The sequence below is a fragment of the Dactylosporangium sp. NPDC049525 genome, assembly GCF_040676755.1.
Taxonomy (GTDB): domain Bacteria; phylum Actinomycetota; class Actinomycetes; order Mycobacteriales; family Micromonosporaceae; genus Dactylosporangium.
The window spans coordinates 9,708-54,771 of record NZ_JBFAPO010000071.1 but is presented as its reverse complement, the minus strand read 5'-3'; the positions used below and the strand labels follow the sequence as shown (position 1 = coordinate 54,771).

At 69.0% G+C, this 45,064-nt stretch carries 45 protein-coding genes and 3 pseudogenes; 31 read left to right on the top strand and 17 right to left on the bottom strand.

Going from position 1 to position 45,064, the window contains the following annotated elements:
• Positions 1-208: 208 nt before the first annotated feature.
• Positions 209-745 carry a DUF3995 domain-containing protein gene (locus AB0K00_RS50505; protein WP_363537806.1) on the top strand — a complete coding sequence of 179 codons (537 nt, stop codon included), beginning with the start codon at positions 209-211 and terminating at the stop codon, positions 743-745.
• Positions 746-1,021: 276 nt separating this feature from the next.
• On the opposite strand, the gene AB0K00_RS50500 is transcribed toward AB0K00_RS50505, so the two are convergent.
• Together AB0K00_RS50500 and AB0K00_RS50495 are read right to left on the bottom strand one after the other, a co-directional pair.
• Complete coding sequence (locus AB0K00_RS50500; RefSeq protein ID WP_363537804.1) at positions 1,022-1,303, bottom strand: hypothetical protein; 282 nt, start codon at positions 1,301-1,303, stop codon at positions 1,022-1,024.
• Positions 1,285-2,373: a transposase gene (locus tag AB0K00_RS50495; RefSeq protein WP_363537802.1), complete on the bottom strand. Its 1,089-nt coding sequence runs from the start codon at positions 2,371-2,373 to the stop codon at positions 1,285-1,287. The genes AB0K00_RS50500 and AB0K00_RS50495 overlap by 19 nt, the downstream gene beginning before the upstream one ends.
• Positions 2,374-2,683: 310 nt before the next feature.
• Between AB0K00_RS50495 and AB0K00_RS50490 the strand changes: the two genes are divergently transcribed.
• The 8 genes from AB0K00_RS50490 (at position 2,684) to AB0K00_RS50455 (ending at position 8,182) form a co-directional block, all read left to right on the top strand.
• Complete coding sequence (locus AB0K00_RS50490) at positions 2,684-3,145, top strand: hypothetical protein (protein ID WP_363537800.1); 462 nt, start codon at positions 2,684-2,686, stop codon at positions 3,143-3,145.
• Between the two features lie 143 nt (positions 3,146-3,288).
• Positions 3,289-3,615 carry a hypothetical protein gene (locus AB0K00_RS50485; protein ID WP_363537798.1) on the top strand — a complete coding sequence of 109 codons (327 nt, stop codon included), beginning with the start codon at positions 3,289-3,291 and terminating at the stop codon, positions 3,613-3,615.
• A gap of 290 nt (positions 3,616-3,905) precedes the next feature.
• On the top strand, positions 3,906-4,253 hold the full coding sequence (locus AB0K00_RS50480; RefSeq protein ID WP_363537796.1) for a helix-turn-helix transcriptional regulator: 348 nt from the start codon (positions 3,906-3,908) through the stop codon (positions 4,251-4,253).
• A 29-nt stretch (positions 4,254-4,282) separates the two neighbouring features.
• Positions 4,283-5,158: a hypothetical protein gene (locus AB0K00_RS50475; protein WP_363537795.1), complete on the top strand. Its 876-nt coding sequence runs from the start codon at positions 4,283-4,285 to the stop codon at positions 5,156-5,158.
• 338 nt (positions 5,159-5,496) lie between these two features.
• The gene (locus tag AB0K00_RS50470) at positions 5,497-5,808 is read left to right on the top strand and encodes a transposase family protein (protein WP_363537793.1); all 312 of its coding nucleotides are present in this window, start codon (positions 5,497-5,499) and stop codon (positions 5,806-5,808) included.
• On the top strand, positions 5,753-7,060 hold the full coding sequence (locus AB0K00_RS50465) for an ISL3 family transposase (RefSeq protein ID WP_363537791.1): 1,308 nt from the start codon (positions 5,753-5,755) through the stop codon (positions 7,058-7,060). Before AB0K00_RS50470 ends, AB0K00_RS50465 begins: the two co-directional genes overlap by 56 nt.
• Positions 7,061-7,095: 35 nt before the next feature.
• The gene (locus tag AB0K00_RS50460) at positions 7,096-7,518 is read left to right on the top strand and encodes a hypothetical protein (RefSeq protein WP_363537789.1); all 423 of its coding nucleotides are present in this window, start codon (positions 7,096-7,098) and stop codon (positions 7,516-7,518) included.
• A 178-nt stretch (positions 7,519-7,696) separates the two neighbouring features.
• Entirely contained in the window at positions 7,697-8,182 is a 486-nt protein-coding gene (locus AB0K00_RS50455) for a hypothetical protein (protein WP_363537787.1), read from the top strand.
• 205 nt (positions 8,183-8,387) lie between these two features.
• Here AB0K00_RS50455 and AB0K00_RS50450 read toward each other — a convergent pair.
• A pseudogene (locus AB0K00_RS50450) lies at positions 8,388-9,102 on the bottom strand (septum formation family protein).
• On the opposite strand from AB0K00_RS50450, the gene AB0K00_RS50445 reads away from it, so the two are divergent.
• Positions 9,101-9,331: a hypothetical protein gene (locus tag AB0K00_RS50445; RefSeq protein ID WP_363537785.1), complete on the top strand. Its 231-nt coding sequence runs from the start codon at positions 9,101-9,103 to the stop codon at positions 9,329-9,331. The pseudogene AB0K00_RS50450 and the gene AB0K00_RS50445 sit on opposite strands and share 2 nt — an antisense overlap.
• A 244-nt stretch (positions 9,332-9,575) precedes the next feature.
• On the opposite strand, the gene AB0K00_RS50440 is transcribed toward AB0K00_RS50445, so the two are convergent.
• Complete coding sequence (locus AB0K00_RS50440) at positions 9,576-10,301, bottom strand: SDR family oxidoreductase (RefSeq protein WP_363537783.1); 726 nt, start codon at positions 10,299-10,301, stop codon at positions 9,576-9,578.
• A gap of 112 nt (positions 10,302-10,413) precedes the next feature.
• On the opposite strand from AB0K00_RS50440, the gene AB0K00_RS50435 reads away from it, so the two are divergent.
• The 4 genes from AB0K00_RS50435 to AB0K00_RS50420 all read left to right on the top strand — a co-directional run bounded on the left by AB0K00_RS50435 (position 10,414) and on the right by AB0K00_RS50420 (position 15,424).
• Positions 10,414-11,307: a LysR substrate-binding domain-containing protein gene (locus AB0K00_RS50435; protein ID WP_363537781.1), complete on the top strand. Its 894-nt coding sequence runs from the start codon at positions 10,414-10,416 to the stop codon at positions 11,305-11,307.
• A gap of 87 nt (positions 11,308-11,394) precedes the next feature.
• Positions 11,395-11,988 (top strand): tyrosine-type recombinase/integrase, encoded by a 594-nt coding sequence (locus AB0K00_RS50430; protein ID WP_363537779.1) that lies wholly within the window; start codon positions 11,395-11,397, stop codon positions 11,986-11,988.
• Positions 11,989-12,389: 401 nt separating this feature from the next.
• The gene (locus AB0K00_RS50425) at positions 12,390-14,081 is read left to right on the top strand and encodes an FAD-dependent oxidoreductase (protein ID WP_363537777.1); all 1,692 of its coding nucleotides are present in this window, start codon (positions 12,390-12,392) and stop codon (positions 14,079-14,081) included.
• A 53-nt stretch (positions 14,082-14,134) separates the two neighbouring features.
• Positions 14,135-15,424 (top strand): cytochrome P450, encoded by a 1,290-nt coding sequence (locus AB0K00_RS50420; RefSeq protein WP_363537775.1) that lies wholly within the window; start codon positions 14,135-14,137, stop codon positions 15,422-15,424.
• 157 nt (positions 15,425-15,581) lie between these two features.
• Here AB0K00_RS50420 and AB0K00_RS50415 read toward each other — a convergent pair whose 3' ends face one another.
• The 3 genes from AB0K00_RS50415 to AB0K00_RS50405 all read right to left on the bottom strand — a co-directional run bounded on the left by AB0K00_RS50415 (position 15,582) and on the right by AB0K00_RS50405 (position 17,663).
• A complete protein-coding gene (locus AB0K00_RS50415) occupies positions 15,582-16,019 on the bottom strand; it encodes a phytanoyl-CoA dioxygenase family protein (protein ID WP_363537773.1) in 438 nt (145 codons plus the stop codon).
• The gene (locus tag AB0K00_RS50410) at positions 15,971-16,309 is read right to left on the bottom strand and encodes a hypothetical protein (protein WP_363537771.1); all 339 of its coding nucleotides are present in this window, start codon (positions 16,307-16,309) and stop codon (positions 15,971-15,973) included. Before AB0K00_RS50410 ends, AB0K00_RS50415 begins: the two co-directional genes overlap by 49 nt.
• Before the next feature lie 529 nt (positions 16,310-16,838).
• Positions 16,839-17,663 (bottom strand): hypothetical protein, encoded by an 825-nt coding sequence (locus AB0K00_RS50405; RefSeq protein ID WP_363537769.1) that lies wholly within the window; start codon positions 17,661-17,663, stop codon positions 16,839-16,841.
• A 198-nt stretch (positions 17,664-17,861) separates the two neighbouring features.
• Between AB0K00_RS50405 and AB0K00_RS50400 the strand changes: the two genes are divergently transcribed.
• Together AB0K00_RS50400 and AB0K00_RS50395 are read left to right on the top strand one after the other, a co-directional pair.
• Positions 17,862-19,076: a hypothetical protein gene (locus AB0K00_RS50400; RefSeq protein WP_363537768.1), complete on the top strand. Its 1,215-nt coding sequence runs from the start codon at positions 17,862-17,864 to the stop codon at positions 19,074-19,076.
• Positions 19,077-20,245: 1,169 nt separating this feature from the next.
• Positions 20,246-21,622 (top strand): hypothetical protein, encoded by a 1,377-nt coding sequence (locus AB0K00_RS50395; RefSeq protein ID WP_363537766.1) that lies wholly within the window; start codon positions 20,246-20,248, stop codon positions 21,620-21,622.
• 156 nt (positions 21,623-21,778) lie between these two features.
• Here AB0K00_RS50395 and AB0K00_RS50390 read toward each other — a convergent pair whose 3' ends face one another.
• Both AB0K00_RS50390 and AB0K00_RS50385 read right to left on the bottom strand, forming a co-directional pair.
• Entirely contained in the window at positions 21,779-21,901 is a 123-nt protein-coding gene (locus AB0K00_RS50390; protein WP_363537764.1) for a hypothetical protein, read from the bottom strand.
• A gap of 454 nt (positions 21,902-22,355) precedes the next feature.
• The gene (locus AB0K00_RS50385; RefSeq protein ID WP_363537762.1) at positions 22,356-23,111 is read right to left on the bottom strand and encodes a DUF899 family protein; all 756 of its coding nucleotides are present in this window, start codon (positions 23,109-23,111) and stop codon (positions 22,356-22,358) included.
• On the opposite strand from AB0K00_RS50385, the gene AB0K00_RS50380 reads away from it, so the two are divergent.
• Positions 23,110-23,883 carry a helix-turn-helix domain-containing protein gene (locus tag AB0K00_RS50380; protein WP_363537760.1) on the top strand — a complete coding sequence of 258 codons (774 nt, stop codon included), beginning with the start codon at positions 23,110-23,112 and terminating at the stop codon, positions 23,881-23,883. The two genes, AB0K00_RS50385 and AB0K00_RS50380, sit on opposite strands and share 2 nt — an antisense overlap.
• A 280-nt stretch (positions 23,884-24,163) precedes the next feature.
• Here AB0K00_RS50380 and AB0K00_RS50375 read toward each other — a convergent pair whose 3' ends face one another.
• A complete protein-coding gene (locus tag AB0K00_RS50375; RefSeq protein WP_363537758.1) occupies positions 24,164-26,296 on the bottom strand; it encodes a tetratricopeptide repeat protein in 2,133 nt (710 codons plus the stop codon).
• 700 nt (positions 26,297-26,996) lie between these two features.
• Between AB0K00_RS50375 and AB0K00_RS50370 the strand changes: the two genes are divergently transcribed.
• The 4 genes from AB0K00_RS50370 to AB0K00_RS50355 all read left to right on the top strand — a co-directional run bounded on the left by AB0K00_RS50370 (position 26,997) and on the right by AB0K00_RS50355 (position 30,024).
• Entirely contained in the window at positions 26,997-27,521 is a 525-nt protein-coding gene (locus AB0K00_RS50370) for a SigE family RNA polymerase sigma factor (RefSeq protein WP_363537756.1), read from the top strand.
• Between the two features lie 2 nt (positions 27,522-27,523).
• On the top strand, positions 27,524-28,348 hold the full coding sequence (locus tag AB0K00_RS50365) for a hypothetical protein (protein ID WP_363537754.1): 825 nt from the start codon (positions 27,524-27,526) through the stop codon (positions 28,346-28,348).
• A 569-nt stretch (positions 28,349-28,917) separates the two neighbouring features.
• Complete coding sequence (locus AB0K00_RS50360; RefSeq protein WP_363537752.1) at positions 28,918-29,310, top strand: hypothetical protein; 393 nt, start codon at positions 28,918-28,920, stop codon at positions 29,308-29,310.
• A gap of 402 nt (positions 29,311-29,712) precedes the next feature.
• Positions 29,713-30,024 carry a hypothetical protein gene (locus tag AB0K00_RS50355; RefSeq protein WP_363537750.1) on the top strand — a complete coding sequence of 104 codons (312 nt, stop codon included), beginning with the start codon at positions 29,713-29,715 and terminating at the stop codon, positions 30,022-30,024.
• Positions 30,025-30,259: 235 nt separating this feature from the next.
• Here AB0K00_RS50355 and AB0K00_RS50350 read toward each other — a convergent pair whose 3' ends face one another.
• Complete coding sequence (locus AB0K00_RS50350) at positions 30,260-30,772, bottom strand: hypothetical protein (RefSeq protein ID WP_363537748.1); 513 nt, start codon at positions 30,770-30,772, stop codon at positions 30,260-30,262.
• Positions 30,773-30,947: 175 nt separating this feature from the next.
• On the opposite strand from AB0K00_RS50350, the gene AB0K00_RS50345 reads away from it, so the two are divergent.
• Positions 30,948-31,478 carry a hypothetical protein gene (locus tag AB0K00_RS50345; RefSeq protein WP_363537746.1) on the top strand — a complete coding sequence of 177 codons (531 nt, stop codon included), beginning with the start codon at positions 30,948-30,950 and terminating at the stop codon, positions 31,476-31,478.
• A 318-nt stretch (positions 31,479-31,796) separates the two neighbouring features.
• Here AB0K00_RS50345 and AB0K00_RS50340 read toward each other — a convergent pair whose 3' ends face one another.
• Entirely contained in the window at positions 31,797-32,309 is a 513-nt protein-coding gene (locus tag AB0K00_RS50340) for a hypothetical protein (protein WP_363537744.1), read from the bottom strand.
• A gap of 1,055 nt (positions 32,310-33,364) precedes the next feature.
• Here AB0K00_RS50340 and AB0K00_RS50335 point away from each other — a divergent pair.
• Positions 33,365-34,094: pseudogene (locus AB0K00_RS50335) on the top strand (IS256 family transposase); the annotation flags it as partial.
• A gap of 119 nt (positions 34,095-34,213) precedes the next feature.
• On the opposite strand, the gene AB0K00_RS50330 reads toward AB0K00_RS50335, so the two are convergent.
• Both AB0K00_RS50330 and AB0K00_RS50325 read right to left on the bottom strand, forming a co-directional pair.
• Positions 34,214-35,122 (bottom strand): SDR family NAD(P)-dependent oxidoreductase, encoded by a 909-nt coding sequence (locus AB0K00_RS50330; RefSeq protein ID WP_363537742.1) that lies wholly within the window; start codon positions 35,120-35,122, stop codon positions 34,214-34,216.
• On the bottom strand, positions 35,119-35,760 hold the full coding sequence (locus AB0K00_RS50325; RefSeq protein WP_363537810.1) for an NAD(P)H-binding protein: 642 nt from the start codon (positions 35,758-35,760) through the stop codon (positions 35,119-35,121). The genes AB0K00_RS50330 and AB0K00_RS50325 overlap by 4 nt, the downstream gene beginning before the upstream one ends.
• A 57-nt stretch (positions 35,761-35,817) precedes the next feature.
• Between AB0K00_RS50325 and AB0K00_RS50320 the strand changes: the two genes are divergently transcribed.
• The 4 genes from AB0K00_RS50320 (at position 35,818) to AB0K00_RS50305 (ending at position 38,419) form a co-directional block, all read left to right on the top strand.
• The gene (locus tag AB0K00_RS50320) at positions 35,818-36,390 is read left to right on the top strand and encodes a TetR/AcrR family transcriptional regulator (protein ID WP_363537740.1); all 573 of its coding nucleotides are present in this window, start codon (positions 35,818-35,820) and stop codon (positions 36,388-36,390) included.
• A 145-nt stretch (positions 36,391-36,535) separates the two neighbouring features.
• Positions 36,536-37,147 (top strand): transposase, encoded by a 612-nt coding sequence (locus tag AB0K00_RS50315; protein ID WP_363537738.1) that lies wholly within the window; start codon positions 36,536-36,538, stop codon positions 37,145-37,147.
• Positions 37,148-37,235: 88 nt separating this feature from the next.
• Positions 37,236-37,730, top strand: coding sequence for a sigma-70 family RNA polymerase sigma factor (locus AB0K00_RS50310; RefSeq protein WP_363537736.1), 495 nt, complete (start codon positions 37,236-37,238; stop codon positions 37,728-37,730).
• Positions 37,727-38,419 (top strand): hypothetical protein, encoded by a 693-nt coding sequence (locus AB0K00_RS50305; protein ID WP_363537734.1) that lies wholly within the window; start codon positions 37,727-37,729, stop codon positions 38,417-38,419. The genes AB0K00_RS50310 and AB0K00_RS50305 overlap by 4 nt, the downstream gene beginning before the upstream one ends.
• 69 nt (positions 38,420-38,488) lie before the next feature.
• Here AB0K00_RS50305 and AB0K00_RS50300 read toward each other — a convergent pair.
• From AB0K00_RS50300 to AB0K00_RS50290, 3 genes and pseudogenes are all read right to left on the bottom strand, one after another.
• Positions 38,489-39,358: pseudogene (locus tag AB0K00_RS50300) on the bottom strand (PhzF family phenazine biosynthesis protein); the annotation flags it as partial.
• Positions 39,359-39,665: 307 nt separating this feature from the next.
• Positions 39,666-40,184: a hypothetical protein gene (locus AB0K00_RS50295; RefSeq protein ID WP_363537808.1), complete on the bottom strand. Its 519-nt coding sequence runs from the start codon at positions 40,182-40,184 to the stop codon at positions 39,666-39,668.
• Positions 40,136-40,957, bottom strand: a complete 822-nt coding sequence (locus AB0K00_RS50290) for a hypothetical protein (RefSeq protein ID WP_363537732.1) — start codon at positions 40,955-40,957, stop codon at positions 40,136-40,138. Before AB0K00_RS50290 ends, AB0K00_RS50295 begins: the two co-directional genes overlap by 49 nt.
• A gap of 757 nt (positions 40,958-41,714) precedes the next feature.
• Between AB0K00_RS50290 and AB0K00_RS50285 the strand changes: the two genes are divergently transcribed.
• The 4 genes from AB0K00_RS50285 to AB0K00_RS50270 form a co-directional block, all read left to right on the top strand.
• Positions 41,715-42,479 carry a hypothetical protein gene (locus AB0K00_RS50285; RefSeq protein WP_363537730.1) on the top strand — a complete coding sequence of 255 codons (765 nt, stop codon included), beginning with the start codon at positions 41,715-41,717 and terminating at the stop codon, positions 42,477-42,479.
• Positions 42,480-42,857: 378 nt separating this feature from the next.
• Positions 42,858-43,199 carry a pilin gene (locus AB0K00_RS50280; protein WP_363537728.1) on the top strand — a complete coding sequence of 114 codons (342 nt, stop codon included), beginning with the start codon at positions 42,858-42,860 and terminating at the stop codon, positions 43,197-43,199.
• Position 43,200: 1 nt separating this feature from the next.
• On the top strand, positions 43,201-44,190 hold the full coding sequence (locus tag AB0K00_RS50275) for a hypothetical protein (protein WP_363537726.1): 990 nt from the start codon (positions 43,201-43,203) through the stop codon (positions 44,188-44,190).
• Between the two features lie 8 nt (positions 44,191-44,198).
• On the top strand, positions 44,199-45,064 hold an 866-nt coding region (locus AB0K00_RS50270; RefSeq protein ID WP_363537724.1), incomplete at its 3' end, for a PrgI family mobile element protein.

Genomic DNA, 45,064 nt, shown 5'->3' with positions numbered 1-45,064 from the left:
CATGAGCGCACTGTAGCGACCCGTCCCACCCGGCTCTGGCACGTCCGCGACAGGAACACCGTCGGATGAACATCCGGCTGGCAGCACCGGGCCACGGCGGCTGCAGCAGCCCCTGGACGGCTTGATCGGCTGAGCGCTCATGCCGCAATCCGGTCTCTGGTCTTGGTGACGCGCCTCGGGTGGTTGGCCAGCTGTAGCATCGATGGCCATGGCTACGCGGCGGCTACGGCAGGCGGCGGCGGTCACTTTCGGGTGGATCGTCGTGTTCGACGCTCTGCATGTGTACTGGGAACTGGGCGGCCGGTTCGGCTTCGGCGACCAGGCCGACCCGCTGCCGTCGGCGCAGACCGCTGGGCAGCGGGTGTTCACGGCCGTCGTGCTGGCACTGTTCGTGATCGGTACGGTGCTACCGCTGGCGTTCGTGCAGCGGTGGGGCCGGCGCATCCCGCGATGGATCCTGATCACCATGGCTTGGGTTGCCGCGGGTCTGCTGAGCGTGCGTGCCGTGGCTGCGTTCGTCGATGATGCGATGCGCACGGTGTTCGGGTCGCCGACGGGCCTGACCGGGTTGACGTACGAGCAGTTGCTGGGCACAGCCACGCCCTCCGCGTACACGCTGTGGTCCGCCCGGACGATCGACTTCTACTTCCTCATCGGCGGCGTCCTCTACGGTGCGACCACCTGGTACGCCCGTAGCCGCACTGACGAGCAACCCGACCCGCCGTACCGTCCGGAGACCATCTGAGATCGGCTTCGGCGGCCCGGTCAGGACGGAAGGCGCCCTCGTGCAGCACCTGCCGCATCCGCACATCAGCGTAAGACGTTCTTGTCAAACGTTCGGTCGGTGCCTCGTCCGTCGTCTGTCCCTGCATAGCCGTAATGGGGTTGGTCCCGGCAGCGTGTAATCGGGTTGGTGAGACGACGGACGGGGCTGCCCATGATGTGCGTCGAGGTGACCGTGGTTCCTCAATGCCGCGTGGGGCTCGCCCCGACCCTGCTTGACGGGCCGTCTGAAGGGCTGTCAGGCGGCGATAGGCGTCGCCGTGGGCTTTGTGGTGCCGTGGGTGGCGATGGCCGGGTCCCAGCGCCGGCCGGTGGTGATGACGGCGTGCAACTGTCGCAGGATCGCCGCGGCGAGCACGGCCTGGGCCTGGGTGGTGGTGAGTTTGTTCTGTGCTCTGGTGGTCAGGTGGGCGAACCTGGCGGCGTAGACGGGGTTGGCGCGCTGCGCGCCCCAGACCGCCCGCCAGGCCGCCAATCTCAGTGCGGGGCGCCCCTGCCCGGTCAGTTTCGTGCGGCCCACGAAGGTGCCGGAGAGCTTCTCCCGGGCGCCAGGCCGGCGTGTTTCACCAACGCTCGGGCGGACGCGAACCGGTTCGGGTCGCCGGTCTCGGCGAGGATCGCCGCCGCGCCGATCGCGGACAGACCGGTGATAGACGTAACCAGGTCGGTCAGCTGCAGGTCGTCCAGCACCGTTGTCATCCGGGTCTCGGTGTCGGTCAGCCGGCGGTGAGTCTCCAGCCAGTCGTCCAGCAGCAGCGCGACCCGTTCCAAGGCACCCGGACGGTGAGTGATCACGCCGGCCGGGTCGCTCAGCGCCGCGAACAGCGCGCGGACGATACGGATGCAGGGTTTCTGCCTGCCCCGCCGGACAATCTCCCGGCGCACCGCCGTTTCCAGCCGGGCCAGACCGAGCCGACGGGTCCGGGTCAGATCCCCGCCGTCACGCTGCAGCACCACGTTCATCGCCGCGGTCCAGGTCAAGGAACGAAACGGTTGTCGTGCGGTCTGCAACGCAGCGGGCCAGACGCACTCCAGCAGCGCCCGCATCTGCTGGACCTGGCTGCCCGAATCCACCAGCAGCTGCACCAGGCGCGCGCCCAGATGCCGCAGCCGACCCCACGTCTCATCGATCGGCTCGGGAATGTAGCAGCGCAGCTGAGCTGCCAGCCGGGCGATGATCACGGCGTCCTCCTCGTCGGTCTTGTCGAAGGTCAGGTCTTCGCTGCGGCGAGCCCACGAGGTCAGCATCGGCTGGACACACACGAACGGCATCCCACGTTCGGCGGCCAACTGACCCAGCACCCGCCAGCGGTGACCGGTCGGCTCGCACGCCACCGTCACACCTGCGAAACCCTTCGCGGCGGCCTGCTTACCCGCCCAGTCCAACGCCACCCCGAGGTCCCACGCGTGACACCTGAAAGTCTTACGCGCCAACACTTTCGAGTCATGATCGGTGACCACGACCATCTGCTTCTCATCGGCCAGATCAATACCGATGATCGCGTTCGAGATCGGAACCAGCAACCGCAGCCGAGTAAGTCGCGCGTTGCGGTTGCGATCACCACGGGACACACCGCTACCGTTACCCATGAACGTCCTCCTCCTGCGATGGGACACCAAGCCCGACAAGCGCATCAGGAGGACGTTCCTACATCCTGCATCGACACGCAGAACGTCTTTCTATGCCGCTGGTCGCGCTTGATCCATGCTCCGGTGAGCGCAGCCATCCTGAGCGTTGACTACCGGTACGCCGGCTGACTGCCGATTGCTCCGCCGACCGCACGGCACACGATGATCAGAATCACGGTGCGCTAGAGGCCGATCGGCGGCTTGTAGTCAGCGGCGATTCGGTCCCGGTATCAGCAGAGGACACTGGCCACAGAACGATAGACTCATATTCGTGTCGTCTGCCTGGACGTTCGCGGGCCTCATGTTCGTGCTCTCGATCCTCGCGATCACGCGACACCGGGTTCCGGAGCGATGGCGCGGCCGTGAACGCCGATACGCAGCGCTCACATCGGGAACCGGCGCAGTCCTCGCGGTGGCCGCGATGCTCGGCTGGTCCGGCTGGCTCGTGACGTTGACGGGTGCCGGGATGTTGGTGCTGTCTGTCCTCGCGGTCACGCGGATCTGGACGCCGCCACGACTTCGCGAATTCGAATTGCCCTTCGCGGTGCTGGCTGTCGGGTTCGCCATCGTTCTCATACCCGGCGGCGTGTACCTGCAGACCCACGATGAGATGCGTGGTGCGGTTCCGGCCCTGCTGCTCACCGGCCTCGCGGTCACCGTCGGGGGCTTGATTTTCATGGCGCGTCGTGAGAGGCGACTGCGTCGAGTGCATGACACCGACCCGTTTCAGTGACACTGCGGATCGGTACTGCCGACGGGTCATCCGGGTCCCCGGGACGCAACGACGCGCACACATCTGCCGCCGTGCGAGCGCGTTGACGAGGCGGCGGCCATGGGCGGGGCGGGGCCGTGCCTCATCCTGTTAGATCAGCTGTCATGGCAGACGTCGTTGAGATCCATGTTCCACTGGTACCGGCTGAGAATCTTGCGCCCGACGGCTACCCGTTTCCGTGGATTGAGCAGGTCGAGGACTTCCTGGTCCAGCTGGAGGACGAGGGGGCGGTCGAGGTGTACGACGACGGCGAGCAACACGGCGGCGTCTACGTCTTCTTCATCACCGGAGCGGAAGAGGCAGGACTGCTGGCCGCCGCGTCCCGGGTTGCAGCACTCGACGGTGTGCCGCCGGGCACGTTCGCCATGGTCACGGACGACCAGGCGTCGGAATTCGGGATGGGACGACGCGTCAACCTGCCGGTGTCTTGACCTGATGTTCAGTTGCTCAAGGTCGCGACCTTTCCGGCCGATGGCCAGAGGCATCCGCACATGCCGCCGTTGGTGCGCGACGGCCGGTCGCTGCGCGTCACGAGCGGTGATCACCCGACTGCTTCGGCGGCTTCCCGAGCTGCCGATATGCGGAAGCCGCGACGACGAGCCGATGCCACTTGGGGTCGCCCCGAAGTCCACAACGGACGAGTGTCGGCGTCCGAGGCGATGGCGTCGACGCAGCGATGAACTCGCCCTCGACATACCGCGCTACGGTATATGCTCTTCACGTGGAATCACTCAGCGAACAATCGTTCTTGATCCTCGCGGCCCTTGCCGACCAGCCCCGGCACGGCTACGGCCTGGTGACCGAGGTCGCCGAGATGTCCGGCGACCGGGTGCAGCTTCGGGCCAGCACGCTCTACGCGGCGTTGGAGCGCCTCGTCGGCCGCGGTCTGATCGAGCCCGAACGCGATGCGGTGGAGAACGGCCGGCTCCGTCGGTACTACCGGCTGACCGACGCCGGTGTGGCGATGGTGGAAGCCGAGACACGACGCATGACCATGCAGGCAGCGGCGGCAAAGCGTCGTCTCGGGCGGCGTGCCCGGGGACAGGCGACCCGGCTGGGACTGGCCTGATGAGCCCGCTGGAACGACACTACCGCCGGATGCTGCGCCTCCTGCCCGCCGAGCACCGCAGTGCCCGCGGCGAAGAACTCCTCGGCCTGCTCCTGGATCTTGACGGGGAGCGTGACCGGCCCAGCCCTCGGCAGACGATCGGGCTGCTCGGCCTGGCACTGCGGTTGCGGCTGTTTCCCGCCGGGTCACTGCTGCTCGCCGCGTGGCTCGTCGCGGACAGCACGAGCGCCGCCACCTCCATATATCAGCTCTCCACCGGCGCAGTGGACGTCACCTTTGACGGCTTCTCCCCGCTTCACAACGCGGCGGCAAGCGTCCTGATCTACACGCTGCCGCAGCTCGGCACCGCTGTCGCCTGGATCCTCGGTGCCCGTCGAACCGCATTGGCCATGTTCGCCGCATCGGTGGCGACGCAGATACTGCCGTCCGGGCTGGCCGGTCTCGCGCTCCACGATCTGATGATCCTTGCAGTGTTGACGCCCGCCGTGCTGTGGCGCTGGCCCGCACCACGCCCGCGGATCGTGCTGCTAGCCGCGACGGCGCTGGCGATCCCACTGTGGATTCTCGTCGCGACCTACAGCCAGCACGGCATCTCCTACGACACCGGCAACCCAGACCTGACCCTGGCACCAGCACTGGCCGCAGCCGCACTCGGTGCGGCCACCGCCGGCCTCCTCACCCGCCACCGACGCCGCCCGACCGTGATCACCATCATGGCCATCGGTGCGCTCAGCGGCGCCACGCTCCCAACCATCGTGCCCCGACTGCTCTACTACAGCACGAACGGCTGGCTCCTCTGCGTCACCGCCTTCATCGCCCTCATAGGGGCGGCCGCAAGCACACCGGCCGGCCGTCACGCGAACAGCGTCAACCAGCCAGACCCGCACACAACGGCCACTACCTAACCTCTCGACCACTTCGCAATGCCAACTCCTCCGCGCATCCGGTCATGCCGCTGTCCGGTGCGCTCGCAGCTACAAGGTCAGTGGTGCTCCATCCAGAGCCGCACGTCAAGCACCCGGATGGCGCTGGTCCCGGTTGGTACTTCGCGGACAGGTGCGGCGATGTCGACAAGCTGGCCGTGCAACCCGTTCTGCAGCCGTCGACGGAGTGGCTCCCCAGAACTCCGTCGGATCGCCCAGCGCCTTCATGACCACCGCGTCCTGCACTGGTGGTTTCGTCCGTGACTACGGGGTTCTGGCGCGAACTGTGTAATGGACTCGAGTAATAGATCGTTGTCGCGGTGCGCGATGTCGTTGGACAGCTACTCCCTCATTTGAGCGGCATCGAGATCGATGCGATCGTGGACGCTGGCTCCGAACTGGTCATCACGGCTCGGGTCCGCGGCCACCAGGCCGGTTGTCAGGCGTGTGCGGTGCCGTCGTCTCGGGTGCATTCTCGGTATCGCCGGACGCTGATGGATGCCCCGGTTGCTGGCCGGCCGGTCCGGCTCCTGTTGTGGGTGCGCCGGTTCTTCTGCGAACGCCGCGTGCGGGGCGATGACGTTCACCGAGCAGGTCGATGGGCTGACCTGCCGGTGGTCACGGGTCAGTGAAGGGCTGCGGCAGATGCTGACCACGATCGGGCTGGCGCTGGCCGGTCGAGCCGGCGCGCGTCTTGCTGCGAAGTTGGGTATGCCGGCCAGTCGTCACCGCCTGATCCGACTGGTACGGGCGGTGCCGGATCCACCGGTCGGTGTGGTCGCGGTGCTCGGGGTTGATGACTTCGCTGTCAAGCGTGGCCACCATTACGGCACCGTGCTGATCGACTGTGAGTCCCGCAGGGTCGTCGATCTGTTACCCGGCAGGGACGCCGACCCGTTGACCGCATGGCTGCAACAGCATCCAGGAGCTCAGGTGATCTGCCGGGACAGGGCCAGCGCATATGCCGAGGCCGCACGTACCGGCGCACCGCAGGCTGTCCAGGTCGCCGACCGGTTTCACCTGTGGCAGAACCTTGCCACCGCAGTCGAGCGCTGCGTGGCGCAGCACAAGAGTTGCCTGCAGGAGCCCGCCGAGGTTCCTGCCGAGCGGTCCGGCACTGCGACGGTGGCCGACCCCGTCGGGGCGATGGCCGAACGTCGCCGCGCCCATCACGCTCTCGTGCACGAACTGCTCGCTCAGGGCGCCGGATTCCGGCAGATCGCCCGGCATCTGGGCTGGAGCCACCACACCGTATCGCGATACGCCCACGCCGCAACGTGGCAGGAGATGATGGTCGGGCAGAAGATCCGGCCGAGCCAGGTCGACCCGTTCAAGACCTACCTGATCCAGCGCATCGGCGAAGGATGCCTCAAGGCCGCCACACTGCACCGCGAGGTCCGCGCCCAAGGGTTCGCCGGCAGCTACGCGATCATCCGCAAGTTCGTCGAGCAGTACCGCAGCACGCCGGACCTGACCGCGGTGCGCCGTCCACCCTCGGTGCGGCAGGTGACCGGATGGATCTGCCGACGACCCGACGACCTCGCCGACCGCGACAGCGCTCAACTTCAAGCGATCCTCGACCGGTGCCCGCAACTGCGCGCCGCCACCGACCTGGTCCGGTCGTTCGCCGACATGCTCACCCACCTACGCGGTCAGCGACTCGACGCCTGGATCGCCGCAGCCGAAGCAGCAGCGTTGCACGGTGTCACGAAGTTCGCCACGGGTCTGCTCGCAGACCTGGCCGCCGTGACCGCTGGCCTCAGTTTGCCCTTCAGCTCCGGACCGGTCGAAGGCAACGTCAACCGCATCAAAATGATCAAACGACAGATGTATGGCCGCGCCGGCTTCGACCTACTCCGTAAGCGTGTGCTGCTCGCACCTTGATCAGCGCCAGGCGCTGCCCGCACTACGCTCTCTGGATGCGTTACCTCACCAGGCAGTTCGCGATCGGGGCCCTGCGCCGTGGACACGGCATCGAACAGTTCCTCGGTGGCACCCAGATCGGTGGTGAGGCCGCCATCCAATGGGTCGCGATCAGCCCCATGGACGGTCAGTACCGCGTGTCCCTGCACACCGTGCAGGACCCCGACGACGACGAGTTCGGCGACCTGCCCAACCTCATGTCCCTGGACCCGGTCGATCAAGACTACGTCGGTGAAGGCCGCGAACTTGGCGCCAGCCAGGACGAGGCCGAAGCGATGGCACTCGCCGAGCAACTCACGGCCGCGCAACCTGACCGCTGGGTCAACCACGCGGTTGCCGGCGACGAATACATGGACTTCGTCCGAAGCCGGCGAAGCACCACCGACACGCACGGCCAACAAGATCAATCACGGAGTTAGCGCCAGAACCCCGAAGTCATGGACGAAGCCATCGCGCTGTACGCCGTGGTCCTCCACAACTGCTCGCACTGAAAATCTCAGTCGACGTCGTTCGGATGTGCGGTGCTCGGTGGGCGCGATCCTCGGACGGTGGGTCGACGGGGCGGGTTCCGGTGTTGGCTGTTCTACGCTTCGCGGCGTGAGCGACTACTACGATCTGTTCCTGTCGGTGGAACTTCGGCCCGGGCTGCCCGACGACGTGATGTACGAGATCAGGTGGCATCTGGGGCTTGTCGCTGAGCCACCCTCGCAATTCGTGGCGCTGCCTGGTGACGATTGGTATTTCGAACAGCCTGTACCGCTGTTCGTAGGGTTGTCGGAGAGTCACGCGTTCGATGGCGTTGATGTGGCGGTCATGCTCCCGGCGACGAACCGGGTCTATCCAGATGGGCAACAGCGGTCGCTGCTGACCGTGCGTCAGTGTGTTCATGAGGATGCACTCGGCTGGGTACTGCAGCTGACCGAGTGGATCGCGTCGCAGTCGACGACGACCGGCTGGATCGGCTTCCTTCGCCATGACCAGGATCCAGTGCCCGACCTGATGCACAACGTCAACGGGCGCCTTGAGTTCGGCCAGGCGGGCAAGAGCCGTCCGTTCGGAGCGCGACGAAACGGACAGGCCTGACGGGCAGCACGCGAGTTCGTCCGGATGCCGGACCGTACTGGACACGCAGACAACGTCACGACTGATTCCAGCCGCGGAGCGGTCCATCCGCCCGACGGCGACGATGGACGAGACCGCTCGTTCGAAAGCACGCTCATGGCAGGGAAGCTGGGCAACGCCGTACCGCCAGAGCCGCCGCTGCTGGCTTTCAGGGAGCGCCGGGCAATCAGCCGGACGCGCATGGCGTCACGGGGTGCTCTGCAGGGACTTCGTCAGGAGGTTGTCGGGGCGGGTCACGATGTAGCAGTGGGCCGTGCGGTCGCCCAGGGCCCATCGGTCCGGGAAGGGCGCCGTTCGGAATCATGCGCAGGTCGGTGCGGTTCTCGAACTTCGACGGGGACTCGCCCGGGAACTTCGCTGCCTTGGCATTGCAGATCTGCGTCACCTCGCGGGCGAGCGTGGTCATGCTCGGGTACCGGACGTCCGGGCCGACGTACAGGCCGACGTACTCACCGTTGTGGGGCTGGGCGCAGTCGATCGGGACCAGATGGTCGATGGTCTTGTACCAGCCTTGCGCGTCCGGGGTGCCGCGGACCTCCACACAGGTCAGGGCGAGCGGGCGGGCGCCGCGCAGGCCGTCCTTCAGGCTGCCGGTGCGCATCCGGGACGTGAAGTCGTCGGCGGAGAACTCGAACAAGGCAGCGGTACTCCTGGGCGCCCGCGATCCACTCCTCCGTCGACGGGACGATGACCGCGAGGCCCAGGCGGCCGTCGTGCCAGTCGGCGCCGACGTACTCGCGGGCGGCCGTGTCGCAGTCGGTGAAGACCTCCCGGGTCTTGTTCTCCGGCGGTGTCGTGAGGCGGCCGACGCGGATGATCTCGGCCTGGTGCTCGGCGGCGCAGTCGACCGAGTTGAGGGTGGCGGGGCGATAGTCGTACATGCCCAACGACTGGCCCGAATGGCACATGCCGACGCCCGGCAGAGCCCTCGCGGAGGGCGAAGCCGCCGCCGAACTGACGGTCGCTTCGCCCACGGACTCCAGCGAAGTAACCGTCACTGGATGCCAGGAACAGGACATTCCCGGACTGCTCGCAATCGCTACAAGCCTCGCCGCAAACCTCTTCGGCGATGACGGCGAGCGCTACACCGAAGACGGCATCGTGTCGTAACCACACGCCATCCGCTCATGCCGCCGGTCGTCCGCAGCGGCTCGCCGACGACCATCACGCTCTGTAGATCGCTGTCTGCAGCCTGATCCTCGGCCCGTGCTCACTCGTGCCGAGGACAGCACACTTGATCTTGCCATTGTATGGAGGACGGTAAGGCCGGGAAGCCGTCGGCGCAACGTTTCTGCGTTGTGCCGAGTTCGGCGACCTTGGAAGGCGCTTCTCCAGGCGGGCCTGGTCGGGGTGTTCAGACGAGGACTGCGCCGCCGTCGACGAGGATCGAGGTGCCGGTGGCCATCGGCTGTTCCATGGCGTAGAGGTAAGCGAGCGCGACCTCGGACGGTTCGCCCACCCGGCCGACGGGCAGGGTGGCGGCGATGTCGTCGTACATTGCCTGCTCGTGCTCGGCGGGCATGCTGGCCCACAGCGGGCTGCGGGTGACGCCGGGCGCGACCAGGTTGACCCGGATCGGGGCGAGTTCGAGGGCGAGCTGCCGGGTGAGGGCCTCCATGGCGCCGCACACGCTGGCCCCGAGTGACCAGCCTGGGCTCGGGCGCTGGCCGGCGTTGCCGCCCGTCAGGACGATGGAGCCGCCCACCTGCAGGGTGCCAGCGACGGTGACGGTGCGGATGACGCCGAGCGCGCCGAAGTACCGGGTATCCCAGAAGTTGCGGGCCGCCTGCGGGGTGAGGTCGGTCAGCATGGTGAGTTGGAGGGGCTCGCCAGCAGTGTAGATCAGGTGGTCGATTGGTCCGGTCTGCTCGACGAGACGCGTGATGGAGCCGGGGTCGGCGAGGTCGACTGTGTTGCCGTACGCGCGTTGCGGCAGGGCGCCGAGTGCGCGGTCGACGCTGGCGCGGTTGCGGGACGCGACGATCGGGGTCGCTCCGCGTTCGGCGGCGGCCTGGGCGACCGCGAGGCCGAGCCCGGAGGTACCGCCGACGATGAGGATGCGGGCTCCGTCGAGTGTCATGCGTTGCACCTTTCCTGGTGGATGTGAATCAACCCTCGCTCGCCGGCTGAGGCCGTGTCCAAGACCCTTTCGTGGCAGAGTTGATACCCGGCAGGTATGACCAGGGGGCGAGATGCCGGACGATCTCGATCTGCGCAAGTTGCGCTACTTCGTCGCCGTCGCGGAGGAGTTGAGCTTCATCCGGGCGGCCGAGCGGCTGCACATCGCTCAGCCCGTACTCACCCGTCAGATCAAGGCGCTGGAGCGGGAGCTTGGCGTGAAGCTGTTCGTCCGGTCCACCCGTGGCACGGTGCTGACACCGCCCGGGGTGGGGTTTGTCGATGAGGCCCGCGTGATCCTGCGGTCAGCGACCGCCGCGCAGCGCCGGGTACGGCAGGCCGCGCGCGGCGGATCGCAGCTGACCATCGGGTTCATGCCCGGCATCCTGCCGACCGCGACGGTCCGGGCGCTGCGCGAGCGCTTTCCGGACCTGCGGGTCGAGGTCGTGCGGACGTCCTGGGACGATCAGGTAGCGATGGTCCTGGACGGCCGGATCGACGCGAGCTTCGTACGCTTTCCCGCCGACGGTCGCGGGCTCACCGTGATCCCGCTCTACACCGAGCCGCGCGTTGTCGTCCTGCCCGTTACGCATCCGCTCGCCGCCCGTGGGAGTGTGCGCCTCGCTGATCTCGTGATGCTCGACCTCCTTCAGCAACCCGAGGCGATACCCGAATGGTGGGAGGCGTCGGCCGCCCGGCGGCGCACCCCACGCCCGGCCGGGCCGCAGCCTTCGCGCGTCTGGACGGTCGAGGAGAAGCTGGAGATGGTCGCAGGCGAGCGGGGTGTGGTGATCCTGCCGGAGTCGACCGCGCAGTTCTACACCCGGCCGGATGTGACCTACCGAAGCGTCGATGACCTGCCACCCAACCAGGTCGCCCTCGCATACGAAGCGAACCGGAACTCAGTGGAGTTGCGGGCGATCGAAGAGATCGTTCACGAGCAGTATCTGCGGCCGGCACGGTCGTGAGGCGAGCCGCGAGCAGAGCACGGCACCCGCCGGTCGAGTCAACACGGTGGCCGGGGGCTGGGTGCCGAGCGCGCAGCGTGCCTCGGTGTGGACCCGGCTCAGCACGGCAGCCACGGCCTCGTTGACCGGTATATCGACGGAGCCGTCGCCCGGGCCATCGAACGCGTCGTCGACGGCCGCACCGACGGGCCGATCCTGCGCAGCACCCTCGGCACCCGCATGGACCGGCACGCCGCGACCCGCCGCCTCAAGCACCTGGCAGCCACCACCGGTGTCCGGATGCCGAGGATGCACCCGCACATGCTGCGGCACACGTTCGTCACGACCATGCTCGACGCCGGCGTCAGCCTCCGCGACATCCAGATCGCCGCCCGCCAGGTCGTCGCCCCGACCTGCTCGGCGGCCCGGCCTGCACCGCTCCCGCCACGACACCATCCTGAGCCTCAGCACCGTTTTGAGGCTCGCGGCTACGGCAGCTTGCGGAGACATCGGCAGTGGAACGATGAACGTGTTTGCTCTGGCCACATCGGTACGGTAGGCCGACGCCCCCACCGTCGCCGTGAAGGTTTACGGGAGCTCGGCGTCAACGACGTCGCGGTTGTCGCGCGCGACGTCACTGACGAGGATTCCCTGCCGATGACCATCTGGCCCGAGGGACCAGCTCGCGATTTCAGATACTGACAGCGATGACTGCCTCGCTACCGTGGGTGCACTGAGGCCCGCCGACGCGATCGTCGCGCTCTGTACATTGCCTCGGTTTCCCTGATTTCCCTGATTCGTAGACCGGTGCGCGCTCCTGCGGATGAGTGCACACCCGATCTTGCCGAGAAGAGCGCGTCGGTCGAGGCAGGCTGCTACACGAGGCGCGGCTACGACCAGCGTCGAGGGTCACCCACCGGCGTCTTGTTCGTGGGCATCGGCGTGGTCGACCCAATCCTGCCCGCGGCCGTCGGGTCAAGCTGCACACCTCGCCGAGCCAGCTGTCGCCGCTGGTCACCAGCTATCTGCACCTCGCGGGTTTCTCGGTAGGACTGCCGGGAAGGACACCGAAACCGAATTGCCTCTGGTGGGAGGGTGCGGCTATGCGGGTCGTGGTGAACCTCACGCGCTGCCAGGCGTACGCACAGTGCGCCTTCCTCGCCCCCGACGTGTTCCGGATGCGGGGCGCCGAGGCGTTGATGTACGACCCGGAGCCCGATGACGCTCAGCGGGAGCGGGTGCTGCGGGCGGCGGCGGCCTGCCCGGTGCAGGCGATCCTGGTCGACCGCGCCGACGACCGGGAGGCCGCCGTGGAATCCGCGACGACCGGGCCAGCAGTGTCTGCGAGGACGGCCGCATCATCGCGGACGGCCGGGTGGCGGCAAACAGGTGAGCAACCCTCGCCGGACGGGCACGATGCGGCGACCGAGGCTTTCCGCCGCGACGGCCGGATCGTGATCGTGGGTGCGTCGCTGGCTGGCCTTGCCGCCGCGGCGACCCTGCGCAGGGAGGGCTTCACCAGCTCCCTGACGATGATCGGGGACGAGCCGTACCAGCCCTACGACCGGCCGCCGCTGTCCAAGCAGGTTCTCGAGGGATGGGTGGCCCCAGACCACACCGGCCTGCCCCGCGTCGACGAACTCGGCGTGCGGTGGCTGCTCGGCATGCCGGCCACCGGGCTGGACCCGGCCGGCAGGCAGGTACACCTCGGCAACGGCGGCATCATCGACTACGACCGGCTGTTGATCGCCACCGGCACCCGGGCCCGGCCCTGGTTCAATCGCGATGAGGCAGCCCTTGACGGGGTATTCGTGCTGCGCACCCGGGACGACGCCGCCGGCCTGCGACACCGGCTGGCCGACCGGCCCGGCCGGGTGCTGGTGATCGGTGGCGGGTTCACCGGCTCCGAGGTCGCCTCGGTCTGCCGGGACCGGGACCTGGCGGTCACCCTTGTCGAGCGCGGACCCACACCCCTGGTCGGCGCGCTGGGCGGCGTGATCGGCGCGGTGGCCGCCGACATGCAGCGTGAGCACGGCGTCGATCTGCGCTGCGGGGTCACTGTCACGCGCCTGGAGGGTGACACCGCCGGGCGGCTGCGCCGCGCCCACCTGTCCGATGGCAGCACGGTGGACGCGGAGGTGGCCGTGGTGGCATTGGGGGCCGTCCGCAACACCGAATGGCTGCGCGACTGCGGCCTGGCCGTCGGCGATTGGGGCGTGGGTTGCGACGCCGGCTGCCGGGTGTTAGACGTCAACGGGGTGACCACCGACGACGTGTTCGTGGCCGGTGACGTGGCGCGTTTCCCGCACCCGCTGTACGACTACCAGTTCCTGGCCCTGGAGCACTGGGGCAACGCCGTCGCCCAGGCCCAGGTCGCCGCCCACAACATGGTCTGCGCCCCGGCCGACCGGTGGCCGCACCAGGCCGTCCCGGTGTTCTGGTCGGCGCAGTTCGGCACCAACATCAAATCCGTCGGGGTGCCGACCCTCGCCGACCAGGTCGTCATTGCCCAGGGCTCGGTTGCGCAGCGCAAGTTCGTGGCCGCCTACGGTTACTGCGGTCGGCTCGTCGCCGCAGTCGGGTTCGACCAGGGCAAGTGGCTGGAGTCGTACCAGAGCCTGATCGAGACCGGCGCGCCGTTCCCGCCTGATGTTCACGGGGTTGACGAGCCGACCGACGCCCAGCCGGTCTCGGCGCAGATTCCCGACCACACCACCCGCAACCGCCACGCCACCGTCGCGGTGACCGGCCATGACCCCAGCGAGCGCCGCGCCGGGATGCTCCACCTCCACTAGCGCGCCGGCCAGCCGCACCGCAGGCGCCGCAACATCGAGGAAAGGCAACCGCCATGGCACAGGCCAGCATCTTCGAGCAGATCCTCGACCCGGCCAACCGGGCCAACCCATACCCGCTGTACGCGCAGCTGCGCAAGACTCCGGTGGCGCGCCAGCCCGACGGCACCTACGTGGTCAGCACCTACCAGGAGATCGTCGCGCTGCTGCACGACCACCGGGTCAGCTCCGACCCCCGCAGCCACCCCGAACTTGCCGGCGCCACCCCCGAGCCTGAAGAGGGACTGCCCGGACTACCACTGGACTTCATCCGCCGCGACCCGCCCGAGCACGACCGACTGCGGGAGCTGGCCACGCGACCGTTCGGGCCGCCCCACACCCCCGGCCGCATCGAGGGCATGCGCCCGTGGCTGACCGAGATCACCAACGATCTGATCGACAAACTTGCCGGCAGACACCGCGTCGACCTCGTCGACGACTTCGCCTACCCGCTGCCGGTCACCGCAATCTGCCGGCTGCTCGGCGTCCCACTCGAGGACCAGCCACGCTTCCACCAGTGGGCCGACGCGATCACCACCGAAACCGCCGACCCGAGCACCGGCACGTTCGCCGAACGCCAGCGCCGGCGAGCGCAGATCAACGCCGAACTCGGCGCCTACCTCAACGAACTGGCCGACGCCCACGCCCGTCAGCCCGGCGACGACCTGATCTCAGGCCTGCTCACCGCCACCGGCCCACACGCACCGATGTCCCGCGCCGACCTGCTCAGCACCTGCGCGCTGCTGCTGGTTGCCGGCCATGAGACCACTGTCAACCTCATCGCCAACGGCATGCTCACCCTGCTGCGCCACCCCGACGTCCTCGACCGGCTGCGTCACGAACCTGAACTGATCATCCCGCTGGTCGAGGAACTGCTGCGCTACGAACCACCGGTACAGATGCTGACCGGCCGCAGCACCCTCGCCGACATCGACATCGCCGGCACCACCATCCCCCAATGCTCACCGATCGTGCTGATGCTCGCCTCCGGCAGCCGCGACCCCGCCCGTTTCCCGGACCCGGACCGCTTCGTCCCCGACCGCACCGACAACGTCCACCTCGGCTACGGCAGCGGCATCCACTACTGCTACGGCGCCCCCCTCGCCCGGGTCGAGACACAGGTCGCCCTGTCCGCGCTGGCCCGCCGGCTGGTGCACCCCCTGCTGGTCAACGATCCGCCACCGTACCGGTCCAGTCCCACCCTGCGCGGCCCCCGCCACCTGCCCGTCGACGTCAACGCCGTCGCCCCGGCAGCCGACGCGGCGGTCGGGGCCCACGACCGGCACACCGTTAGCGCGTCGAAGTAACTGGTCTGATCCTCACGATGGAGCGGTGGTTACCTCGGCCAGCGTCCAGCGGCTGGCTAGCTTGACCAGTTGCGCACATCCGCCGCGCGACGCGCGGCTGGGTAGTTGCAGCGGCGCGCCGATCTCCACGTCGATCGGGATGACTCGGCAACGGAACTCAGCCGCTCGGGCGGCGTACCCGCACCGGCTCGAAGTCGAGCAGCACATCGGCCAGGAACGCGCGCCAGTCGTGGTCCCGGTGCCGCAGCCGCAGGTAGACCATCCGTCGGGTGATCTCGGAGGTGTTGCCGCCGATGTTGTGCGCTAGGAGGTAATGGGCCAGGAGCACGTCACCAGGGGTGCCGGTGACCTGCTCCGCCCGGCCGAGCCGGATCGGCGGGGTGCTGTCGCAGGCCGTGATGGCGTCCGGCCCTTGGGCCCGGAAGTATTCCTGGTGAGTGAGGTGGGTGCCGGGCCACACGTAGAGGTTGCCCATGCCCTCCCGGCGCTGATCGGTGAGCATGACACCGACGAGCAGGCTGAACGAGTCGGGTACCCCGCCCGGCGCTACGCCGACAAGGCCGTCGATGTGGTGCCCGCCGGGGCGTGCAACCACGGCGGGATGCTCAACGCGACCTGCAGCGCCTCGGCCGGGTCGAGCGTGTCGGCGCCGGTGAGGGCCTCGGCCGCGGCCAGAATCGGCGTTGTCGTCTGCAGCCCAAGCAGCACCGGGTCGGCCAGACCCATGTAGGCGTGGTTGCCGATGTGCCCGGCCGGCAGCGGATCCCGCTCGATCAGCCGGTCGACTGCGGCGTTGGCCGCTGCCACCGCGTCCGCCGGCACCAGGCCGCGGACGACCAGATAACCCTCCGTGGCGAACTCGTCGAGTTGGTCGGCGGAGAGCATGCCGTGACGGTACTCGATCGGGCCAGCGGCCGGCTCCCATTTTACCCGGGGTACCGGCTTCAAAGCTTGGCCGCATTCGCCCGGGTCATTGCGAACTCGACGGGGCCGTCGAACGCCCGCGGCTGGATGACCGTGACCAGGACACGGCGTCGTTCTTGACGACCAGGATAGTCGGCCCTGGCTTCGCTGTGCGTGCGCCGGGTCGACGAAGCCGTGGCCGACAGCCGGCACGGCCAGCGCGCCGGTCTTCGGCTTGTATGCGATGTTCGGGAAGAACAGGTCCGGGTCTCCGGTCGTCTGAACATCGATGCCGGTCGAGGCGGGACGTCGACCCGGGCGTAGTGGCGGACGACCGGGCGGCTGCGGACACTGCTACTCGCGTGCGCACATCTGCCGCAGGTCTCGCGCGGCGGCCGACTCAGAGATCGTCACGCTTCGTGGCGGCGAGTTCGGTACGTCGAACCGCAGCAGCGGCGCTCGCTCATGCCGAGATGAGGGCGTCTCGCGGCTTCATGCAGGATGACATGGGTCACCCATGGCCGAGTTCCTGCCATCCGGGCCATCGCCAACTGTCGACCTCAGGCCAGGTTGTCACGAGCCCGGCGGAGAGCGCGCCACCGAATGCCACGGTTCCCTCGTGGGATGCGTAGGCGATCCAGTCGTGATGCTCGTCGCTCCAGAAACCCTCGGGCCCGGTGTACCTCGGGGCGAAGATTTCGACATCCAGCAGGTAATCGGCCCCATACTCGCGCAACTCGACTACACGCGGGCGGCCCAGCTCTCGCAGCACTCGGCGGACCTGGTCAACACCGTCGTCCTCCCACATCGATTCTCCGGTCAGCACCAGCACGTCTTGCGGAACCGAACTACTCAGCAACGGGTGCCACCAGCCGTTCTGCACACCCCATCGCTGCTGCAGCGACGTGCGCCAGGCTGATGACTCCTCGGACGTCAGCACGCGCCGATACGGGACCGGGTCGGTGTGGAGGTCGGGCTGCGCCTTCCAACGCTGCACGTTTGCAGCGAACAGCCGGCGCTCATCGGCCATGGCCCGTGCCTGGATCTCGTCGCGCGTTGGCTTGGTGAACGGGGAGTCCGCAACCTCGGCAGCCGCAAGCAGCGTGCTGGTCACTACGTCGACGCCGGGAAGCCGGTCCGGATCGAGCCGCTCAACCTCTACGAGCATGGCGTCCACGACGTTGTAACGGGGGAAGATCCGCTTCGCTTCGGTGGTGTAGTGGAACCCATCGGCTTGGCGGCCATCGTTGCGCAGCTGGCTGTACTCCCGCTGGAGCTCCTCGTATCGCGCCGTCAGATAGCGGCGCGACGCCCAGTGCAACGTTGTGGAATCCACGCGAGCATCCTCTCCGATCACTCCACGGCACCAAATCTGCCAGCCACCAGCCGTTCGTTCTAACATCATCGCCGCGACGCAAGACGAAGACCCGAGACCTTCCAGTCCCCGGCGCGGCACGCTTCACAGGTGCACGGATCTGCCGCCGACCGTGCGCGGCGGCCAGCCGCGACCGGGTGGAGTGGTCACAATGGGTCAATGGCGGACGATCAACCTTTGGACGTGGACTGGGGTGTGGCACTGCTCGATGCGGCCGTTCGGGCAGGTAACAGCGTTGCTGTTGACGAGCTTGTCGATCGCGGCGTCGTGTCGACGTACGCCGGTACCGACGGGGTCGATCCGGTCGCCACCGCCGCCGACCTCGGCGCCTACATGATCTTGCAGTGCCTGCTGGGTGACCGCCCGTGGATGCCCCGCGCTGGCGACGCCGAGCAGCGAGCGCTGCGGGCGGCCCGACCCTGGCTCGTCCTCGACCCAGAAGCTGAGCTTCGACGGCGGCTCGGCGGCGGGCCCGTGACCGTACTGCGGGAGCGGGTCGTGTTGCCCGACGGGTCCGGAACGGTCGATTTCACCCCGCACGCCATCCGCGTCCGTGCGACCGCCGTCGATGGCCGGCAGTCCGAGGTGTACATGGCGCACCGGGGCATCATCACCGCCGTCGAGCAGCGTCTCGGCTTGGTGGTCCCTCGCGACGAACTGCTCGCCCGCGCGCTGTTCCACGCCGATCCCGGTTCATGCGATTGGGAGGCGGCCCAGGCTGCGCTCAACTCCGACGGCGACTATGGCACGACCTACCACTGGGCGGCTGCGCTTCTGGCCGATGCATCGGTCGATGTGCGCAGATTCGCCACCGAGGCGCTACATCACATGAGTTTCGATGCGCGGCCGTTCGCTGCCGAGACGACAGCGGCGCTTCGGGGACGGCTGTCCGCGGAGCGTGACGCCATCACGCTGGACGCCCTGATCGGAGCGTATGTTGGCTATGTCGCGGAGGACGCCGACCTCACCGACATGCTCGTGCTCGCGGGACACCCGGCACCGATGATCCGATCACGGGTCGCCAGTTCGCTGCGCTGGATGACTGCATCGCGGCCGGCCGCCGCCGACGTGCTCGTCAAGTTGACCTCCGACCCCGCCGCCGAGGTCCGACAAACCGCGCTGGCGGTCCTGTCCGACGAGCAACCCATCGACACCGGGCCGGTGCGCGACATCCTGGCCGCGGCACTCACCGACGACAACCCGAGGAATCGACTCTCCGCGGCTTGCGGATTGGTGCTCCGCGGCGACCCGCGAGGAACAGAGCCGTTCGCGGACCTCCACGCCACAGCGCGTCCGGAAAGCCCCGAATACTGGCGACTCGACTCGACCCGCCGCCTACTGGAGTACCGGCACCGCCCATCCAACAACCCGTGACAGCATCCGCCACGCAGCTGGCGGACCTCACGGCGGACCGGTCGAACACCACGGCCAGAGGCACAGTGCAGGATTTTCCCGAGTGAAACAGTTCACCGGCAACGTACTGGTCGCAGTCGCATCGCCGCAGACGAGCCAACGCGTCCCGGGGGCAGGCAACCGATGTGACGCACACGTGACCGCCGACAACATGCCAAGATCACGTGTACGGATTTGCCGCTGGTCTTGCGCGGCACCGGCACCATGGTCGTCACCGTGAGCGACGCGCCCCAGCGACACCGACGCTTCCTGTCTTGCCGATGCGAGGATGGGATCGACGGCCCGGGGGTGGCGTCAGAATTCTGTTCGCCGGCGCCACCAGTGCAGGTAGACGGGCGTGAAGGGATCGTGGACTGTCAAGGCGCGGTAGTGCGCGTCCAGCGTCGCCACGATCGGCCAGAGCTGCCGGCGCGCTGGTCTTCGGAGCCCCGCGAGCAGAGCCTCCAGCAACGCACGATCGTCGGCGAAGGGTGGGCAGAACCCCCATCCATAGCGCCGTCGGTCTGCCCGTCGACATCGTGCCCAGCCGGCCCACCGCAGCAATGCTGTTGCGACCTGGCCGGAGTCGAGGCCGTGACGACGTTCGAAATCGCGTATCTGGTGCTCGGTCGATGCTGACAGGTTGGCGGGCAACGGTGCGCGTGATCCGGGGACCAAGTGCCAGCGGCGGCGGCAGGACGAAAGTATCCTGACCTGACTCGCTGAGCGGCGAGGCATGAACACTTCCAGCATCGTCTACGTCGTTACGTCATATCATTGCTCCGCGCCGGCGTTAACCAGCACCGAAGCGCTGGAGCCCAGCCTACCTGCTGCGGTCGCACGTCAGGCACCTCCAGCGGCATCCGCACATGCCGCTGCGGGCGCTCGGCCGTGTGCGCGTGCCTGTCACCGTCGGTCGGCACCTGCGAGAAACCCGATTCCGGCCGGGGCGCCGCCGCGACCGGCAGCGGCGGGTAGGACACGGCGGCCGGGCCGACGCCGGTGACGACCAGACGATGCACCACAGCGCGCCTACGACCGTGACGGCGAAGCCGGCCTCGACGTAGCGCAGCGGGCGTCGACGCGGCAACCATCATTGCCACCGCCGCCGGCCGCGCCATCAGCCGCGCGTAGCGTGCCAGGATTTCAGGATGCACATCGATGCGATCGTGGCCGGGCTGGCCGGGAACCCGGCGCTGCCGCCGGAACTGGTCCTCAGGCTGGTGCGCTACCGGCGGGGTCTCGGCGAGGTGGCGATGCGGGCGGACCTGACCGGCGACGCAATCGACGCCATCATCGCCACGGACGACCATCGGCTGCTGCACTCGCTGGCGCTCAACCGGCACCTGCCTGACACGGTCCGGTTGCGGCTCGCCGGGCATCCCGACGGCGCGGTACGGGCCGCCCTGGTCGTGTCGGGGCGCGGCACGCCGTGGGAGCTGTACTTCCGGCTGGTCGACGACCCGGACAGGCGGGTCCGCGAGTACCTCGCCCAGCGCGACGATGTGCCGGCGGATGTTCGCGGCCGGCTGGCCCGCGACCCCGATCCGGACGTCCGGGCCACGCTGGGGCAGTGGTGGACGGACGCGCCCGAGGAGGTGCGGCGGAGCCTGCTGACCGACCCGGTCGACGCGGTGCGGGGAGCGGCCTGCTCCACGTACTTCCGCCGGTTTCCCCACCCCGTCCCGCCCGCCGACCTCGTCGCCGGGTTGCTCGAAGACCCGGTGACCCGGGCCGGCGCCGTCCGGCACGCGGACCTGACCTCGGCGATCGCGCGGCGGCTGGCCGATGACCCGGACGGCAGTGTCCGCGAGGCCCTCGCCGGGCATCCGCGGCTGCCCGCGGACGTTCGGGACCGGCTCGGCGACGATTGGGAACCGGAGGTACGGATCGCCGTCTTCGCCCGGCAGGACACCCCCGAGCCGCTGCGGCGCCGGATCCACGAGCAGGCGCTGGGCTTCGCGTACGAGGTGGGACTGTGGATGCTCGAACTGCCGTGGGTAACCGCCGACCCGCTGCCGCACGTCGACTCGCCGTACCCCTGTTTCCGTGCCGCCGCCGCGGCTGCCGGCGCGTCGCTGCCCGCACACGTCGTACACCGGCTACTGCACGACAACGACAGCACGGTCCGCACGGCCATGGCCTTCCGGGCCCCGCACCTCGTCGACGCGGCGACCGCCGAGCGCATCGACCGCGACTACCGTCCGGTCAAACGAACCGCGGACCGTCCCGCCGACTGGCTCACGTTCCCTCAGGCGACGCTCCGCCGGCTCGCGACCGACCCGGATCCGCGGATGCGCCGGCTCGCGCCGCGCGACCCCGACCTGCCACCGGCTCTGGCGGCGCGACTGGCGGCCGATCCCGAGCCGGTGGTGCGCAGGTCGGTCGCCGGGCATCCGCGGCTGCCGGCGGCGACGCTGATCAGCCTGCTGGCGGACGAGAGCGCGTGGGTCGCGCAGGCGGCGGCCGGATCACCGGCCTTGTCGCCGGCCGAGATGGACCGCCTCCTCATCGCCGCCGGCCTCTGACCGGGTGAACCGGACCCAGCGGCAGCTCCAGGCCTCTGCCTGGCCTGACGGGCCGAATCAACCAGCGTCTTCGGCTGGTGAGGGCCAGATGGTCGCGTGATCCCAGCGGCCCCGGAGTTCGTCTGCCGAGTGATGTCGATGAAACACCGGACCGAATCATGAATCGACCCGCCAATGCTCGAACTGGTCCAACGCAAGTTCGGCGTATCGAGCCAGGAGACGCTTCAACTTCACCGACTCGGCATCGCGCAGCGGTCCATCCCGTTCGTCGGCGGTCACCTGATCACGATGGTGGACTCGGTGCACGGATCTGGCCGATGAGCACGCATTCGGTGCTGCCGGTTCACCCGGCCAGTCGATATCGCCGAAGTAGTCCGACAGCAGCTTCCTCGCGTGCGCGGGTGCGGCGGTCAAACGGTCAACCGCGGTCCAGGCTCTCGGGTCGCCATGGAGCCAGACGAGAGTGCACCGGGTAGACCGCCTCCACGATGGGCGATCGACAAAGCCAACAACGCCGGCGCGTCGCGGCTACCGTCCTGAGGCAACCCGCGTGCGCACATCTGCCGCCGACCGGGCGCTGCGGCCAAGCCATCGATCATCATGCTACGTACGTCGCTCTGGCTTGGCCCTGACTCACGGGACGGTGCGCGCTCGTACCGATGTTCGGATGTCCGATCTTGGCCTGGATCGCGTGCCTGGCGGGTGGTTTTCGGAGATCGGCAGCCGCCGAGTCTCAGTGGCAGGGGTTCTGACTGCCGGCGGGTCTGGTGGTGCCCAGGTCGTCGTCACGGCCGGCGGCGAGGCGGGACCACTGCGAACTGGGTCGACCGTCAAGCCGGAACTGGTCGCCGTCGGTCTGGAAGAGCTGCGGCCAGCCGGCTGGTGAGTCCTCCCAGGCCTCCTGGCGACCGTAGACGGTCATGTCGAGCAGCCCGTAGGACGGCGCCATGATCTCGACGCCGCGTCCGGTGGTCCAGTAGGTCTCGAACACCCGGTCGCCTTGGCGCAGATAGCACGCCTTCATGCCAAATGTGCGTCCTGCGACGAGGGAGCCGAGCGACTCCGCGGGGACCGAGTACCAGGGTGCCTGCCAGCCCATGAAGTCGCGGTACCGCGACGTCTCCGCGAACGGCCCCTGGCAGAAGATTGCGAAGGTGACGTCCCGTGAGTGCAGGTAGGACAGCTCGAGGACTTGGCCGGTGAAGAACGTGCAGCCCTCGCACTGCTCGGCTGCCGGCCTGCCCGTGTGCCACATGTGGTATGACGCGAACAACTGGGTCCTGCCCTCGAAGGCATCGAGCAGGGTCACCGGTCCGTCGGCGCCGATCAGGTGGGTCATCGGGTCGACCTCGACCATCGGCAGCCGGCGGCGAGCCGCGGCGATGGCGTCGCCTTCGCGGGTATGTGCCTTCTCGCGGCGGCGGAGCTCGTCGAGCTGCCGCTGCCAGCTCTGGCGGTCGGTGACCGTGGGCGTTGCCGGTGTCAACATGGGTTCCTCCGCGAGTCGATTCACTATGACGCTAATAGCAACTATTATGATCTGGCAAGTACAACAGGGGGTGACCGTGCCGACTCAGCGGGGCTACAGACAGGCCTGCGGCATCGCCCGCGGGCTCGACGTCGTGGGTGAACGGTGGTCGCTGCTCGTGGTGCGGGAACTGCTGCTCGGGCCGAAACGGTTCACCGACCTGCAGCAGGCGCTCCCGACCGCTAGCCCGAACGCGCTGTCCGACCGGCTGCGCGAGCTCGTCGACGCGGGTGTCGTCCGCCGCCGACAGCTTCCTCCGTCAGGCAGTGTCCGGGTCTACGAGCTCACCGGCTGGGGTCGCGGACTCGAACCGATCGTGCTCGCGCTCGGCACCTGGGCATTGGTCGCTCCGCCGACTGCGGAACAACGCTTCGTCAGCGCTGACAGCGCCATGCTGGCCATCCGGACCTATTGCACACCGTCATCGCAGGAACCCGCGACGACCCTGCGGATCGAACTGCGGGACCACGGTCCGGCCGGAGTGTTCGGCGTCCGTTTCACGCCGGCTGGTGCCGAGACCACCCACGAGCCACCGGACGCACCGCACGCCGTCCTCGTCACCACGACGGAGGCCCTCCTCGCCGCTTTCGGCAACGACGACCTGGCTGACCTCGTAGCCGCCGGCGCCGACATCATCGGTGACTCCGAGGCCGTACGTCGTCTCCTCGCGGCCGTGCACGTCCCGGCCCCCGAAGACCGACCGCCGAACGGAGCCTCGGGCCAAGCGGAGTGAACCGACGGCCGTCCTGGTCTGCGGGACACGGCGGGCCTGCGTCCACCAAGGGTAAAATGCGCACACCTAGCCGCGATCCGGGTGCTGTAGACCGTGACGGCCGGCGGGGTCGCCCAGCTTCCGAACATGCCGATGTCAGCGCATCCGATCACGGCGGGTGATGCGCGGCTGATTCCTCACCATGCGATGGTGAGTGTCCAGCCGAGCAGCGCCCAGTTCGGCGGCGTTCCCCGGGTCGCCACGGCGACGATGGCGTTCCGCCAGGCGACGTGGTCAGGGCTCAGGGTGACCGCAGCAGTGTCAGGGTGGCCGCGGTCGCGGCGTGATCCGGTCCGAGGTACCGGGTCTGGTCATCCGCCAGCTGTCGTAGCACCCGCTCCGCCTCGCGCCGATGGCCCTGGCCGAGCAGCGCCCGCCCCAGCCAGTAGCGGGGCCGCGTGTCGAGCGTCTCGGGATGACCGGCGCCGAGCACCCGCAGCCGGTCGGTGATGAGCGGCCGCAGGACCCGCTCGGCGTCAACGAAACGGTCACATAACACGAACAGCTCGGCGAGCGAGTGCCGTGCGTCCAGCGTTTCGGCGTGGTCGGCGCCGAGCACGCGCTCCCGGGCGGCGATGACCCCGGCGTACCGTTGCTGGGCCTCTTCCGGCCGCCCGCACCGCCCGACCGCCCAGGCGAGGCAGCATCGGGTGTGCAGGGTGTCAGGGTGCTCGTCGCCGAGCGCGGCGACCCGCGCGCGCAGCACCGACTCCAGCTGCGCTTCCGCGGCCTCCCAGTCGCGGAGCCGGCCGGTGGCCCAGGCGAGCTTGTGCCGGGTGTCGAGCGTGTCGAGATGCCGGTCGCCGAGGCTGCGAGTCCGCGCGTCGCACACCTGCGTGAGTTCGGCGTGGGCCTCCGCCCATCGGCCGAGCCGCCCGACCACCCAAGCCCGCTCGTGCCGCAATGCCAGGAGCGCCTCGTGCGTCGCGCCGAGGCGGCCTGCGTGCTGCAGCGCCCGGACTGCGAGGGCCTCGGCGGCCGCCTCGTGCCCGCGCCAGGTGTCGGCGGCGACCACCCGGGCGACCGTCGTGATGAGCGTTGCCAGATCTTCGGCAGCGAGTGTGCCGGTGAACTGCAGCAGCTCCTCGACGTGCGGCGCGAACAGCCCGAACCAGCGCCAGTCGGCGTTGTCGTCGAACCGGCGGGCCGCGACGGCGACGGCAAGGAGCGCGACCGCGACGCCGACGGCAGCGGCCCGGTCGGGCGAGTCGATCCGGTTGGTCTCGGCCACGACCGGGTGCAGCGTGAACAGCCGGCTGCCGTCGGGCGCGACGGCCTCCATGGGGGTGATCAGACTCTGATCGGCGAGCCCTTCGAGGTTCTGCTGCACGACCCGGCGTACGTGCAGTGTGTCCAGTCCGGCCGTGCCGTCGCCGCCGAGCAACGTCCGGACCGGGGCCGCGTGCAGCAGTGTCTCCGGCACCGGCACGGCCGGGGCGTAGTGCGACAGCACCTGCAGCAGCGTCCGGCTGTGCGGCAGCCCGTGGCCGTCGAGCGCGCTCACAGACATCTCCCAGGTCAGCATCACGTTGCTGCGGTGCTCGACGGGTTCGCCGGCCAGCTGGGGTGCAGCGAGGACTCGATCGACACCGAGCTCATGTAGCGCCTCGCGGTAGCCGTCGAACGTGTGCCAGATCGGAAACGGCGAGTTGAGATTGGCCCCGGCGAGGTGCAGCGCGAGTGGCAGGCAACCCAGGTCACGGGCGAGCAGCTCGGCAGCGAACCTGTCACCTGCGTCGCGTGCCAGGTCGAGCAGCACCTGCGCCGCGTCAGCCGCGGTCAGGGGCCTGAGTTCGACCACATCGGCGTCGCTGCCCCAGAGCTGCCGCCGGCTGGTCCGGCTCGTGGCCAGCACAAGCCCACGGTCGCCGCAGCGGGCCACGCCCGACCCGATCAGCCCGGTGACCAGGCGCGGGTCGTCGAGGTTGTCGAACACGAGCAGCCATCGCTGCGGCGCCTGCCGCAACAGCTCCCAAAGCCGCTCCACCGCCCGCGGCGCCCCATTGCGGATCGCCGTCACCTGCACCTCGCCCATACCGCATGCCTCGGCCAGGCTGACGAGGCCGCCGATCAGGCTCGCGTGGTCCTGCGCGGCGATCCACCAGGCCGCTCGGCCCTCGTGTTCCTCGAACCACCGGCATACCCTCACGGCCAGGAACGACTTGCCCACCCCGCCCAGGCCGGTCAACACATGCACCGCACCGTCCGGCCGGCGCGCCGCGCGCTGCAACCGCCGCAACTCTGGGTCCCGGCCGCGGATCAGGGCGGTGCCGATGCCCGCTGGCGCCGCGAGCGGGGCACCCGTGAACGTGGCGCTCCCGCCGTCACTGCCTGTCGCGGGCCGGCGCAGCACGGCCGCCAAGGGCCCAGCCACGGCCACACAGCCGCCGACAATGCTCGCCCAAATGCTCGCCCACTTGTCAGCCCGGTCGAGCCCTTCACGGACTAGGAACCCTGTCACGAGGACGACGATCCCTGCGGCACCAGCGATCAGGCCGATCCACCACCGTGGCAAACGCATCTGGACATTGTCGCTGCCCTATGCCAGCCGCCGGGTTCAGGTCCCGTGACGTGTCCAACCCGTCCACCAGCCGGCGACGGCCACCGCCCTTGCACGGGGGATCGAGGAGATGCCGAAGGCGGGCCGGCCGTGAACCGGGACGATGTCGCTGACGGAGCCCGTCCAGCCGCTGCTGATCATGCTCGCTGATGGTGCAAGTGGCCGATGAACGTGAAGGTGATCATGGACCACCTTGGTGATGTGACGATTCGACCGTCCAATTAGACGCATTACGGCGATTTCGTCGCCTCTGACGATCCCGGCGCTGGTCGTTCGTGACGGGCAGGACGCCGAGATCCTTACGCGGATGACGGTGCGCTTGCCGACACGTGGGCCGGCGCGTTTGCGACCCGCCAACGGGCTCGGGCACCGGCGGATCGTGAGGACTCGGAGGTGGTGGGTGGCGTGATGGCCTTCATCCGCGACGAGGACCCGTCCACGATCGCCGCGTAATCCGTGCAACCTGCCAGCCCGTTGCTTACGTGAGTATTGCCGTCAGGACGAGGGAGGTCACATGGGATCGGGCACAAGCCGCGATCAGGAGTTCGGCGACTACTACGCCGCCCGGGGCGCAGCGGTCCGGGCGACCGCCTACCTGTTGTGCGGCGACTGGCACCTGGCGCACGACCTTACCCAGACCGCCTTCACCAAGCTCTATCTGGTGTGGCCCCGGCTCCAACGTAAGGAGCCCGTCGACCGCTACGTGCGGCGCACCCTCGTGCGGGTCTTCCTCGACGAGCGCCGCCGGCCGTGGCGCCGGGAGCGGCCGACGGCCGAGTTCGTCGACCTCGACACGGGTGCCCCGGCCGGGACCGACCGGGTCGACGACAGCCTGATCCTGCGCCGCGCCCTGGCGGCGGTTCCCGCGCGCCAGCGCGCCGTACTGGTGCTGCGGTTCTGGGAGGACCTGTCGGTCGAGGAGACCGCGGAGCTGCTCGGGATCTCGGCCGGCACGGTTAAAAGCCAGGCCGCCCGCGGGCTGGAAACCTTGCGCCGCCTGCTCGGCGTGCCCGACACCGCTTCCACAGGTAAGGAGTGACGATGCACGACAACGACGTGCGGGACCTGTTCGCGCGGGTGCTCGGCGAGGCCGGGCCGCTGCCGGTGAGCCGGGAGGAGATGGTGGCGGCCGGGCGGCGGGCCAGAAACCACCGGCGCCGGTGGTGGGCCGGCGGAGTCGCGCTTGCCGCGGTCGCCGCGGTGGCGGTCACGAGCCAGGTCGTACCGGTACCCGGCGCGTCAGGCACCGTCAGCGCGCCAGGCACGCCCAGCGCGCCAGGCACCTCCAGCGCGCCAGGCACCTCCAGCGCACGCAGCCCGGGGGTGGCCAAGTCGCCCACCGGTCGTGCGGTGTCGCAGATCCCGGAAGCTCAGCAGCAGCGCGCCAACCAGATGCTGGTCGCGCTCATTGCGGCGATACCGGCCGGCTACACCACTCCGGTGCCGGGCGACCCGCGCACCCGTTACGCACGTGTGCTGGGCTGGCAGCAGACTGGCTGGCTCTACTCGATCAGTACCGAGGTCTACCGCGACGGCAAGGTCGGCATGGTGCGGGTCAGCTCGTTCACCGACTACGGCCCGCCCGGCACCAACGATCCGTGCGCCGCCGCCTACCAGGCCGCCGGCTCGTACGACGGCTGTACCGTACTGACCGCGACCACCGGTACCCCGGTCGCGGTGTCCTGGCGGGGCGGCAGCGGCAAGGCGCCACGTGAGGTCCGAGCGACCTGGGTGGCCGACGACCGGGCGGTGTCCGTGGAGCAGGGGCCCGGCGGCCAGCAGCCCGGTGTCGGCAGGCTGGACCGGCCAGTCTTCACCGATCAGGAGCTGGCCGACCTCGCGGTGTCGCCCGAATTCCGCGGCTGATCCTCGTCGTCGTAGCCGGTGGTGACCAGCCACGTTCCGTCCGGCGTGACCCGCCGAGGTGGCCGGTGTCGAGGTGGTGGTCTGCCGGCCGGTGGCCGGGTCCACCACCCCGCCACCCCACCACTCGAACGTATGGCCGAAACCACCGCACAGCCGATCTCGGCACCATTCCATGTAGCGACGTGACGCGTCCGCTCGAACTTTTGTGGTGTCCGGATTTACCTTGCAGGTCCGCCACCCACCTGGCTGGGCTCTTCGACCCGCTACGTGCTCACCACGCCCGGCCCCGACGTCCGCGTCCACCTGGACGCCGAGACCCGGGCGAACGCCGAGCAGCCGGCCGACCCGTGATGGTTCCGGTGTCGCCGGTGCCGTCATCGTTGACGGGTCCATGAGCTTGCTGTGCGGGTCCCGCGGGCGGTGCCGGTGACAGTGAGCCGGTTGCCGGTGCCGTCGACCGTTGCTTCCAGTTCCGACCCGGCCGCGGGATCGGCCGTGTCGCATCCGGCCCTAAGCGTGATGGTGTACGGCTTGTGGTCTCCGGTGCTGCCGATCGTTCCGGTGCATCCATGGTGGCGCACCTGGAGCGGGTCTTCGCGCTGTTGGAGGACGATCCACGGCTGGCGCACGTGCTGGCCGAGGTCGCCCTGCACGCGCGCCGGGACCCGGTCGTCGCGCAGACCGTGGCACAGGCGGAGGAGCGCTGGCGGCTGGCGCTGGAGCGCATGATGGCGCCGCTCCCGCGCCGGCGGAGCGGGCCTGTCGCGCGGCTCGTGATCCTGGTGGTCAAAGGTGCCTGTCTGCCTCCGGCCGACCCGGCCGGCCTGCGCGCCGCCCGCCGCGAGCTGACATGGCTCGTCAAGCTGCGCCTGGACGCATGGTCAGCAACCGAGACCCCTCGGACGCCTGCGCGGCACCGGCTGCTGCCCGGCGAAGACCCGCCGCGCGCCGAGGGCGACTGAAGTAGCTCTTCGCCGGTGGTTGACGCCGCGGCCCGCTGGTGCGGGGCGGCCGTAGAGCCGCCGGGCGCCCTCAACGCCTGGCCGACTTCGTCACCAGACCCAGGTCACATCCGGCTGACGGGCGCTGCAGGTACGGCGCCGCGATCATCGTCGGGCTCCTGCCCGCCCTGTCCGCCTGCTCCATCGGCGTCACCGCCTTCGGCACCCTCGAGCTGGCTTACCAACGCAACGCCGGCTGCACCACGTTGACCGCCTCACCGCACCGGTCGTCGCCATCCGTTTGGCACCGCCGGCGCACTCGTGTGGCTGTCAGCCGTACTTGTCACCGGCGAGCCGTACGTCGAGGTGTCGATCCGCGAAGGGTGGAGCATTCATCTCCGCGGGCGGTGTACCGGCTCGGGCGTGCTCAAGGTGCGCATGACCGCTGTCAGCATGTACATCACGGACGGCTGGACCTGCGACGGTCAGTGGCGGTTCCTAACGATGATGTTTCCAGCCGACGAGCTGGCGGTCGGCCGCATCGACCTCGGCCCCTTCACCGTGGCGCTCGACCGCGCCGACACCATCACCTCCTGGGACCACCTCCTGGGACGTCGAAGCCTATGCGACGATGCCGATCCCCTCGCTCGGCCCGAGCGTCTCGCCGTGGCCGTCCCCGTCTCTGCTACGCGCCTGATACGCCACGGTGATCGCGCAACCAGCACCCAAACCTGACCTTCAACGGTCGAGCAACACCTGAGGCTCAGCGCCGCCTTGATCACGTGCACGCTCATGCCGCCGATCGCGTGCCGTAGGTGCCGATGGTCGTCACGTTCCGTGCATCGTCCGGCAGCCCGGTTTTGCTAGGTCGATGCACGCTCGTGCTGATGACAGTCCACTCCCGACTCAACCCTTCGGGTCGCCGGTACAGTCGTGAGGTCATCCTCAACGAGCCGCGGCCGCTGCAGGACTACGGCTGCTTCCCCGCCTGCAACCCGTTCGGCCGCGGGTCGGACGCCGGGTCGAGTTGACCGGCCTCCAACGAGCGCGCCGTCCGCGCCGCCCAGAACGGGCGCAGCCGCGGTACCAACGCCGCCAGGTAGGCACGCGCGTCGCCGGGGCCGCGTAACGGCAGCCGCACGCCCACCGAGAACACCCCCCACGTGTACTCGTCCGGCCCGCACACTTCATCGCAGAACTGCGGATGCCCGGCCCGGAAGCACCCCGCGCCCTCGGCCGTCCAGACCAGCCCCGCACGCCCGTCGTCGGGTGCGATGACGTATCCGTCGCCCTCGACCCCGAAACCGGTAATCACACCGAGCCGCCACCCGTCGACCTCGGACTCCGCGACGACCGGAAACCCGTGGTACGCGGGCGCGTCCTCAGGCGGCGCCAGGAATGCAGGCAGCGCCGGATCGATCGTCACGGCATCCTCGTCGACCAGCACCTCTCGGACCACGAGCGGCATTTGCTCCTCGGACACGCCGTCGATCCTCGCACGGACCGACTTCATCGAGCGACGGCATCCGCACATGCCGCGGCGTGAGCCGCTGCCTCGTCTGACGAGCGACCCCCGACCTCGGCCGCGCCCAGTGCGGGCACTGGACCTCGGGTCGGCACGACCGTCCTGATGGCAGGTCTTCGCTACGCTGCCGGGTATGGCATCGCAGGGTCCGGGTCGCGGCATCGTCTGGGCGCCGGACTCGGTGCGGGCGAGTCTGGAGGAGCCTGTGCGGCCCCGGATCGGCCCCGCTGGAATCCTGCTGATGGTGGTGGTCGGGTGCGTGTTCACGTGGGTGCCCGCGTTCGCCGTGTTCGCCGTGACAGGTGCCGTCGCGCCCTCCGTGACCGGCGGCGCGGGCGTAGGCGAGATCGCCCTGTGGGCGTTGCTGTTCGCCGCCCTGACCGGGATCGTCGAAGGCGTCACGGCGCTGATCGGGAAGCTGCGCGACCGCTACCGCGCGCGGGAAGCGGCACAGGACACCGAGGACGGGCCGGTCTGGCTCACCGTCCTGCGGGTGGCCCGGCACACGGCGCAGACGGCGGTCATCGCCGGGCTGGTCCTCGCGCCGCAAGGGCTCGGCGCCGCACAGGTCGCCTGGCTGGCCTGCGGCCTCGGCGTCCTGCTCAACGCGCTGCCGGTCGCGGCGGTCAACCTGCTGCGCCGCCGCCGGCGCCCCGCCGGCTGAGCCGGCCGGACGTCGACGCCCTGCCGCGGGCGGCTGCGGGCCGCTACGGTGGCGCGGTGCCGGAGCAGCGCCTCGAGGGCGGATCGTCAGTGACGCCGTCCGGGTCGGGGACACCGTGCGATTCAAGTGCTTAGCCTGACCTGAGCGCCGAGGACAACGACAGATCCGCAACGCCCCAGTTCATTCACGCAAACGCGTTGTCGATCGTGGCCACCACGCTCGGGTCTACCCGCACGTCGATGAGCGCGATCGCGCCGTCGCTCGACTCGCCACTAGCGTCATACCGGCACGCCTGAGCTGCCAGGTTCCGAATCTGCCTCAGCTCAGCATCGGTGGGACGAGCAAACCTTGCCTGTCCGGGCTGCAGCGGCTCCTGAACGGCGACGACGCAACATCTACCGGCACCGACGGCGCGCGAGATGCGGCCGACGACCTTGCGTCGTTCGCGTTCCTCCCCGGCCAGCTGTCGTCGAGGTTGGCTCCAGGGCGCTCGATGACCAGGCTGAACGTCGTTGGCTCGGCGTCCTCTGTGACGGATACGAGCGCCACGTCGGCTGGAGCGGAGTCCTCGCGGTCCGCCACCGCTGCCAGCTGCGCGATTCCCACGGCGCGCGTGTAGCCGGGAAACACCTCAGCCGGCCGCGGCCAGGTGATCCGTTCGCGACGGCCTTCCTTCATGTGCCATTGGCCGGACGCGTGCAGGCCGAGATTGAACCGTCTGCCATAGTCCTCGCGCTCCAGGAACAGCTCAGGTTGGTGACCCCTGCGCGCATGCGCCCGTAGGAGGACCGCCGACCGTTCGCCACGATTCCGAAGCACAAGATTGGGCACTTGTTCTCCACGGCGATTGGCACGACCGCCGAGCGGTCAACGAAGCACGCCTGTTGCCGCCGGTGCGGTTCCCGCTACATGCCGCATCGCGCCAATCAACCCCTAGATCACGCGCGCGCACCTGCCGCCGATCGGGTGTTTCGGGTGCGACGATGGGTCGTGATGGAGCGTAATGATGGCGGCGGGTCGGTGGGTGCGGCCGTGGGCCGCGTGGTAGCGCCGTCGGGAACCTTCGTGCTGGCGTGCGGCGGGTTTCTGGACGAGTGGCCGAGCTCGGAGACTCATTGTCGGTGCGGGCGGAGCGTGCGAGCCGGGCGGGCGGCGCGCATCTGCGCGATTGGCTCGCTGAGGCAGTTGCCGTGCCCGCCGGTCGGGGACCGTTGACGGTCACCGCGCTGACCCGCCCGGGGACGTACGAGACGGTCGACACCATTGCCGTGTTGAACGTCGACCTGGACCTGCCTTGGTCAGCGGTCTCGACCGCAACGGAGCCGATCGTGCTGGGCGACCTGCCTGTGGACCGGTGCGGGATGGTGATCGGCGACGCGGTCGCGCTCGACTCGTGGATCGGCTTCATACATGAGCGACCGCCCGTCAACGGGCTGGCCGATCTGATGATCTGGGGCAAGGGTGATACCGAGGCGTGGGCACAGTTCGACGTGCCCCCGATCCCGGCCCTTTGGAACGACCACCAGCACGGCTGGCTGGATCTGTCGATTGATACGGCGCACGAGCGGAAGGCCGCGATCAACCGTTGGGCGGCCGCGCACGGCCACTACCAGCACCTGGCATCCGTCTTCCCGCACAGCCACCACCATCTCGGCTGGCGAGCCGGGTGGCAGCATCCGTTGGGCGCTGGCGTGATCGAGGTGGCCGGTTGTCCGATCCTCTGCATCACCTGGACACCGATCGAGCTCCAGCGATTCACCGGTGGCGGAGCCTACGGACAGGCGTATCCGCTGACGCTGGAGCCGGTTGGGGGCAAGGCTGTGCTGCGATGGGCCATCCCACCCGACGAGGACATCGCGGAGCCCGACGCGCACGCGCGCTCGATCATCGACGCCATTTTCGTCAAGGTGCGCGACGGGCAGGTCACGAACCGACCGTTCTACGCGGCGATCGGGGTCACCCTGGACGGTGACAAAGACGTCCTGGGGCTGTGGGCCGGCTCCGGTGGTGAGGGCGCGAAGTTTTGGATGTCGGTGCTGACCGACCTGCGCAACCGCGGCGTCAAGGACGTGTTCTTCCTGGTCTGCGGGCTGAAAGGACTGCCCGAGGTGGTCACCAACGTGTGGCCGCAAACGATCGTGCAGACGTGCATCATCCACCTGATCCCGCAACACGTTCCGGCTGACCTCGCGCCGGTACTGGGACGAACTCAAACGCGACATCACACCGATCTGCACCGCGGTCAACGCCACCACGGCCAGGGCCGCGCTCGACGACCTCGCCGAGAAGTGGGGCAGTGGGTATCCGGTTGTGATCCGGTTGTGGGACAACGCCTGGAACGAGTTCATCCCGTTCCTGGACTATGACGTGGAGATCCGCACGGTGATCTGCTCGACCAACGCCATCGAGTCCCTCAACGCCCGCTACCGACGGGCGATCAAGGCCCGCGGCCACGTCCCCAACGAGCAGGCCGCGCTAAAGTGCCTCTATCTCGTGACTCGGTCCCTGAACCCGACCGGAACCGGCAGGGCCCGATGGACGATGCGCTGCAAGCCCGTGTTCAACGCGTTCGCCATCACCTTCAGCGACCACTTCCCGGCCGCTGAAACCTACTGACGATCAACGCCGGAAACACCGTTTACGAGATAGTCCCGAGGCTTCTGGACCTGCCGATGTGCGCGCGCTGGAGCATTGGGCCGGACTTACCTCATTCGAAGGACTACGGGGCGCTGTTGTCAGTTGGCGAAGTGAGTGTGGCTCAGTGTGAGGAGTCTCTGCTGAGTGGTGGGGTCGTGGGATACCGGCGGGGTGGTTGATTCCGTGTCGCGGTTGAAGTATCGGCCGGTCACACCCGAGAGGCGGGGGTCGGTTGCGATGCGTGTTGCGCTGTTCGCTCCTTCGGTGGGGGTGAGCAAGCTTCGGCGGATCAGTGTGCGCATGGGGCGTAGCAGCGGGGGTACGAGGTCGTCGATGATGTCGGTGGCGACGATGCCGGGGTGCAGAGCGTTGATGGTCACTTCGTCAGCGGCGAGGTTGTGGGCGAGTGCATAGCCAGCGGTGACGGTCATGAGCTTGGCGCGTGCGTAGGCCTCGAACGGCGCGAACCCGGCAGCGGGGTTGAGTTCTGCGAGGTCGTTGATGTCTGCCAGGTCGAGGGTCGCCGGGCGGGGCTTGCCTGCAAGCTTGATCTGCCGGGTGTCGTTGAGGGTGTCGCTGGCGACGTTCACCACGCGGGCCTGGCCGTGTCGTAGCGGGACGTGCAGGAGGGTTGTGAGGCCGTATGCGGCGAGGTAGTCGAGGGCGATGTGCATCTCGATGCCGTCTGCCGACACGCGGTGTTCGGGGAAGTGGGCGCCGGCGTTGTTGATCAGAATGTGGATCTGGTCGTGACGGTCCAGGATGGTGTTCGCGGCGGTCACGACGTCCGCGCGCCGGGACAGGTCTGCGGCGATGACGTCGAGCCGGTTTGTTGCCTGCGAGCCGATGCGTGCCCGCAGCGCATCCGCGCGAGCGGGGTTTCTGGCAATGGTGACCACGTGCGCACCTGCGCGGACGAGGTCGGCGGCGATGATCTGGCCCATGCCGCCGGTCGCGCCGGTGACGACGGCGACTTTGTGTGTCAGGTCGGGGATGTCGGCGTTCATCGGGTGATCCGTGGGTAGGCGCATGGGTACTGCGGAGTCTCGGCCTCGTCGACCAGGAACGCGGCGAGATCGGCGCGTCCGACGGAACTCCACAGCCGGATCGGCAGGTCGGGGCCGGCACGGTACGTCCCGATCGCCTCGTGGTCTGACAGCTTCGGTGGCCGCACGATCGTCCAGTTCAGGCCGGAGGCGGTGATGAGCGGCTCCATCGTCTCCTTGTCGCGCATTCGCTCGGCCACATTCGCCCACACCGCGAAGGAGTACAGCGACATGTCGTGCGTCTCCAGCACGCCATGCGCGCTGACGGCAATCAGGCGGGTCACCCCGGCTGCCTTCATCGCTGTGACCGCAGAGCGGATGCCATCGGTGCAGACCGTCGTCGGCCCCTTGTCCGCTCCGCCCAGAGTGCTGATCACCACGTCCGTGCCCGGCAGGGCGTGCGTGAGGGCCGCAACGTCCGTGACGTCGGGCCAGGTTACTTCGACAAGGCCCTCCATCGGTGGGATCGTTCCGGGCCGGCGGACCGGCACGATCACGTCGTGCCCGCGTTGCAGCGCCGTGGACACCACGTGCCGTCCGGTGGCACCGGTTGCTCCGAGGACGGCTATCGTCGCCTTCTGTGATACACACTGTCTCATACGTGAAGGATGCACACCCCCAGCACTTCGAGTCAAGTTGTCTCATAAGATTGGCTCATGACCAGCGAGGCAGACCCCCGATTCCTGCGAAGCCGGGAAGCGATCTTGAACGCCGCCCGTGAGCTACTGCTGGAAGGCGGCCCGGCCGCGGTGACGCACGTGCAGGTCGCCGGCCGCGCGGGAGTGGGACGCGCGACGGTCTATCGCCACTGGCCCAGGGCTGAACTTCTCCTCGTCGAGGCGATGGCCACCGTCCCGATGCCGTTCCTGGACAAGCCCACCGTTCCCACCCGGGCGTGGCTTCGTCTGGAACTGACCGCGATCGCCCGGCAACTCGATCTCGACGATGTGCGCGCCGTGTCCACGACTCTGGCCAACTCCGCCCTGTGGGACCAGAACATGGACGCCCGACGCGCGCAGTTCGCCGACATCCTCGCCAACCGTCTCGCGGGCGCCCTCGACGACGCCCAGGCACGCGGCGAGATCACCCTCACACTGACCAGCCGGGACGCCGCGGCCATGGCCATCGGGCCGATCTACTACCGCAGCACGATCGAACGTGCTCCGACCGATCCCAGCCTCATCGAAGCCGCCATCGCCGCCCTGGGCACCTGGTCTACCGACCAGTGAACTTCCCCGGCTTGGTAAACCTTCCTCCCCATTGTCGGCTGATCATGGGAGCGGAGCCGCATCGCCCGCGGCCTGATCACGTGCGCGCTCATGCCGCCGACCAGCGTGCAGCAGTGCACGTCGACGGGGTGGCGACCCCTACGGTATGACGGCGAAGACCCCGCCTTTGTTCGGTGTGCAGTTGATGCGGCTGGCTGATCTGCGCGGCCTCAACGTCAACTCGCTCGCTAGGCGGGCGCCTGTCGCAGAAACCGACGTCGCGTCGGTGTACGGCGGCGCCGAGGCCAACGCGCTGTTGCTGCGGCGGCTGGCGCCGGCCCTTGACCTGCATCCAGCGACTTGTTCCTCATCGCCGAACGGCAGGTACTCGACGACCTCGCCCCACTGGACCCGAAAGCGGCCAGCGGCATCAGCCAACTGGCATGTGAATGCCTGCCCCGTGCGGTGCCGCTCCCACGCCATCTCGTCGAATCGCTGGGCCAATCTCAACGCCCATGTCAGCGCCGCGATGCGGCAGCTCACCGCCGCCCGGGACTGGCTGCACGTCATCCGACTGCCCGCCTACGCACCAGACCTCAACCCCACCGAAGCGGTCTGGTCGCACCTGAAGCGCAGCATCGGCAACCTCGCCGTCCGCGGCGTCGGACAACTCCAGGCGATCATCAAACACCGGCCCAAGAGCATCCGGTACCAACCCGACCTCATCGACGGCTTCCTCGCCCACACCGGACTGACCCTCGAACCCGACTCAACCTAGCCGTTCAAGATCTGTACCCAGGGCGGGTGTGCAGCGCGGGGCGACGGCCGATGCGTCCTTCTGGTGAGGAGCACTGACGGGAGCGGGCGTGTCGTTCGAGGATTTCGTGGCGGGGTATGGCCGGTCGCTGGTGCGCCTGGCGTTCGTCCTGAGCGGCGACCGGCAGGTGGCGGAGGATCTGGCCCAGACCGTGCTGGCCGATGCGTACCGGCACTGGAAGCGGGTGCGCGCGGCGGCAAACCCCGAGGCTTATGTACGCCGCATGCTGGTGAACGCGCATCTGAGCTGGCGTCGCCGACGCTGGACGACGGAGCGGCCCGCCGACCTGCGCAAGGAGACCGGCGCCACGATGGCCGACCCGGCCGACGCGGTGGCCGCCCGGGACCAGATGCGGGTGCTGTTGAGCAGGCTCGCCCCGCGCGCCCGCACAGTGCTGGTCCTGCGGTACTACGCCGACTTGGACGACGCGGCGATCGCCGCGGCCATGGGGGTCAGCGAGAGCTCGGTGCGGGCCACCGCCTCGCGTGCCCTGGCGAGCCTGCGGGGGCCCGCGGCCATCGACGCACAGAGGGAGACCCGATGAACCAGTCGACCGAGCGCGAGCTGCGCGAGCTGTTCGCCGCCGACGCTGCCGACGCCCCCGACGAGCTGGCCGTGGCCGCCGCGGCGGTGCGCCGGGTCCGCCGCAGGCGCCGGACCCTGACGGTGTCGGCGGCCACGACCGCGGTGATCATCGCGGCGGGCGTGTACGGCGTCTACCGGCCGGCCGCGACGCCGCAGGCGCAGCCGCCGGTCACCTCCTCGTCCGCGCCGGTCGCGTCGGCGCCGGCGGCCGATCTGCCGGCCGGGGTCGAGCCGGGCGATCCGCTCGCCTTCGGCGCGGCGCAGTCCTGCGTCAAGGCGTATTCACCGCAGGCGCTCGCCGAGAACGCCTTCGCCTTCGACGGCACCGTGACCGGCATCGGACCGGCACGAACCGAGCGCAGCCCGCATCCCGTCCCCCTGGACCTGCGATCGGTGACCTTCCAGGTGCACACCTGGTTCAAGGGTGGCTCCGCGGGCACCGCCGTGGTGGACATGGCGTCGCCCGCCGCGGGGGGCGCAACGGGCGCCGAGGGCGCCCCTGCCTATCAGATCGGCACCCGGTTGCTCGTGTCCGGCATGCCCCGCTGGGGTGGCGCGCCGCTCGCCGACGCGATCGCGTGGGGCTGCGGTTTCACCCGGTACTACAGCCCTTCGATGGCCGCCGCGTGGGCCACCGCGATGAATTGAACTGCCCGCGGGAGAACGGGCGGGGCGCAGATACAGATCTGCCGCAGGTCTCGCGTGGTGCCTGGACTGTTACAGATGATCACAATACGGAGAGCAACGACGCCCAAGTGCGTGCCCGAGGCCGCGCAGGAAACTGCCGAGCCGCTCGATCTCCTCGGTGGCGGGTGGAGTAATAGGTGCGCCAGCTGCGATGTGTTCTCCGACCTCGTAGAGCGCGACATACAAATCTTCGGCAGTCGCTCGGTCGATGACCGTGCATCCGATCATCGTCGGGGAAGGTGGCTCGACGGCTTTTGGTGCACGGAGATCGATGGGCGTGCCGAGGTCGGCCACTCCGCCGATTCTGGCGACGATGCCGGATCCAGTACATGTCGCGCTGGCGGAAATCGATGACGGTCTCCGGAGCGTGTCACCCTGGTGGATCTCGATTTCGCCATTGCCGGATGTGTCGAGCAGGTGGGCGGCAAGGCAGCCGACACTGTTGGCGTTCGCGATGTCCTCGTTGACGCCGATCGTGGGGGCGAACATGCGGGCCGCGGCCGTTCTTGCGGTCGGCGACAGTGCGTAGGTGAAGCAGCCGAGATACCCGAGTCGGCGGCACTCGGTTGCCAGCCGATCGAAGTCGGGCTGCATGGACTGCAGCGTCAGGTGATCCCGGACAGGGACGAGAAGTCGTGGCGTGCCGGGCGAGGCGACCCGTACGTCGGCGGCGATGTCCGCTCGCTGCAGGTCGAGGGCCGCGATTATGCCGCCGGCAGTGGCGTCGGCAGTGGCGTCGGCATAGTCCGCCAGGGCGATGACGCCTTGGTCGAACCAGACCTCTATGCCGTTGTGGCGGCGGATGGCGGTCGTGGCGAAGGTGCGGGCTGCGGTGCGCTGGCTGCCGTGGTGCTCGGTGGCGCCGCTGCGGTGCAGCAGGACGGCTTGCGCGGCGATGGTGCCATGGTCACAGGTCGTGGGCGCAGCGCGGCGCTCCTGGCCTGTAGCGGAGACGCCGCGCCGGTCGCCTCGCGCCTGCGAGGATCGTTTTCTGGCGTAACGGACGTTCGGGGGGCGGCGCTGCGTCCGGGGGTGTCGCGGATGAGCCCGAGCATCACGTCGACGCCGACCTGGCCGCCGTCGACGAGGACGACCTCGACGAGGACCTCGATGGCCGCATCGACGGCGAGCAGGTGCGGTGGTGACGGCCGGGTCATGGTGCCCGGCCGCAGCGGCGGCTGCCGAAGGTGGCGGCGTGTGGGCGGGTTCACCGGGTCAGAGCGCTGGTCGAGGCGGTGGCGGCGTGCTGGCCGTGGCTGCTGGCCGGTTGCGTCCCGCTCGCCGTGACGGCTGGGTGGTCCGGGTCGTCGGTGACGGGCGGCACCGGCGGCTGCTCGTGGGTGCCCGGCAGATGCGGATCACGCCACCGCCGCAGGTCGACCCCGCCGGAGTGATCGCCTGGTGGGCGACGGTCCGGGAACTGCTCACCGTCTCGTGGTGGCGGCTGCGGCACGGGGCACCGCATGTCGAGATGGAGTGCGGCTGGACGGGCCGGGTATTGACCGTTGCGGTGTGGCTGCCGGGTGATGTGCCGGCCGCACTGGCCGCCGGCGCCGCGCACGCCGCCTGGCCGGGCTGCGCGGTGACCATCGCCAACGCCGGCTCCCCCACACCTGTCCAACCAGGCCTTCGCCCCTGTTCTTGCGCAGGACGCGCCCTGCGAGCCCTGGTCGGCCGTCAGCCGCTCGACACGTTTCCGGCCGACCCGGATGCCGGCGCGTCGCAGCTGTCGACGGACCCGGTCCGCGCCGTATGTACAGCCCGACGCGGTCTAGATCTCGTGGATGCGGGCATCGGTGTGAACGCCACGAGATTGATGGACGACGCCGACTGGTTTGCAGCGGTGTCTGCTGCTTCCGTGGGGTTGGCGTAGTACACGAAGGCATCGGCATGGCCCGGTGCGCTGATCGCGATGATCTGTTGAGTATGGACGAAATCGGCTGCTGTGGCTGCGGTGCGCAGGCTCTGCTCATGGTCGGCGAGGGCATCCGTATCCGTGGCTGTGGCCGGACGAATGGCGACGATGACCGTTGCCCTGCCCCCGGTCATCAGCCGGCAGGCGAGGAACAGGTCCGCGAGCGCTGCGGCTGGTGAGGTGATACCAGAATGGCTGGTTCTTGGCCATCGCATCGTGACGAGACCGATCGGCTGGTCGGCCGGGCGTAGATCGTCGAGTGTGGCGATGTCGGCGGTGTCGGTGAAGGCGAGGTACCCGCGGCCAGCGGCACGAGCCGCCGCGCGCAGATGGGGATCGGTGTCGAGGTCGAGGATCGTGTCTCCGCGGTTGCTGTAGATGAGGACGAGTTGCCTGGCCAGCCTCGACGTGAAGGTGACGTTCGAGTCGGCGTCGTGGTGGTCGTCATCGCTGCCGCCGAGTCGCCACACGGCAATCCGCATGATCGGATCGCTGTGTGGCGCGTCATGGCAGATGTCAGCGAGCTCGTGCAGCGATTCGGTGTGCGGGGCGCGGGCCGGGCGCCGTTCGGGTCGTTGCGTCATGGGCGGGTGGCTCCCGCGCTGATAGCCGTGTTCGCATCGCCTAAGGGCCCAACACCGTGCCGCGAACGACGGCATTCAGGGGCCTGGAACGCCAACAGCGTCCAACAGGGCAACGGCGTTGGGGCCGCCACGCCCAACAGGTACCCAACCATGCAGCTCTGTTGGTACCTGTTGGGTGCCTGTTGGGTATGCCGTACCCAACTGGTGCCCAACACCGCAGCAGCGTTGGGTGTTCGGCGCCCAACGCTGGACTGCTGTTGGCCAGTGCGGCGGGGGTAGGGCTGCGCTGAAGGCGAACTGGATTCGCGGGTGCCAGCCGCAGTTGGTCGCAGTCCGAACTGGTCTGCCTCGGCCTACGCGATCGGTGTGGTGCGCTGACGGCCCGGACAGCACCAACCTTCGGCGACACGCGGCTGCACCGATAACAGCACCGAACGAAAGGTACTGCGGCGAAGGTACGACTCGGGGAGCGGCAGGTGCGCGGCTTTCTGCTGCGGTTGGTGCCGGACGGGTTGAGGGGTTGTCGGCCTGACCCAACGGGCGTGGGTGGAGGCAGTCCGGTTGGGTGATGGTGTTGGGTCGGCGTGCGCGGATGGGGGTGGCATCACCAGCGGGGTGGTGTGACCTGTCGTGGGGAGTTGCGCGCATGTCTGCTGTACAGCAACCTGACCGACCGTCTGTCCGGCGTTCGCGTTTCTCGTCGGCGCGGTGGCCGACGTCGCCGTTGGACGCGGCCGAACGTGCCTTCGATCTGCTCGTGCACGCACCGACGCAGGTCGGGTTCGACGGTCGTGGCTTCGATGGGCTCCCGGACCGGATGGTGCCGTTGCATGAGCTGCGCCGGTTGCTGTTGGCGTGGGAGACGCCGGTCGAGGTCCGCGATGCCGTCTGGCGGGAATTGGTGGGCAGGGCGCGTCGGGACGGGCCGGCATGGGTGATCGGCGCGGTCGGGGTGGCGATGCCAGGGCTGCGCCGGGTGGCCGGAATACTGGCCGCCGGTTGGCGTGGCGACACTGACGATCTGGACTCGGAGCTCATTGTCGGGTTCGTCGCGCGGCTGCAGACCGTGGACGTCGAGGAGTCACGCATCTGCGGGCGGCTCATCGACGCCGGCGTGCGGGCGGCCCGCAAGGCCCGGGACCGTGAGTCCGACGCCCAGCTCGTGCGGACTGGTGTGGCCGGGCCGCTCGCGCCGTTGCAGCCGTGGGACCATCCGGATCTGGTCCTGGTCCGTGCGGTGGCGGCGGGGGTTCTGGACGCTGCCGAGGCGATGCTGATCGGCGCGACCCGGCTGGGTGAGACGACCCTGGCGCAGAGTGCTGAGCAGTTGGGGATCAGCGCGGGTCTGGCCTCGTCGTGGCGGCGGAGGGCAGAGGAGCGGTTGGCGGCGGCGATCCACGCCGGCGACCTCGCGTTCGTGCCGATCCGCTCGGGACGGCGTGACGACAGCAGCGGCGGATCGGATCAGATCGGCGGCAGCGTGCAGCGCACCACGACCGGGTCCGCTGACCGGGTCCGCTGACCGGGTCCCGCTGACCGGGTCCGCTGACCGGGTCCGCTGGCAGGCCTGCCGTGCAACGCCGCGCAGCGGGCAACAGCAGCCAACAGGGCACGGCGAGGGTCAACGCGGGTTCGGTTGTTGACGTGCTGTTGGACGCCGGTCCAGCCAACAGGGCGGTGTTGGGTACCGGATGGCAGGCATTCGGTGGCAAGGCATCGGACTCATGCAGAACTCGGTGCCGGCGCCTCGGGGATCGGGGCGCGGCCGGCCTGTGTGGCCGTGTTCGCACTCGATCACTGACGGCTGGAAGGAGCGCTGCTCCCTCGGCCTCGTCCCGGTTCCCGGTGGCGCCCTTCATCCCGACTTGGAGCCCCGCTGCGCGGGGCGGGAGGTGCCATCATGTACCGCCGCATCACGAACCGTGTCACAGCAATCGTTGTGACCGTCCTGATCGTCGCGGCCACTGCCGTGCCGGCGTGGGCCGCACCGCCGGCCGATCCGAACCCGACGGCTCGCATCACTGCGATCATCACGAACATCACGAACTGGGTCACCGGGATTCTGATCGGGATCGCCACGCTGTTCCTGACGGTGGGTGGGCTGCGCCGGATGACGGCCGGCGGCGACCCGGCGGAGATCGAGAAGTCGAACTCGGCGTTCAAGAACAGTTTGCAAGGCTACGCGCTGGCGGTGCTGGCGCCGGTGCTGCTCGGTATCGTCAAGGGCTGGATCGGCGGCTGAGATGGGTGACTGGATCGGCGACAACGTCCTCCTGCCGATCATCGACGGGTTCGCCAAGGTGGTGCTCGCGTCGCTGAACGCGTTGTGGGATCTGCTTGCCAGCACAGTCTTCGAGAATCCCGATGTCACCACGTTGCCGCAGGTGGCCGCGTTCGCGGACACGTCGCTGCAGATGGTGAACGCCTGCTACGTGGTGGCGTGGTTGTGGGTGGCGGTCCTGGTGCTGGGCCGGGACACCATCCAGAGCCGGTTCGGGGTCGGGGAGCTCGTTCCCCGGCTGATCATCGGGTTGATCGCGGCGAACTTCGCGCTGCCGGTGTGTTCCGGCGCGATCGCCACGGCGAACGCGGTCACAGCTGCGTTGACGGGGCAGGATGTCAGCTCGCCGGAATCGATGCGGCTGTTGCGCAGCATGACGATCGAGTCGGTCGGCACGCAACAGCAGCGGTCGCCGGAAGCGGTGTTGTTGCTGCTGTTGGCGCTGCTCATCACGGTGTTGGTCGGGTTGATGCTGGTGCAGTGGGTCACCAGGGTCGGGTTGCTGATCGTGGTGGTGGGTGTTGCTCCGATCGCCTTGGCACTGCACGGCACTCCACAGACCGAGGGGGTGGCGAGGTTGTGGTGGCGGACGCTCGGCGCCACCCTCGCGACGGTGACGATGCAGGCTGTCACGCTGCACACGACGTTGACGATCTTCCTCAGTCCTGGCGCGAATTTTCCGGTGCTGGGTCTGCCGGGACAGTCGAGTGGCGTGCTGAATCTGTTGATCATTTTGTGCATGTTCTGGGCGATCGTGAAGATCCCCGGGCTGATGCGCAAGTACGTCACGCAGGCGAAACCGAACATGGTCGGGACGGTTCTGCGGGTCGTGCTCGTCCAGCAGCTCACCCAACGGCTCCGCCTTGGCATCGGTCGCCGCGGCCGCGCGGCCAGCGTTGGCACCAGCCGCGGAGGTGGCCTGCGCCGGACAACCCGCCAATCAGTCAGTTAGGAGCGCGCATGCATCAGGATCCGGATGCTGAACCGACGGCCCGTATCCCCGCCGACGTCGACACCCCGGACAAGATCGTTTACGGGTTGACGGCGCGGCAGTTGGCGGTCCTCGCCGTCGCGGCGGTCGCGGCGTACGGCGGTTACCGGGTTGTCGGCGGTGCGGTGCCGCGGCCGGTGCTGTTCGCGGTGCTGTTCCCGTATGCGGGGGTGGCGGTCGTGTTGGCGCTCGGCCGCCGCGATGGTGTGTCGATGGATCGGTGGGTGCTCGCCGCCGTCCGGCACTGGCGCAGCCCGCGCCGGTTCACGCCGCAGGCCGGGAGACCGGTGCCGGATTGGGCGCCGGCAGCGTCGCCGCCGGTGCCGATGCTGCCGATGTTGCGGCTGCCGGTGACAGCGGTCGCCGAGTCCGGGGTGATCAACGTTGGGGCGCGGGCCGTGGTGCTGGTCGCGTGTACGACGGTCAACATCAGGCTGCGGACCGGGGACGAGCAGGCCGCGCTGCTCGCCGCGTTCGGTCGGTGGCTCAACAGCCTCAGCGACCCGGTGCAGATTGTCATCTCCGCGCAACGCGTCGACCTGTCCGGGCATGCACGGCGGATCTCGGCGGCCGCCGATGCGTTGAGCAACCCGGCGTTGGCCGACGCCGCCCGGGACTACGCGGCGTTCCTCGACGACCTGGTCCACGACCGGGACCCGCTGTCGCGGACGGTGACAGTTGCGGTCACCGGTCCAGCTGCCGAAGACCGGACCAGTGTCGGGCCGGCTGACAGGGCCAGTGACAGGGCCAGTGACAGGGCCAGTGACAGGGCCAGTGACAGGGCCAGTGACAGGGCCAGTGACAGGGCCAGTGACAGGGCCAGTGACAGGGCCAG

What these genes read in the sequence shown, in the direction of transcription:
- AB0K00_RS50505 (WP_363537806.1), top strand. Translation starts at nt 209, where the DNA reads ATGGCTACGCGGCGGCTACGGCAGGCGGCGGCGGTCACTTTCGGGTGG.
- AB0K00_RS50495 (WP_363537802.1), bottom strand. Translation starts at nt 2,373, where the DNA reads ATGGGTAACGGTAGCGGTGTGTCCCGTGGTGATCGCAACCGCAACGCG.
- AB0K00_RS50485 (WP_363537798.1), top strand. Translation starts at nt 3,289, where the DNA reads ATGGCAGACGTCGTTGAGATCCATGTTCCACTGGTACCGGCTGAGAAT.
- AB0K00_RS50475 (WP_363537795.1), top strand. Translation starts at nt 4,283, where the DNA reads ATGCTGCGCCTCCTGCCCGCCGAGCACCGCAGTGCCCGCGGCGAAGAA.
- AB0K00_RS50465 (WP_363537791.1), top strand. Translation starts at nt 5,753, where the DNA reads ATGACGTTCACCGAGCAGGTCGATGGGCTGACCTGCCGGTGGTCACGG.
- AB0K00_RS50460 (WP_363537789.1), top strand. Translation starts at nt 7,096, where the DNA reads ATGCGTTACCTCACCAGGCAGTTCGCGATCGGGGCCCTGCGCCGTGGA.
- AB0K00_RS50445 (WP_363537785.1), top strand. Translation starts at nt 9,101, where the DNA reads ATGCCCAACGACTGGCCCGAATGGCACATGCCGACGCCCGGCAGAGCC.
- AB0K00_RS50440 (WP_363537783.1), bottom strand. Translation starts at nt 10,301, where the DNA reads ATGACACTCGACGGAGCCCGCATCCTCATCGTCGGCGGTACCTCCGGG.
- AB0K00_RS50435 (WP_363537781.1), top strand. Translation starts at nt 10,414, where the DNA reads ATGCCGGACGATCTCGATCTGCGCAAGTTGCGCTACTTCGTCGCCGTC.
- AB0K00_RS50425 (WP_363537777.1), top strand. Translation starts at nt 12,390, where the DNA reads ATGCGGGTCGTGGTGAACCTCACGCGCTGCCAGGCGTACGCACAGTGC.
- AB0K00_RS50420 (WP_363537775.1), top strand. Translation starts at nt 14,135, where the DNA reads ATGGCACAGGCCAGCATCTTCGAGCAGATCCTCGACCCGGCCAACCGG.
- AB0K00_RS50410 (WP_363537771.1), bottom strand. Translation starts at nt 16,309, where the DNA reads ATGCTCTCCGCCGACCAACTCGACGAGTTCGCCACGGAGGGTTATCTG.
- AB0K00_RS50400 (WP_363537768.1), top strand. Translation starts at nt 17,862, where the DNA reads ATGGCGGACGATCAACCTTTGGACGTGGACTGGGGTGTGGCACTGCTC.
- AB0K00_RS50395 (WP_363537766.1), top strand. Translation starts at nt 20,246, where the DNA reads ATGCACATCGATGCGATCGTGGCCGGGCTGGCCGGGAACCCGGCGCTG.
- AB0K00_RS50380 (WP_363537760.1), top strand. Translation starts at nt 23,110, where the DNA reads ATGGGTTCCTCCGCGAGTCGATTCACTATGACGCTAATAGCAACTATT.
- AB0K00_RS50385 (WP_363537762.1), bottom strand. Translation starts at nt 23,111, where the DNA reads ATGTTGACACCGGCAACGCCCACGGTCACCGACCGCCAGAGCTGGCAG.
- AB0K00_RS50370 (WP_363537756.1), top strand. Translation starts at nt 26,997, where the DNA reads ATGGGATCGGGCACAAGCCGCGATCAGGAGTTCGGCGACTACTACGCC.
- AB0K00_RS50365 (WP_363537754.1), top strand. Translation starts at nt 27,524, where the DNA reads ATGCACGACAACGACGTGCGGGACCTGTTCGCGCGGGTGCTCGGCGAG.
- AB0K00_RS50360 (WP_363537752.1), top strand. Translation starts at nt 28,918, where the DNA reads ATGGTGGCGCACCTGGAGCGGGTCTTCGCGCTGTTGGAGGACGATCCA.
- AB0K00_RS50345 (WP_363537746.1), top strand. Translation starts at nt 30,948, where the DNA reads ATGGCATCGCAGGGTCCGGGTCGCGGCATCGTCTGGGCGCCGGACTCG.
- AB0K00_RS50330 (WP_363537742.1), bottom strand. Translation starts at nt 35,122, where the DNA reads ATGAACGCCGACATCCCCGACCTGACACACAAAGTCGCCGTCGTCACC.
- AB0K00_RS50325 (WP_363537810.1), bottom strand. Translation starts at nt 35,760, where the DNA reads ATGAGACAGTGTGTATCACAGAAGGCGACGATAGCCGTCCTCGGAGCA.
- AB0K00_RS50320 (WP_363537740.1), top strand. Translation starts at nt 35,818, where the DNA reads ATGACCAGCGAGGCAGACCCCCGATTCCTGCGAAGCCGGGAAGCGATC.
- AB0K00_RS50315 (WP_363537738.1), top strand. Translation starts at nt 36,536, where the DNA reads ATGACGGCGAAGACCCCGCCTTTGTTCGGTGTGCAGTTGATGCGGCTG.
- AB0K00_RS50305 (WP_363537734.1), top strand. Translation starts at nt 37,727, where the DNA reads ATGAACCAGTCGACCGAGCGCGAGCTGCGCGAGCTGTTCGCCGCCGAC.
- AB0K00_RS50290 (WP_363537732.1), bottom strand. Translation starts at nt 40,957, where the DNA reads ATGACGCAACGACCCGAACGGCGCCCGGCCCGCGCCCCGCACACCGAA.
- AB0K00_RS50280 (WP_363537728.1), top strand. Translation starts at nt 42,858, where the DNA reads ATGTACCGCCGCATCACGAACCGTGTCACAGCAATCGTTGTGACCGTC.
- AB0K00_RS50275 (WP_363537726.1), top strand. Translation starts at nt 43,201, where the DNA reads ATGGGTGACTGGATCGGCGACAACGTCCTCCTGCCGATCATCGACGGG.